Origin of the sequence: Hymenobacter telluris, assembly GCF_017313265.1 — a bacterium.
GTDB lineage: Bacteria > Bacteroidota > Bacteroidia > Cytophagales > Hymenobacteraceae > Hymenobacter > Hymenobacter telluris.
On record NZ_JAFLQZ010000004.1, the window covers coordinates 115344 to 172828 of the forward strand.

Here is a 57485-nt window from a genome sequence, read left to right on the forward strand (position 1 = left end):
GGCTCTGCGGTGCTCCATAGCCTACCACCACCACCTCGCTCAACTGCTTGGTGTCTTCAGACATTGCAACAGAAATATCGCGCCCATCCAGCCGGTGTTCTTGCGATACGAAACCAACAGAGGAAAATATAAGCACGCCCGTTGGCGGCACGCTCAGCTCGAAGCTGCCATCGGCCTGCGTGGAAACCCCGGTAGTCGTGCCTTTCACCAGCACCGTCACGCCGGGCAGCCCCTCCCCAGTTGTTGCCCCAGTCACCCGGCCGCGCTGCACCCGCCAGCCGGCCTGCGGCACCACGGGCACGGTCACCTTGATTTCGCGGCGCTCCTCCCGTAGTTCCTGTTCGGAAGGCAGTACGGGTTTGGGTAGCCGCTCCCGCACCAGCCGCTGAAAACGGCGGCGCAACGTCTTGGCAGCAGGGCCTTTCGGCAGTAGGTCGGCGCGCTCCAACTGCACGTAGGTGGCGCCGTTGGGCTGAATGCGGATATCGGCGTTGGGGGCTAGCACGGTGCTATCGGCGAGTAGCAGCGCCACCCGGTAGCGGCCCGCGGGCAGGGCATGGATGGTTTGGGGCAGGTAGCGTTCCAGCCGCACGAACTTGGCGTTGCCGGGCTGCGAAACCAGCGTGTACAGCACGGAGGGCAGGCTTTCGCGCTCTTCCGCCTTACGAGTGGGCTCCCGCAGCACCAGCCGGCCCTGCCCGACGGGCGTGCTGTAGGGATTATTAAGCACCGGCTCGGGGGTGTAGCCGCGGTAGAAATTGGTGGCGGGGCGCGGCAGCATATCGGCTTCGGTGTAGGCGAAATCGGTGAAGGGCAGCACGGCGAAGTTGGCGGCCTGGTTGAGCGCCGGAAACTCGTTGCCCTGCACGCAGCGCATCTTCAGCAGCGTGGGCTCGAAGGTGTAGCGGTAGTTGGGTTCGAGCAGAAACCTGCGCCGCATGCCGTCGGTGCGGCGCAGCAGCACGGAATCGGGGCGGAAGGGGCCGCCGAGGTGGTAGGTGGTGCGGTCGTAGCGGTTGTAGCTGGTGTAGCTGTAGCTGGTGCCGGAATTGCGCGACGCAACCGGGCGGCCCGCGCCGAGGGGTTGCAGGCGGTTGCCCTGGCGTAGCAGCACCCGCTCATCCAGCTGGTTTTTATCGACCAGCACCAGGAAGCGTTGCAGCTCCTGCAATTCCTGCGGGCTGAGCGGGCCGCGTTTCTCCACGGTCAGTTCGTGGCAGGGTTGGTTGGGGTCGATGCCAAGGGTGAGCTTGTGTTGGTGGCGCAGGTACACGTCGCGCAAGGTGATAAGGCGGTTGGGGGTACGAATGGCCACGGTGTGCCGGCCGCTGTCGGCTACCAGCGCGAAGGGTTCTTCCTGGTTCACAGCGGCTACGTACACCGGCAGGCCATCCACGTACACGGCCACCGCCGGCTGCACCCGCCCCGAGTCCACCACGAAAGGCGAGAGTTGGGTGATGCCGCCCGGCGCGCGCTGGTACTCGTAGAACGCGCCGAAATCGGGGTACAGAAACTGGTAGAACCGCAACGAATCCAGGCCCAGCTGCCGGCGCCACGCGCCCCAGGCCAGCGGCTTCTGGGCGGCGGCTTCTGAGTGGTTCTCGCCCCCCCCTCCTAGCTGAAACCGCCGGAGCGATATGCGCCCGGCTACAGCCGGTTCGAAATCCGGCATATTTGGCGCCTCTGCTACCTCAAACTTGCTGGTGTGGGCGTAACTGGTGAGGTCGGCGTTGGGTACGGGCCGCCCGCCGCCATCCGTAACGGTGTAGCTGAGCTGGATGCGCTGCCCCGGATACACCACCTGGGGCTGGTCGGCGTGCACCAGCAAGCGGTGCTGAGGCAGCGGCACGTTGTATTCGGCGGTTTGCAGGCGGCCGGCCCAGAAATAGTGCACCGAGGCGTACCACGGCTCAGTACTGGGGGCCGGCAAGGCCAGCGCCAGGTTGGGGCCGTAGCCGCGCTGCACCAGCTCGTTGCCGCGGTAGAGGTAGTACCAGAAGTTCAGTTGGCGCGGATTATCCACGACCAGTGCAATGGAATCGTGGCTGCGGTCGGAGCGCAGCTGCAAGTCGGCATCGGTGGTATTGATTACCAGCGCCGCCTGGTGGTCGTCGGCGTCGGTGAGGCGGTATAGGGTGGCGCGCGGGTCAACGGGCAGCACCAGGGGGAGTTGCACCCGACTAGTACGGCGCGTATTGAGGCCGTTGAAGTTGATGGTTTCCACCGTGAGGGTAGCCGGACGGGCGCTTTCCTGGCCGCGCACTTGGTAGCGGGCCACCACCGAGTCGTGCTGGAGTGCCAGGGTGATTTCGCCGGGGTCGAGCAGGTAGTTTACCGAGGCGGCTTGCTGGCGCTGCTCGTTGTCGCCGTTCAGGAAGGTGGCCTGCACGGCGTACGTGAGGTTGGCGGGCGGCAGGGCGGTTTCGGGGAGGTTGAGGCGGGTTTCGCCGGTGGCGTCCAGCGGCTGGGCACGGGTCCAGAGGGTATCGGGCACGAACACCTGCCGACCGGGGAAGCTGCCTACGTTCTGGGGCGTCACGCTCAGGCGCACCCGCGCATCCAACAGGTTCAGCTCGTTGGCGTCCTGGCCGCGCAAAAACAAGGCCTGGGTGGTGCCGCGCCGGTGCGGCGTTTCGCCGGCCCGCAGCGTGTAGCGAGTGTTATTCAGCTCGTAGTCTTCCAGCCGAAAACTGGCGCTGGCCAGCATTTCGCCGGAAGGCCCCGGCTGAGACAGGTATACCTGAACAGTCTGATCAGCACGCAGGCCCAACGTATCGCTCAGAGGCAATACATACTCATAAGTGCCCGGCCGCACGGGTTTTAACCGGGCTAATGGCCGGTGGTTTTCTTGGTAGTTAGCCGAAAATCGTACCTCTAACGAACGATTGTACGGACGGCCGTCGCGCTGGCGCAGGATGCGGACCTTCAGGCGCAGAGTGTCGCCGGAGGGGCGGTAGCGGGGCTTGCTGAGGGCGAAATAGCTCACCCAACCGCTTTGCCGTTTCCCCTCACGCCGGTTTTGGCGCGCATACCGCACATCTTCACTGAACACCGAGCGCAAAAGCCCTACCGGCCCGGTAATAGCATAGGACGGATGCAGCAAGCTGTACACCAGGCTACGGGCCGGCCGCGTGAGGTAGCCCAGCGGGAAGCCGTACACCACCCGCCCAACCACGCGCCGCCACGACCAGGCCGGCCGCCGCGCCGCCGACTGCGCATACGGAAACGTCTGTTCCAGCGCGTGAAACGTGGTGCGCCCGCCCTGCTCCACGGCCAGCAGCCCGGCCCGGGCGGTTTTGCCGGGCAGTCGGTAGGCGTGGGTGGCGGCATCATAGGGCACGGGCTGGCCTTTGGGCAGCGTCACGCGGGCGTTTTCCAGCAGGTTGCCCAGCGAGTCGCGCACCAGCACCGTGAGGTCCACCTGGTTATCAACGACGGTGAGCTGCCGGTCAGTAACGGAGCGCAGCCAGTACACCAGCTTCGGGCCTTCGGTGTGGGCCACCAGGTAGTAGCCGGCCGGCAGGGGCCGCCGGTACGCCAGCCGCACACTGTCGGTTGGAAACGAATCGACGGATTGGGTGAAGAACTCGGGCCGGGCGGCGCTCAGGCTGCTTTCGTAGAGCTGGCGGGTTTGGGCGTCGGTGAGGCGGAATACTTTGGTGAAGTAGCTGCGCTGGCGAGCCTGGGGCAGTTTCTGCTGGGCCAGTAGCGTGCAGGGCAACAGTAAGAACAGGGCAAGTAGGCATCGGAACATAGGCGGGACGGATAGAGCGTTTCTCTACCGATGCGCCGCCCCGCCCGATTCCACACGCAGTAGTGTGTTTTTTTCAGGACAACTCAGAAAATTGTCTGAGTGCATGGTTACTCAAGCGGTTGTCAGGTTAGTGCAGGGGCAGTAGCGCGAAGCCTTTGCTTCGCGTTTGGGTTGAATAAGCACCGCTAGGCTCACACGCGAAGCAAAGGCTTCGCGCTACATCGGTTAGTTACCTGTTCACCAGGCTGGTAACGGCGCTAAGAGCGTGGATTTCTGCCGTTGGCTCCGTCATGCAGCGCTTCCCGTTACTCCCTTCTCAACCGCCGGTACTTGCAGGCGCACAGCAAAAAAATTTTACTGATTCTGGGTGAAACGCAATTTTTGGCCCCACTCTTGAGTTTATACCAGCACACCAAACTTGTTTTCGGTATGATCAGGACCCTGCTGTTGTTGTTTGCCTTGTTACTCGTGAGCGGCGTGGAGCCGACCGAAGCGGCCCGCCCCACGGCCTACGCCCGCGCCAAAATGAAAGGCCGGCTGTACACGCACCGCCCCAGCTACAAAATCTACAAAGGACACCGCAACCGGGGCAAACGCAGCCTGTTTGGTGCCCGCAAAAGCCACTCGAAAGTGAAACGCAGCCCTACCCGCGCCAGCCGCATCTAAGTAGCCGCCGCGCTTTCCCTTTTCGGCCGGCTACGCAACGCCTTTCTCTACGCCGTAGGGAAAGGCGTTGCGCTTTTTGCGGCGGCATACCACGCCTGCCGCACCTGCACCAGCAGCTGCTCGGCGGCTTCGGGGTTGGGGGCTTCGGGTAGCGCGGAGGTAGCAAAGGCGGCCTCTACCCTGTCCACGAGCACCTCGGCTTCGGTTACCAGCTGCTCGTACTCAAACGCGCCGCGGCGGATTTCAAGCAGGAATTCCCGGTCGGGGCGGCGGACGTGAATCTGCCCCTCGGTGGCAATTTCCTCGGCCATGCGCAACAGCCGAAACACGTGCAGCATGTTTTTGGCATCGTAGTTTTTGCCGTGCTGCACGGTGTTCTGGTACCGTTCGGGGTTGCGCTTCTGCTCCCACTCCTTGTACTCCCGAAACACCCGGCAGTAGGTGCTATAGCCGTTGCGGTTAAAACTCAGATACGCAACAGGAGCCTCCCCCTTCGGCACCGCCGACAGCAACACGTCCTGCGAGGTTTCCGGGTCGCGCACCAGGCCCCGGTAGTGGTGGCGCTGCTCGGGCGTTTCGTCCACAAACACGGCGTATAAGTCATTGAGGTGATTCACGTTGGAGAGGCCACACTGGCGGGCCGTGTAGCCGCGCCGGTCCAGCCAGGTGGCTACCGGCTGCGCGCCCGCCCCCACTGTCACGTAGCAGAAGTCCAGCACCGATTTGCGGCTGGGCGGCTCGGGCTGATTGATTTTCTTGTTCAAGCCTTTAGCCTTCCGAATCTGGGCTACGGCGTACTCGGCGAAGCTCTGGCGGCACAGCTTGGAGAGGAAATCCTCGGCCCGAAACACCTCGAACAGCGGGTGGCGGTACACCACGCAATCCGCGGGCGTGCCAAGCAGTTCCAGCACCGTGGGGTTGTTTTTGAGTAGCAGCTCCACAAAGCGGCGCAGCTCATAAAACACCTCGTCGTTGGTGTCGTTGGCCACCTGGGGCACGTAGTGGAGGCCGTAGAACTCGGTTTCGGGCAGAATGAACACGCCTTTCAGGTCGGTATCGGAGTGCGGCAGGTGGGTGCCGTAGGCGCGGCTGCCGCTGATGGCCTCGAAAAGAATCAGGTTGCGCTGGCGCAGGTCGGCTATCTGAATCACGGATTCTGCAGATTTATCGGATTGCACGGATTTTGTAGACGGGGTGGTGTAGTGCATGGCAACCTTGTCCCTGATGCCTTTCCTTGTTGGAGAGGGGTGCGTTCAATGATTAGCATACTGTATGTCGGCTGGCACCCCTCTCTTTTGGAGAGGGGCCGGGGGTGAGGTCTACGGGCGTGCCTCACCCCGCAATAGCCACGCCCGAAACAGCGCATCCAGCTCCGGCGTGGGGTCGGCGTGACGCAATACCGGCAGCGTGTCGCGGGCGGCAACGGCGGCTTCGTATTCGGTTTGCAGATACTCAACCAGCGCGGCGGGGCGCGGCACGGTGGTTTTTTCGTCGGCGGTGGCTTTGCGGGCCAGTAGCTCCTCTACCGGCCCGTTCAGCTCGGGCGGCAGCAAGGCCAGCAGCTTGCTGAATTCCATCGGCGGCACTTCGGTGGGGCGCTGCTGAATCCAGCGGGCGGCCAGCGTGGAGCGCAGGGCGTAGAACAGCCGTTTCAGGCGTACGTCCTGGCCGGTCAGGTCGTCCGTCACGCCGCGTCGCATCAGGCCGGCGTAGTGGTGCAGGCCGGCCCGCGGGTTCCAGCAGGCGGGTAGCATGGGTTCCAGCGCCGCCCGGAACCCAGTTGCCGCTTGGTACACCACCGGCGACTGTAGCCATTCGAACAGCGCCGCGTTGGAACCGCGCAGCAGCTTTAGGGCTTTGCGCAATTCCCAGCCGGCCAGGTCCAGCTCGTCGTCCACCGGGAAATTCAGGGTGTCGGGGCCGTCGTCCAGGGTTAGGTACCAGTCGGCCGGATGGGCGTAGATAAAGCGCACATCGTAGTCGGAATCCGGCGAGGGGAAGCCCCAGGCCCGGCTGCCCGACTCACAGGCGTACAGGATGCAAACGTGGTGGGTGGCTTCGAGTTGAGTGAGGGCAGTTTGGATACGGGCGTGCATGGAACGAAGCTAGTCAGGTCATTCGGTGGCAATGTCCAGTTAAAGGTAGCCAAGCTCGCCCGCCCCAATAGCCGGCAGCAACAAAATTCGCCAATCAGTTTCCTACTCCGTATCCGTGTAGGCATCGCCGCCAATGAAAATGATGTCGGCGGTGGGGCGGGCGGGGGCACCCTTCGCGCCCAGGGCGAAAGACTTTTTTACCACCCGGCCATCGGAGTACGTTAGTTCCAGCGTGTTACCGTGCAGCTTGTAGGTCCCGTTGGCGTTGCGGGTGCGGCCGGCGGCAGCGTTGGGCGTGGAAATACCAGCGTTGAAGCCCTCGGTGAAATGCGTGGCGTCGGGGAAGTTGATTTTGCTGATGGACAAGGCATTGGTACCGTTGCCGTAGTTACCGCCACTAACCTTTTCGTAGCCCTTTTTAAGCTTTACGGCCCCGGTGTAAGCATAGGCCGGAAACCAGTTGCCGGAGCCCAGCTGGTAGTCGCTCAACTGCTTTTTGTAGTTGGTTAGCAGGTAGGTTTGGCCCTTCAGCTGCCAGGTACCCCAGGCCATGGGCCGCTTGCTTTTCGACTGCGGCACGTTGAGGCTTTCCAGCGGCTCCTCGCCTACTTCGTAATACTCACCGTTTTCAAACAGCACCACCGGCTCGAAGGCTATAGCCGCGGGGTAGCCGCTAACGGCCCGGAAAAACCAGCCCTGCACCGCCGGGGCGGCCAGCGGGGCCCGGTTGGGCAGGGCGGCCGTTGGGGTGGTAGCTTCAGGGAAGTGCAGGGAAGCGGGAGCAAACCCAACGAGCAGGCCAGCCAGCGCCGGCAGCAACAAATACGCGGTTTTCTTCTTCATAGCAGAGCAGGCAGTAAAGAGAATACAACTTTAGGAGCGGCTGTATAACGAGCAGCACTAGCGTCGAGTTAGCAGCAGCTGAGTAACTACCTGAACCGGCAGCTTGGCCCGTGGTTGCTCGTGCGTAGCCGGCTACCAGGTTTCGGCGGCCCACACGTTGGCATTCGCAAGGCGCAACTGCCGAGTTTGTGGTTGTTTTGCGGCGTATTTCTACCTTCAACGCTCCTGGCCTCCTTACCAACCTCACCCTTGTATGAAACGGCTTCTCTTTTCCCTGCTGGCTGCTACCCTCCTGACCACTCCCCTGCTGGCCCAGCAAGCCGCCCCCAAGCCCGAAACCGACTGGGCCAAACTAGCCCGCTACGCCGAAGCCAACCAGCAGCTGGCCGCTCCGGTAGCGGGCACGCCCCGCGTGGTGCTGCTCGGCAATTCCATCACCGATGCTTGGCCTAAAACCGACCCCGCCTTTTTTGCCGGCAAGCCCTACGAATACATCGGGCGGGGCATCAGCGGGCAAACGTCGCCGCAAATGCTGGTGCGCTTTCGGCAGGATGTGCTGGAACTGCGGCCCACCGTGGTAGCCATTCTGGCCGGCACCAACGACGTAGCCGAAAACACTGGCCCCTACAATCAGCACGCTACCCTCAACAACATCATATCGATGGCCGAGCTGGCGCGGGCCAACGGGGTGCGGGTGGTATTGTGCTCGGTGCTGCCCGCCGCCGATTTTTGGTGGCGCAAGGGCCTGAATCCGGCACCTAAAATCGTGGCCCTCAACGAGCAAATTAAAGCCTACGCCCGCCAGCAGCACTTCGTGTACCTGGATTATCACACGGCCATGGCCGACGAGCACCAAGGCCTCCCCGCCACCTACGCCACCGACGGGGTACACCCTATTCTGGCGGGCTACCAAGTGATGGAGCCCCTGCTGCAAAAGGCCGTAGCCGAGGCCCTCAAGCACAAGCAGAAGTAACCCGTTTGTTTGGCGCCGTTTCCCTACCCTACCACTTCGCACCGTCATGAACTACCCTAATACCTTAGCTGCCTTAGTTTTGGGCAGTTTCATCAGCAGTGCTGCATTCGGCCAATCAGCAACGGGAACCCGCCCGGCAGGCACCCAGCCAAGCCCGGCCGCAGCTTCCGAGGCCATTAGTGCGGCCAGCATCAGCAAGTATTTGCAGGCGGTTTCTTCCGATGAAATGCTGGGCCGCAAGCCGTTCACCGCGGGTGAGCAGCGCAGCACCCAGTACCTGGCCGACGAGTTCAAGCGGCTCGGTTTGAAAGCTGTGCTGCCCGATGGCGCGGGTGCCGGGTCGGCTACCACGTACTTTCAGCCGGTGCCGCTGGTGGAAATTACCGGCACGCCCTCCGCTACCCTGCAAATCAAAGGCAACGGCCAAAGCCTGGACCTGCACTACAAAACCGATTTTGTGGCCTTCACCCAGCGCGAGCAGCCGTTGGTGAGCGTCACGAACTCGCCGCTGGTGTTTGCCGGCTATGGCGTGGTGGCCCCCGAGTATGGCTGGGACGACTACGCAGGCCTCGATGTGAAAGGCAAAACCGTGGTGGTGCTCGTCAACGACCCCGGCAACGCGGGCACCGATACCACGCTGTTCAAGGGCAAGGCCATGACTTATTACGGCCGCTGGACCTACAAATACGAGGAAGCCGCCCGCCACGGCGCCGCCGGCCTGCTCATCGTGCACGACACCAAGCCCGCAGCTTACCCCTGGAGCGTGGTGCTGAGCGGGGCCATCAGCCCGAAGCTGCGCGCCCAAACCACCAACAAAGGCGCCGACAAATGCGCCATGGAAGGCTGGCTGACGCTGGAAGCGGCCAAACGGCTGTTCACTATTGCTGGCTCCAGCTACGAGCAGCTGTACACCGCCGCCAACACCCGCGGCTTCCGGCCCCGGCCGCTGGCTGGGCTCACGCTCACGGGCAGCATCCGCAACAAGACACGCAGCCAGACCTCGCGCAACGTGCTGGGCGTGCTGCCCGGCACCACCCGCCCCAACGAATACATTATCTACTCGGCCCACTGGGACCATTTCGGGGTGGGCAAAGCCATTGCCGGCGACTCCATCTACAACGGCGCCGTGGACGATGGCACCGGCCTGGCCGCCCTGCTCAGCATTGCCGAAGCCTTCCAGAAAACCAAGGAAAAGCCCCAGCGCAGCATTGTGTTTCTGGCCGTAACCGGCGAAGAACAGGGCTTGCTCGGCTCGGCTTACTACGCCCAGCATCCGCCCTTCCCGCTCAACAAAACCGTGGCCGACCTGAACATGGACATGCTCTGGCCCTACGGCCCGATGAAGGACCTCACCGTTATCGGCTACGGGCAGTCGGAGCTGGAAGACTACGCCCGCGCCGCCGCCAAAGAGCAGGACCGCTACCTGCTGCCCGACCAGACGCCCGAAACCGGCATGTTCTACCGCTCCGACCACTTCAGCTTCGCCCACGTGGGCGTGCCCTCACTCTACGCCAGCGGCGGCTTCGAGAGCCGCACCGGCGGCAAGGCCAGCATTGCCCAACAGCGCCAGAACTACACCACCAACCTCTACCACAAGCCCGCCGACCAGTTCGACCCCAACTGGGACCTGACCGGCATTGCCCAGGATGCCCAGCTTTACTTCCGCGTCGGTCAGCGCCTGGCCAGCGAAACCACGTTCCCCAAATGGCGCGCCGGCTCGGAGTTCAAGGGCGCACGGGACAAGAGCATGGGTGGGAAGTAAGCGAAGCCCATTTTTCAGAACTATAGTATTAGCTATCCACCTCAACCGTTATGCAGTAAACGCCAGCAACTCATTGTTACTGAGTTAACCAGTCGTTTTCTCGTGCGGTGGAACCCTGAAACCAGCGAGTTTGAAGATATATGATAAACAATACTGATAATACCCGCCGATGGCTGGAAGCCGGAAAACAGATTGGCAAAAACTTTAGCTATACAAAAGACAATAAGCTCTATTACGCATCAGTAGGCATCCAGAAATGTGGTAGCGTATATAAGCTTTACTTTGATGAAATAGAGGAATCACAGATGGGCGCACACGAGGATTATCTATTGGAAGAAATAATAGATGTTCAACAATTCAACCAGCTATCAGCGCTAGTATATCAGAAAACCGGCTTGCAATTAGATACGCTGACACCTCTAAAAGGCCAGAAGATATTTAATCCAGATTTTCACTAATTCATCAATTTACGTCTGTTCACCCATGGGCTATAAAAACGTTTGTCTTGACTGCCGGCTTGCTTTCAATATGCAGTCTAATGCTATACGGCCAGCGAATTGCCCTGAATGCAAGAAACCTATGCAGTTAATGCCGCATAGGTTTCGCCCTCCACAAAAGGAGGATATCCGTAAATGGGCGACGGCTAGGTTTCTAGTTGAACACGGCTTCAACTATCATCACGTTTTCGATATTCCAGCCTCAAAAGACATGTCTCAAGTTGTTGGCTACGTGCAGTATCCTGAGAGCATGAGAGAGGCCAAAGAGTTTGTTAAGAAGTACAAAGAACAGGATCATAAAGACTTAACTAATTAAAGCTACCTTCCAACGCCCCCCAGCCAACCCTCCGCCCGCAATCCGCATCTCCGCAGCATGAAGAAACTCGGATTACTCGTGCTGCTGCTCGTTGCTACCCGTGTGGGGCAGTGCCAAACCGCTACTGCCCCGCTCCCCGATTCCGTGCAGGCCTTTCTTGACAAGAGCTTAACGCTGCTGGAAACGTATTCGCTGGAACGGGGCGCTGTGAACTGGCCCCAGCTACGCCAGCAGGTGCAGCAAAAAGCCCAGGGCGCGCAGTCGGTGCGGGAGTTGCTGCCGATTTACCCGTTTGTGTTCGAGCAACTCAAGGACGACCACGGCTGGCTGAGTTACCAAGGCAAAACCTACAAGTGGCGCAATACCGCCCGCCCTGTTTACACCAATACCGCCGTAAAAGCGGCGCTGGCCAAGAAGCCGGGCGTACTAGTCAAGATGCTGTCTGGAAATGTAGGTTACGTGCAGCTACCGGGCATCAACGCCGGGGGCAGCCTGCAAGCCATGCGCGACGCGGCCCTGGTTGTGCAGGATTCTCTCTGCCGCGTCAACCCCAACAAAGCCAAAGCCTGGGTTATTGATTTGCGTCTGAACGACGGCGGCGCCATGGCCCCAATGCTAGCCGGCCTCGCCCCCATCATCGGCGACGGATACCTGGGCGGTTTCGTGGACAAGGACGGCAAGCCCGATCAGCAGTGGTACCTCAAGCACGGCAACTTCTACATGGATACCCTACAGGTCACGACGCTGCAAAACCGCTGCCCCATGCGCCGCCCCAATATCCCCGTAGCGGTGCTGCTCAGCGGTATGACCGCCAGCTCCGGCGAAATCGTGGCCATCAGCCTGAAAGGTCGCCCAAACACGCGTTTCTTCGGCGAGCCCACCTACGGGGCCACCACCGCCAACGAAAGCTACCGTATCAGCGGCAGTTCCTACCTCACTATTGCTGGCATGCAGGAAACCGACCGCAACAAGGTGGTGTACCGCCCCAACGTCGTGCCCGATGTGCTCATTACTGGCGGCGACAACTTCACGGACCTGCGCCAGGATGCTAAAGTAGCGGCGGCACTTAAGTGGCTGAAGAAACAGAAAAGCCGATAGCACGCCGTTGCGGGACATGCTTAAGCCATCAGAGCGGTGTAGAGACGCGTATTCGCGTCTCATCGTTGCTGAGGCTGTTTACTTCCACGATTGTCGTTCAACAACGAGACGCGAATACGCGTCTCTACACCGCTCTGATGGCGCCAAACCCAAAACGCGCCTACAACCGCGGGTCCACGGCTTCGCTTTCCAGGGCCAACACGCCGAACACGCACTGGTGTACTTCACGTAGCGGGGCGCCAGCTTACACCAAGAGCACGAGAGAGTTGTTCGATTCATTCTATTTCCTGCACATCCACAGAATCCACAAACTGCAATAGGCTATCCGAAGTGAATACCAGCGGATCAGTGAGGTATTCCTTCGAAATAGTCTCTCTGTGCCAATTAATTTTAACAATCTGATTATCAATAATTAACAGACAAGACGTTTCTACTTCTTCGCTGGAATCGATATTCATCAGGATAACACCCGAATCATAAGCTGTAGTTACCGGATTATTGGCATATAAATCATCATGAAATAGCGGATCAACAGCATAGAAGATGCCGTCTTTCCAAGTAGCCAGAAAGGCCGTGTCACGCCAATTCACTAGGTACACAGCTTGCTGGTGTAAACTGAAGCCGGATAATAGCAGTAGGCCTCGATAAGCAAACAACGGCTTGCCGTGGCTTAGCTCGGCACCGTAGGTTCTGCCAAAATCCCGGTCTTGGGGCTTGATTTTGCCGAGCCAGCGCGTCAGCTGAGCCGGGTCATCAATCTGCTGCATATCCGCCGAACCCATCATGTGCGCCAGTGATGATAGCACGAAGTATTTGCCGTCCCGCTCCATAACAGCAGCAGGACAGGTTGCCTCGGCCAGGTAATAGAGTTGCTTCTGCTTATCATAAAAGTAGACTTCTCCACCCCATTCGCCATTGCACTTGGCACAGACAATATAGCGGGCATCCTCAAACAGCTTAGGCTGCTTGCCAAGCGGCATCGGCCCAGCATACGGCTGCCAGCCAGTATTTTCAGAGAAGACAAGGCAACGGCCCCCGGACAAGCCAACAAGCCGCCCGTTCAATACCCAGTGATATGCAAACTTTCGGGTATTCAGCTGCTTCTCCAGCACAAGATTCCTGGTTAGTTCGGGCAGCCGATAGCAAGCAAAGCGCCCCGGCTGGAACAGCGCAATCAAGTTGCCCTGGTATACCACCGAAAACGACAACGGGTAAGGTGCCGCCGCAAACGGGTTGGGCAATACCACCTGGGTTTTCCGCAAGCCCAACGGCTTGTCCGCCAACGCAACGGAGAAATCAGCAGCCCCCTGCCGCTCATAGATTAACGGCAGAGCAGGTAGTGCTTCATCAATTGCTTCATCATAATGCGTCTGGAAGCGCTGGAACCGCTTCAGCAGCTTCTGCAATTCTGGCGGCGGGACATACTGCTTGTTACGAAGCGTAATTCCCGCCGGAGAAAAGTACGCATATGCCCCTGCTGCCAGCACAACCAGCAGCCCTAACATACCGAACGGCGACAACAGCTTTTTCACAGGCAGCAAAAATAAATCACCTACAACCGCGGGTCCACGGCTTCGCTTTCCAGCGCCAGCACGCCGAATACGCACTGGTGCACTTCGCGTAGCGGGGCGCCGGCCACGAACCGCTCCAGGCCTTCCACGCCGAGGGTGAACTCGCGCAGGGCGAGGTTGCGCTTGGATTTCACGTTTCGTTCGCGCAGGCGCTCCAGGTTGCCGGGCAGCAGGTAGTCGGGGCCGTAGATGATGCGCAGGTACTCGCGGCCGCGGCATTTGAGGGCGGGCTGCACCAGCGTTTTCTGGCCGCTGGGGATGAAGTCGTAGGGCTTCACCACCATGCCTTCGCCGCCGGCCGCCGTGAGGTCGGTCCACCACTGGGTGGCAGCTTCCACGTCGGCAATATCCTGAAGGTGCACCACACGGTAAGGCGTGGCCCGCAGCAGACTTTCATCGGCCAGGCAAATAGCGCGCAGGGTTTCCATGTGCCAGGCGTGGTCTTTATCGAAATAGGTGCGGCCCTCGGTGGCGAGCAGGTGGAACGGCGCCAGGCGCAAATCGGCAAGGCTGTCCACCGGCCAGCAGTAGCGGCGGTAAGCTTCGGCGTAGTGCTCAGCGGCACGTTGGCGGGCGGTGGTGCGGGTCAGCAGGGCTTCCACCCCATCGAGGCCGCGGGCGGTGGCTTGGGTGAGTACGGCGGCCACTTCGGGCAACGCGGCCGTGGCCGCCGCGGCTACGGCGGCGTACTGGTTCCTAATCAGCTCCTGCGCCTTGGCCGACCACGGCAGCAGCTCGGCATCCAGGCAGACCCAATCCGTATTGAACCGGTCCCAGAAGTTGCTGGCCGTGAGGGCGTCTTGCAGGCGGGCCAGGAAGGCGGCTTCCAGGTTCGGGTCGGTGAAGAAGTTGCGGCCGGTGCGGGTGTAGCACTTGCCGGGCCCCTCGCCCACCACTCCAAAACGGCGGCGCGCGGCATCTTCGTTGCGGGCCAACACCACTACCACGCGGCTGCCCATGTGCTTTTCCTCACACACCACCCGCTCCAGCCCCTGGCGGCGGAAATAGTCGAAGGCTTCGGCGGGGTGTTCCAGCATATCCGGCAGCGCCGACGTCTCCGACGGGCTCATGGTGGGTGGCAGGTACAGCAGCCACTTGGGGTTCAGGGCAAACCGGCTCATCACCTCCAGGGCCGCCACCGCGTTTTCCTCCCGAATGGTGACGGACGGCAGCAGGCGCGTTTTGATGATTTGCTTGCCGGTTACGTCCCGGATGTTGAGCAGGTCGTCGTGCTGCTGTTGGGCAGAAAGATTGGTGCTTAGTGCTTGGTTGTTAGTGCTTAGCTCGTGTTGCTGGCGCAGATAGTCGAGCGGCCGAACCGGTTCGCAGTACACCTCGGCGGCGGGCACCGACACTAGTTCCCGCTCGGGGTAGCGCAAAGCGGTGAGGTGGCCCCCGAACACGCAGCCGGTGTCAATGTCGATGGTATTGTTGAGCCATTCGGGGTCGGGAACTGGCGTGTGGCCGTACACCACCATGGCACGGCCGCGGTACTCCGAGGCCCAGTTGTAGCGCACCGGCAGCCCAAACTCGTCGATTTCGCCGGTGGTTTCGCCGAACAGCGCAAAGGCCCGCACGGCACCCGAGCCGCGGCCCTGCATTTCCTCGCGCATGCCCGCGTGGGCCACCACCAGCTTGCCGCCATCCAGCACATAATGGCTCACCAGCCCATCCAGAAACTGCCGTACCTGGCTCTTGAACGTGTCGGATTCCGAAGCCAGCTGGGCTACCGTTTCGGCGAAACCGTGCTGCTCGTTCACCTGCTTGCCGTTGAGGTAGCGCAGCAGCTTGATGTCGTGGTTGCCGGGCACGCAGAGCGCCTGGCCGCCCTGCACCATGCTCATTACCAGGCGCAACACCTGCGGCGAAGCCGGCCCCCGGTCCACCAAATCCCCCAGGAACAGCGCACGGCGGCCAGCCGGAGTGGTTACGCGCACGCCTAAGTCGCGCGCGTCGGTTACGGGCTGTTCCTCTACCGTGTAGCCTAGCTGCGTGAGCAGCTGCACTAGCTCAGTGTAGCAGCCGTGCACGTCGCCGATGATGTCGAACGGGCCAGTATCCTGTTTGCGGTTGCTGTAGAGTGGGTCGCGCTGGATGGTTTGCACGGCGTCGATTTCCTCGGGGCCGCGCAAGTGGAAAATGTGGCGGAAGCCTTCCTGCTTGAGCGTTTTGAGGCTGCGGCGCAGCTGCTGCCGCTGTTGGGGTATTACGTGGCGGCCCAGGTGCTGGCGCTCGACACGCTGGCGGTTACGGTCCTCCGCAACCCGGTCGGGCACGTCGAGGATGATGGCGGTGGGCAATACGTGGTAGTCGCGGGCCAGCTGCACGAGGGTTTTGCGGGCTTCGGGCTGCACGTTGGTGGCGTCAATTACCGTCAGCAGGCCGCGCTTGAGGCGCAAACCCACCAGGTAGTGAAGCAGCGCAAACGCCTCGGGCGTGGCCGATTGGTCGTTTTCATCATCGGCCACCAGCGCCCGGCATTGGTCTGACGACACAATTTCGGTGGACTGAAACAGCCGGCGCGCAAACGTGGATTTGCCTGCCCCCGAGGTGCCAATGAGTAGGATGAGGGAGAGTTCGGGGAGCTTGAGAGTATCTTGGGGCATTGTAATATAAAAGAATATCGGAACAGACAGTCACCTTATAGCAGGTTCTTGCCTGTTGTTACGCAGTAGAACTCTATGACAATTCACGAGGTACTAGCAACGCTCAAAGCTAATCTGAAGCAAACAGATATTACGCTGTATCCAGGGGCAAATGAGCAGCTAATCCAACAGTTTGAACAGGAAATGAATTTGGTTCTCCCCGCCGATTTCAAAGTATTTTATTCGTTTTGCAACGGGTTCTATTCTGCGAGAGATGAATTTCAAATGATTGCGCTGGAAGAAATACTTGACCAGAAGCACGAACTGCAACCTCAGCAATTTTATCTGGCTGAAGTTTTAATTTACTGCGATGTATGGGAAGTTGAGCTAACCAATCAGCCTTCCGGTTACAGAATTCACAATATGGGCGTTACGCTAACTGATTCGCTGGCAGCTTTCCTCAACCGGTTTCTACACGCAGGAGTGTATCAGGAGAATGGTCTGTATAACTGGCGCGAGGAAGCAAGGCCGCTCCGTGGTTGAGCGTCTCGTCTCAATGGCTTCTTGCACCGCTACGCGGCGCGGGCCGTTTTTGCGGCTTGGTTGCTACAAACCTGTGGCCGCTACGCGGCCTGCTTACTGTTTACTGCTGTTGTACTTTCGTAATTTAAACTTAGCTCATCCGCTCGCCGCGTAGCGGTGACAGATTTGTAGAAAGATATGTAACCAACAACTGCGCCGCGTAGCGGTGCAGGAATGCTACGTGTGCTTTATGGCCAATACTTATACTCAATTATACATTCATCTGGTATTTGCGGTGCATGGCCGAGAACGGTTAATTAAAGAACCGATTCGGGAGCGGCTCCAGCAATATATCTGCGGGATTGTGCGGGAAAAGCGGCATAAGCCGCTGGCTATTTATTGTATGCCTGACCACCTGCATCTACTTGTTGGGCTACACCCTGATCAGGCCATTGCCGATTTGGTGCGGGATATTAAAGGCAACTCCAGCACATGGCTGAATGAAAACCGGCTGCTTTTTACACGCTTTGAGTGGCAGCGCGGCTATGGTGCATTTTCATACGCCAAGTCGCAGCTGGATGCGGTGGTGCAGTATATTCAACGGCAGCCGGAGCATCATGCCCGCGTTAGTTTTCGGGAAGAGTACACCGCGTTGCTCCGAAAATTTGCAGTGGAATATAATGAGCGGTATGTATTCGAATGGGTGGAATAGCACAGGTGGGTTCTTGCACCGCTACGCGGCACGGACCCTTCAATTATCCGCTTTGCTACAAACCTGTGGCCGCTACGCGGCCGGAAGTAGATGGTACGCTACGCTTGCTTACCGCCCTATTTCCGTACGAAGCTGACTTGCCCATCTTTATAGGTTTCCGATAAACGCGGTTGCAGCTTGCCCCAATACGTTCGGGTAACGCCTTTGGAATCTTTACGCAGGCGCAGCAGCACGTCGCCGGGCTTGAACTGCTGGTAGTCGTTGCCGTCTACGAGTTGCAGGAAGCTGATTTGAGCGTCCTGGGCACTGCCCGTGGCCCGCACTTTCAGCTTCATGTACGTTTGCTGGCCTTCCACGCTGAGTAGCCCACCAAGGGCTTTGCTATCCTGCGGTTGCAGCGTGAGTTTCCACAGCATGCTCATACTGTAGCCGGCCAGGGCTTTCACGGGTTTTTCCTCGTACTGGTAAGTGCCCACCCAACTTGGCAAACCCGTGGCGGCGGGGGCAGCAAATGCCAGAACAGACCAGAGCAGCGGGCGTACAAGCAGCGTCATCATAAGCGGAACCGGGAATGGTGAAACATGCCCTCTGAAACGCTAGTCGCCCGCATCTGGTTGAGTTACGCGCTGCTACCCAGTGCAATTCCACTCGGCGCAGCCCCCCCAACCGGCATTTCTACCCCGCCGCTTCTTCCAGCATTGCCGCCGCGCCGGGGTGCATGATGTGCGTACGGTGCTGCTGGCCCCATTGGTGCAGGGCCTCAATGACGGGAAACAACGTTTTACCGTAGCTGGCCAGCGTGTACGTCACGGCGACGGGCACGGTATCGGCCTGCACGTGGCGGGTAAGCAGACCGTTGATTTCCAGCTCTTTGAGCTCTTTGCTGAGCATTTTGGCCGTAATACCCACCACCTCGCGCTGGAGCTGCTTGAAGCGCTGGGGGCCGTTGCTGAGCCCCACAATGATGGGTAGCTTCCATTTGCCGCCGAGCAAATCGAGGGCGTCGCGGACGGAGCGCATAGCGCCGGTGCATTCGGCGTGCGTAGGCGGATGTACGGGGAATGGCATGGCACAAAGGTCGCTAGAAATCAGGGTAGTACCCTCCGGCATATCGGTATCCTTTGGGAAACCACTATCCGGAATATACCCCCGAGCCGACACCTTTGCTGCCACCAAGCCGCCACCGACGGCCGCTTGCTCTACTCTTTAAACTGTAGCACTTGTTCACTGACATGGCATTCTCCAAGAAAACCGTATTGCCTTTACTGGTTACCGCCGTCCCCGCCCTCATGGTTACGGCCAGCGGCATCATGAAGCTGCTGGGCACAACTGAAATCCGGCAGGCGCTGGCCGCAGCGGGGGTGGCCGACTACCGCATTGGGTTGGGACTCATGGAACTGCTGTTCACCGCCCTGTTCCTGTATCCGCGCACTATGAAGCTGGGCCTGCTGTTGCTGACCAGCTACTTTGCCGGCGCCATAGCCACCGACCTCTCCCACGGCCACAGTTTGGTTGCGCCCGTCCTCATTCTCACCCTGGTTTGGATTGCCGCCTTCCTGCGCGACCGGTCGGCGTTCCTGCCCACGGCGGAGCAGGCAGCGTAATGCCACAACGGCTAGTCTGCTTCAGCTAAGCACCCGCACCACAGTAAAAAAGGGAACGAAGCCAGGCTTCGTTCCCTTTTTTACTGTGGCAATGGCTACTAAACGGGTGTCTCGACAACCCGCGTGCCGTTGCTTACTTGCTCACGAGCAGGCGCTGGTTGGTCACCTTGCCGTTGGTGATGAGCTGGCAGTTATACACGCCGGCAGCCAGCGGCTGGCCGTTGAGCGTAGCGCTGTAGAGGCGGCTGGCTTCCACTTGCCCGTCGTAGAGCGTCGCCACCAACACCCCCAGCTGGTTGTACACCTTCACCTGGGCCGTGCCGGTCTGCGTGGGGCGGAACGACACCGTGGCCTGGTCGGTTACCGGGTTCGGATAGGCTTGCAGCTGGTTTTCGTTGCTGAGGCTAGCGCCCGATGCGGCGTTGCTGGCAATGCTGCTGGTGCAGGTAGCATCAGCCTGAATAATTACCGTAACGGTTTGCGTGGCCACGTTGCCCGAGTTGTCGCGCACGGTGATGGTTACCGGGTTGGGGCCCACGTTGGCGCAGGTGAACGTGCTCGGGCTGATGCTGACAGAGGCAATGCCGCAGTTATCGGTGCTGCCGTAGTCGATGTCGGCGGCCTGAATCGTGCGGGTACCGTTCTGCAACTGGGTTTGGAAGCCGGCGGCTAGAATAGTGGGAGCCGTGTTGTCCACTACCAGTACCGTTACGGCCTGGGTGGCCACGTTACCGGCGTTGTCTCGCACGGTCAGCGTCACTTGGTTCGGGCCGATGTTGGCGCAGGTGAAGCGGGTTTTGTCAAGGGTCATCGAGGCCACGCCGCAGTTGTCGGTGCTGCCGTAGTCCACGTCGGCGGCTTCAATAGTGCGGACGCCGTTGGCGTCAAGGGCCACAATGAAACCAGCAGCCAGGATGGTCGGCGGCGTTACGTCGTTCAGGCAAGGATTCGCCACGGCGGCAATAGCCTGCTCAGCCCGCACGAAACCGAAACCGGTGCGGAAATCATAGCCGGTATCGAATACGCCCACTGTAAAGGGGTCGTCCATGTCGAGGGCGGTGCTGGTCAGGGCATCTTTCACGCGTTGAGGCGTGAGCGTGTTGCCAGCGGCCTGCTGCATCAGAGCAGCCACGGCCGCTACGTGCGGCGCGGCGGCCGAGGTACCGAAGAAGTTGGGGAAGACGTCTGTATCCAACGAGGTATCACTACCGAAGAAGGTGTTGTTGCCACCATCGGGGCCTACCACCGACGGATTACGACGGATTTTGCTCGGGTCGTTGCCCGTGTTCACGCCCGTGGTGGTAATGAACACCGGCGTGCCACCTAACGACGAGAAGGACTCCACTACCGGACGCGTGATGTTGGTATTGAACTGCGGGGTGTTATACCAGGGCGAAGCGCCCACCGAAATGGTTTTGGCGGCGTTATTGTGACCCACTACTGTGGAGCCGTTGGTGTTGTATTCAACGATGGTCGAGTTGCCGAACTCGATGTACTTCATCAGTTCCGGATCAGGCCCCGCGCGCTTTACAATGACTAGTTCACCGGTAGCTGCCGCAGTGCCAGCATTCAGACCTATAAATTCGTACGGGTCAGCGCCAATGTTGTTATTTCTTGACGAGAAGGCCAAGGCGCCATTAAAGAATACCAGAATATCCAGGTCGGTTTGTGCACCGGCTCCACCACTGACCGAGAAGAACGGATCAGCCCATTGCAAAGACAACCGCAGTTGGCCGTTCGCCGGGATGGTGATAGTTTGCCGGATGTCGCCCCCACCAAAGTCGTGCGCCACGCCGTAGTTCACGCCGCCTACCACCACGGCTTGCCCGGAGTTGCGGAACCCAGACTCATACGAGCGCCGAGCAGAGTTGCCGGCCGCGCTGAAATACGACACGTTCCGGTCGACCACCCGATCCACTGATTGAGCGATAATACCGTCCTGGAAAAAGGGCTCGGCGAAGTAGTACACGTCGTCCACAATGATGTTGCAGCCGTTGTCCGCCAGGCGTTGAATACCATTGGCAAAGGAAGCCTGCCCCAGAAAGGCCGTGTTGAAGGCAATTTTAGCACCAGGGGCCACATCGTGTACGATTTCAGCCATAGCGCGGCCTTCATCACTGAAGCCCGGCGCGTCTTCCAGCACCTGCACGTCATTGGGTAGGTCGCCGGAAGCTACGCCCGCGGCGGGGCCACCGGCAATAGCGCCGTAGCTATCTGAAAGTACCCCTACTTTGGAACCCACCCCCGTTACGGCCAAGGTGGTTCGAACTTTATCAGCGCCCAATGACACATCACCCTGCGAAGTCGTTAGGCCCACGTTGTGAATAGGCTCGTACGATGGTACGGCGTAGCGCAACGGCTCTATGCCCTCTAGCTGACTGATTTTGCCAATGGGGAACAAGCCGGATACCATGCGTCCGTAAGAAGAGCCGTTTTTCAGCCCCAGCTTCTGCAGTTGCTGTAGCAGCCCACGGCCGTCGGTCTCGTTGGAAACTGCTTCTATCACCACATAAGTGCCCTTCACTTGTAGCATATCGGCTTTTTGCACACCGCCTACAGTGGCAGTACGGGAAGCCGTGGTGGATTTGTTGACCAGTTCCCGCAGCTCGAGAGCGGCTTTGAACTTCTGGTTTGTCGACTTGCTCTGTTGCGCATAACCGCTGGTTAGCGCGCCAAACAGCAAGCTGGTACAGGCGACGAGCCTGCCCAGTTGGAGTACTGTTTTTCTCATAGTAGGTGTGGGGAATAGATGAAGTAACTTGACAACACAATGTATAATTATCTTTATAAATAATATTGTTATATAAATAAAATCAAACAAATAGAAGATAATTTATATAAAAATTCAATATAACGTGGTTCTACTCTGATAGAGCTCATTGCATAGCTACTATACACGCCGTCAATCTTCCTTTAATCCAGAATAATCAGCTGTTCGCTCAACAGCCTCATTACCTGCACAATGGGCCGAAATGTATGGGTAACAGCTGTGTGGCAGCGCTTCTTCAGCGAAAAGCTCTATTGATGAGGACAGAAGCAGCTAGCCCTGTAGTGCCAACACGTGAAACGCAGTAAGCAACCCAGTATGCTCGCCTAATTGAAGCCTACAGTCGTTATTCAGGGGACCATCCGGCACTTTAGGCGGTACGGAAGCTACTTATTGCACGCCGGTTATCCGGAACTCCACGCGGCGGTTGAGCTGCCGGGTCACTTCCCGGTCGTTGCTGGCGCGGGGCTGGGTGCCGCCCAGCCCCACCCCTCGGATGCGCTTCGGGACGATGCCCAGGCCGATGAGGTAGAGCCGGATGGCCGTTACGCGCTGCTCGCTCAAAATTTGGTTTTTTTCGGCGGGCCCTACGTTGTCGGTGTGGCCGCGCAGCTCAATCGTAAGCTTGGGGTTTTCTTTCAAAATAGCCAGCAGCTCATCAAGGGCCGGGTAGGCCGCCGGCAGCAGCCGGGTGGTGCCTTGCTCGAACTGCACGTTATCGAGGCGCAGCGTAGTGCCCACCGTGAAGGGCCGCAGCAGAATATCCTGCATATAAGGCCCGGCCAACGTCCGGTAAGTGCTGTCGGTGGTGAGGTAGCCCACCAGGCGCACCCGGGCGGCGTAGTCCTTGTTGGCCTGTACGGGCATGGCAAACGACCCATCGGGCGCCAGGGACGCAGCCGGACCGAAACCGCCGCTACCACTGGCCAGGTGTAGGCGCAGCTGGGCCTGCGGCAAGGGCTGCAACGTAGCGGCATCGAGCACGCGCCCGCGCCACACGGCCGAAGCCGGGGGTACTGCCGAGGCCGTGGGTGCCGCCGGAGCGCCTTCTCTGGCGGGCTGGTCGGTGGCTTGAAACAGGTTGCAGCCCGCCAGATCGGTATAAATGCCGCGGCGCACCCGGTAGGCCTCGCGCCGCTCCAAATCCACCCGGTACAAGGACTTGGGGCCGGCCAGGAACAGGCGGCGACGGCCGGCTTTATCAACTTGCATGAGCACGTCGCTGTAGCCGCCTTTCTCGGGCAGGCCCTCCAGGGCAATCATTTCGGGGGCGGGCTGGCGGGTATTCAGGTCCACCTTAATCAGGGAGCCGTCGGTGCTGTAAATCTGGTAAAGCGTGTTGGCGTCGTCGAGGCAGAAATTACCGTGCGAGCCCGCCCCGGCAAATCCAATAGCGGAGTAATAGGACGCCTGCCGCACGGGGTCGGTGGCCCACACCACCGTTACGGAGTTATCGGCGGGGCTGACTTTCACTAGCTGGCTGGCGTCGGCGGTGCTGAAGTATAAGTCGCCCCGCTCGTCGGTGGCGGCCGAAATCCAGACGGTTTCCGGGCCCTGGGCCGGCAGTTGCCAGGGCGTGTACTCGCCCTGCCGGGTGGCGGGGTTGTAGCGGTACACGTACTCGGGCGCGTTGGTAGGCGCCTTGGTCACCGAGTACAGGCAGTTGTCGAAGCCTTTGGCCAACGCGTACGACTGAAAGGGCAATACCTCCCGGTGGATTTTGGGCGAGACGGAAGGATCCGTTACGGAAAACTCGTGAATCGTGCGGCAGTCGTCTTCCCAAGTCTCGTTTACGTAGCGCAGGGCCGCAATGCCGTACATCTTGTCGTCGCACTGCTGCCCGGCGGGGTAGCGGCCGGCCGGCTGGTTGGTGAACCCAAACGAGTCTACTACCTGCTGCCCTTCGGCCAGGGCACTGCCTTCTTGCCGAACCGCGGCCCGGTATTCCAGCTGAAACTCCTGGTTGCCGCGCCACACCCGGCGCCCGAGCACGTGCACGCGGGTAGCGCCCACTGAGTCCGTAGCGAAAGTATAATCATAGCGCAGCTCGTGGTAGCTGCCGGCGTCGTGCTGGTCGAGGCGCAACACCTGGGACCGGGGCAGGCGCCGGACACTGCGCCACAACGAATCCTGCTGGTTGCGGGCCAGGGTGCCGGGGGCGAGTTGCCCGGGCAACAGCCGCACAATCAGCACCACGGCCGGGGCCAGCTTGGCAGTGTCGCCGGCGAAAAAAGTCGTTTCGGTTTTGCTGGCGTTTTGGCGCAGCTGCCACGCCCGCGGATACGTGAGCTGGTAGCCCGCCTGGGGATTGGCATACACCTGCGGAGTGGCCGGCCCCTGCGCATATCCCAGCAGCCAGCACCCCACCAAAAACAACGTCAACAAGCCCTTCATACGTAGTGGCAACAACCAATAATCTGTCAAGTAAGTGCAAAAAAATCATACGGTGCCGCGTCGGCAGCCGTACGGCAGATGGTTCTGCCCTGCTTCTTTGCTACTTGCATTTTACTGGCCCCTGCCCTATTGAATACCTAAGCTTTTCAGTATCAGGGCTCCTGCTCCTACGTGCGGCCGGCTTACCGCTCGAATATTGCCAGCTGCGACGGCGCGCCCAAGTCGGCCACTTCCGGCCCCAGCGGCCCAGTGCGTACCCGGTAGCCGTGCCGCTCGGCCACGCCCGCGGCCCACTCAGTGAACTGCGCCCGGGTCCACTCGAAACGGTGGTCTTGGTGGCGAAACTCGCCGGCCGACAGGGTTTCGTATTGCTGGTTGTAGTCGGCGTTGGGCGTGGTGACGAGTACGGCACCGGGCCGGGCGCGGGCAAACACCACCTGCTCAAACGCCGCCAATCGACTTTCATCCAAGTGCTCGATGACTTCCACCACGGCCGCGGCATCGTAGCCGGCCAGGCGCGGGTCGTGGTAGAGCAGGGAGCCTTGTACCAGCGTGAGCCGCTCCCGCTGCCGCGGCGGCATTTCCACTACGTGCAGCCGCTCGTGGGCCCGCTGTAGCTCCTGGTGCGACACCTCCATGCCCAGCACGTGCTCGACGTGCGGAATCTTGAGCAGCCGGCGCAGCAGCTTGCCTTCCCCGCAGCCCAGGTCCAGCACCCGCTTGGCCCCCAGCCGCCGGATTTCCTCGGCCACCCGGTCCAGCCGAATGTCGTGGAGCTTCTGCTTGCTGGTGGTTGGTTGCTGGTGGTCGGTCGTTGAGTCGTTGGTTTCTTCGGGGGCTGGTTCTTCGCCCGCTACGTCGTCGGTGGCGGCCTGCTCGCCGGCCAGCAGGCGCTCCAGGGTGGGGTTGATGAACTCGGCAAAGCGCAGGTAGCGGCGCGTGATAAACTCCCGCTCGGGGTGCTGCGGCAGCCACTCGCCGCCCCGGTGCAGCAGCTTCTCGGCCTCTGAGCGCCCAATCCAGTAGTGCTTGTCGCCCCGGTCGAGCACCGGAATCAGCACGTAGAGGTGGCTGAGCAGGTCGCGCAGGCGCAGGGCCGGGTGGCGCAGGTGCAGCGTGTAGTAGCGGCTGTCGCCCCACTCGGGCACGGTGGGGTCGAGCGAATGGGCCTGGGTTTCCACCTCGTAGCCCAGGGGCCCGAACAGGCGCAGCAACTGCTCGGCGCCGGCAGCGGGCATTACGGCCACGGTTACTTCCAGGGGCAGCAGCGTTTCGGGCAGTTCCGGCCGGTCTTTGCAGGTGCCGTTCATGGCCGTGTTGAAGGCCTTGGACAAGGCCGTGCTCAGAAACGACGAGGCCGCATAGGGCCGGTCATTCACGTATTGTTCCAGCGCAAAGCCTTCCCCGGCCGGGCCGCGGTGGTTGCGCACCAGCGCAATCGGGTCGATGTCGAGCAGCAGGGCGGCGGTACAGCGCTCCGGCGTGGCTTCGGGGTAGAACACGTGCGCCTGCCCGTAGGCAATGTCCACGGATTGCAGCCGCGCCGGGTTTTTATGGAGCAGGTAGCCCAGGTCGGTGGCGGGCTGGTGGGTGGTGGAAATCGTGAGGAGCATCAGGCAGCTAACTATAGAATACGGCACCACGCAGAGCAGGCCGCAGCAAGATAGTGGGTTTGCCGTTTTGCGGAGTTTGGTGAAGAGCCTGGCATACCCAAACACCCGAACCGCTATACTCTAAACGTCATGCTGAGCGCAGCCGAAGCATCTCGCGTGCTGACGTCTGGGTTACTGTTGCAACATCAGCACGCGAGATGCTTCGGCTGCGCTCAGCATGACACGTTCTTTATTGTCTAGTGCTAGATTGTACGCTACCGGGTGCCGGTGGTGTCGGTGAGGGCCAGCAGGAAGGCTTTGAGGGCGCGTTGGTCGGCGGTGGTCAGGTGGAGCGGGGCATCCGGCAGGGTTTGGTTGTCCACGGTCAGACCCAGGCCTTTGCCGCCGCCTTTGTTGTAAAAGTCGATGACTTGCTCCAGGGTTTGGTAGGCGCCGTTGTGCATGTAGGGCGCGGTGAGGGCCACGTTGCGCACGGTCGGAATCTTGAAGGAATGGCGCAGCTGCGGCAGCTGTACCTGCGCGTAGCGGCCCTGGTCGGCATCGAGGCGGCGGGCGGCGGGGGTGGCCGGCACGCCCAGCACCTCCGATTCGGCCTCGGTGAAGCCGGGCGGCACCGTGCCGTTGAATAGCGGCGCGAAGTGGCAGGTGCCGCACTTGCCCGCGCCCATAAACACGTTGAACCCCCGAATTTCCTCCGGATTCAATGCCTGCCGCTGGCCCCGCACGTGCTGGTCGAAGCGGGAATTGAGGCGCACCAGGCTCCGCTCGTAGGCGGCCAGAGCCGTTTGAATCTGCACCGGCGTAATGGTGGCCTTCGCTCCTACCTCGCTCTGTGGAAACGCCCGCCGGAACTGCTGCACGTAGCCGGGGCGGCGGGTTAGCTCGCGGGCGGCATCTTCCAGGGAGCCGTGCATTTCGTCGCGGTTGCCCACTACATCTACCGCCTGGTTTTCGAGGGTGGTGGAACGCAAATCGTAGAACTGGCCGGCTTGCAGGGCGGCGTTGAGGATGGTGGGCGTGTTGCGGCGCACCAGGCCGCCGGGCGTGAGAGTGGCGTTTTTAACCAGACCGTCGGTGAAAGCCTTATTCGGCTGGTGGCAGCTGGCGCAGGAGCGCCCGTTGCCGGCCGACAGCACCGGGTCGTGGAACAGCTGGCGGCCCAGCGCCACCCGGGCCGCGGTGCGGTAGTGGCCGGTGGTCGGCGCGTAGTAGTCGGGGTTGAAGGCGGCTGAATCGAAGAGCGTGGCGGCGTCGGAACGCAGGGCGCGCACTTCCTCGAAGGGCTTGATGCCCAACGCCAGCTGGCAGGCCAGCAGCGCCCGGCCCAGCGGGTTGGCGTGGTCTTTAATGAACGTCAGCCGGTCGAAGGTGTTGAAATCGGGGTGCAACTGGGCGTAGCGGGCCGCTTGCGTGAGCTGTTGCCGGGCGGTGGCGTAGGCCTGCTGCTTTGGCTTGGCAGCAGATGTGGTGGGCGCGTAGTAGGCCAGCACGGGTTGCATAGCGGCCAGGGTGGCGGTGGTTTCGGGGAAGGTGGCGGCGGCACTCAGGGGCGTATCGAAGCCGGTAATACCCAGCGCCACCACCCGGAATACGTGCAGCCGCAGCACATCAAATACGTGGGCATCGGTGAGTTCCTGCACCTGCCAGCGGGTGCGGGCGTTGCTGATTTCGCGCTGCACGGCCCGCACTTCGCGCACCAGCTCGGCGTGGTTGGCGGCATCATACGCGGGGTAGAGCATTTCTTCCAGCACCTGAAAGCCGCCGGGCTCGAAGTCCTTGTTTTCCGCCACTTCCACCTCCCCGATGGGCGGGCCGTTGAGCAGGCGGGCCGTGCCGGGCATGTAGTATTCGGTGAAGGGCTCCACCCGCTTATACAGCAGCCGGCAGGCCCGAAAGCTGCGCCGCAACGAATCCAGAGACGTGCCGCGGGTAGCCAGCGGCAACAACTGCTGCCGCACATGGTGGTCGAGGCGGGCCAGCTCCTGCGCTACGTGCTGCTGCACCTGCTGCGCGGGCGTAGGAGCCAGCTCCGTGGCCGGCCCCCCCAACCGGGAACAGGCCCCCGCCAAAGCCAGCAAAGCCGCCACCAGCAAGGGCGCGCACGAGCGGAGAACAATGAGTAACTGAGAAAACATGAAGTAAAAAAGTCGAAAAGTCCCTATGCCAATAGCCCCCCACCGATAATCGGCGGAGGGCAGGATGCTGGCTAGGAATCAGATAGCAATAAAAACGTTGACTGATGAACAGACACAACAGATTTTAAAAACCGCCGTCATGCTGAGCTGGTCGGTAATTAGCGCTGCACGCCGCGCACAATGACCACCTGGCCGCCTTCCTTATTCTTGTTGCGGGTTTCGCTGGAGCCGTCGGCGTTCAGGTACTTATCGTCCTGCCAGGTGTGGGGGTGCAGGTTGAGCAGGAAGGTGTTGGGCACGCCCACCAGGTCGGAAATGTCCTGCATGGCGCCGTACTCCCAGGTGCTCAGGCGCTGGTCGTTGCTTTTGTTGTACTTGGCGTTGAAGGTGGCATCGGTGCGGCGGTGGTTCATTTCCAGCATCGGCTTGAGCTGCTTGCTGCTCATGCCGTACTGCCACACGCGGCCGTCGTGGCGGTTGTTGGCATAGAACGAGTCGCCGTCTTCCTGGATATACACGTAGTCCTTAGTTACGCACAGGTTATCGGGGTTCACGATGCTGTTGCCGGGGTCGGTGCTGCCGTCTACCACCACTTCCAGCTTGCCGCGCAACACGTTGTCGGCCTGCATGGAAAGCTTGTACACGCGGCCCCACATGGTGAAGCCGGTTACGGGCGTCACCTTGTCCGACTGGCTGACGCCGGTGGCGGTGAAGTACACCTCGCGGCCCGCGCCGTTACCGCCTTTGCGGTAGTCCACGTCTTCCACGCGGGCAAACTGAATGGCGTTCTTGGCCACCGACTGCGCCGCAATCTGGGCGCCAGTGGAGGTTTTGGCGTTGTCGATTTCCACAAACTCCACGTCGTACTGCTGGCCGGCCACCATGTTGGTTTCAATCGGGTCGGCGCTGGTGCGCTTGAGCATGTAGAGCCTGCCGTTGTCCAGGTCGCCCACGGTGTTGCTCACGTAGGCAATCAGCTGGCCGTTGCCGCTGTCTTCGCCAATGAGGATAACCGTTTTGCCAGGATACGCGTCTTTGGGCAGCGGCACCGCGTTTTCCATTGAGGCGTGGCCCAAGGCCGGCTTCATCCGGCCACGGTCCTTCTTGTTGACTGCACCCAGCGGGTCAATGGCGTGTACCATGCTTTCCCCGTCGGTTTCGCCGGCCGTCAGGAACATCGGGCCGAAGCCGTGCTCCTCGGGCATGGCCAGCGTGGCCGAGCACAAGCGGAAGTTGCCGCCGTCACCGTCCAGAATGTACTCGCCCTTCGTGGGTTTGAAGGTTTTGTCGAGGTACACCCGCGACACCGAGAACATAATTTCGTGGTTGTTGAGCAGGATATAGCCTTCGCCGTTCGGGTTTTTGAGGATGCCCGAACCGTCGGGCTGCGCCCCGAAAATAAAGTTCGGCGACTCCGGCAGTACGTCGTCGGAGCTGATGAGCGGCAGGATTTCCAGGTTATCGAAACCAGGCAGCGCCTTCACCAAAGCCGGGTTCACCGAATGGGCTTTCAGCACCACTTCGGAAGTCGGGTTGGATTCGTTATCGGAGTCGTTGCAGGCTCCCAGCAGAGTCAGCAATAGAAGCGCAGGTAGCTTCGGAACGAAGGAGTAACGGTTGAAATTCATTACGGGAAAGGTTGGTACAACGATGCCACAAAGGACCTGCTGAGGCGTTATTTTAGTGTTACCACCGCATTACTGAACTGCTATCTTCCAACCCGCAACGCTGCCGTTTGGTAACGGCTGGATAACCTGGAGCAGCCACCTGGAAACGCAAACCGCCCCAGCCGATGCACGGCTGGGGCGGTTTAGGGTGCTCGTTGACAGATAGTACGGTTCGACGCAGATTCGTCCCCCTCTCCTAGCGAACCACCAGCTTGGAACTGGCACCGTCTTCGGCGCGGAGCACATACACGCCCGGCGCGAGGCCGGCGGTTTCAAACTGCTGCGCTTTGGCCAGGGTGCGGACTGGGCGGCCCAGCACGTCGTGCAGGGTGCCACTCACGGGGCGGCTTAGCTGTACTCGCCCGCCCTGGCTGGGATTCGGGTAGAGGTACAGCGGCGCGGCGGCGCGGGCCGCGGCAGTGCTCAGCACGCCGCGCAAGCCAATCTGGTACACGGCCACGGTGCTGCTGACTTCGTTGGCGAGCAGCAGCAACGGCTGGCCGGTTGGGCTATTGGCGGCCGACACAAACACCAGGCCTTCGGGGCCTTGGTCGCCGGTGCCAGTGGTTAGGCTGCGGTTGTTAATGTATTGCACCAGGCGCGGGTTGGCCGGGTCGTTCACGTTCATCACCAGCACGCCGCCCTGGCGCTCCAGGCTGATAAAGGCGTACACCGTGTCGCGAATCATGCCGATGGTCGTGCCTTCGGGCTCGGGGCCTTTGTCGTCGGAGCGGTTTTTCCGGACGGGGTTGCCGGTGGTGTTGCTGGCGTTGAAGATGCTGCCGAACGTGGGGTCGGTGCTGGTGAGGCGCTCCAGCAGGTCGCCGCTGTCGTGCACCAGCGCGCCGGTGGTGGCGTTAAGAATGCTGAACGAGCGGCCCCCAAAGGCATAAATCTCATCGAAGTCCCCGTCGCCATCGGTGTCGCCGAGGCGGTTGGTTACGTTCAGGCGGCCTAGCGCACTGTTGTTTTTCAGCGTGGCCGCCTGCGGGAAAGCAGTGGGGTCGAGCACGTAGCCGGCTGCCCCCAGGCGCACCACTTCGGAATAGCCTCCGTCGTAGTCGCGGGCGTCGCCTTCGTTGGCCGTGATGAGGTAACGGCCGCCACCCAGAGCGGCGGGCAACTCAAACGAGGCAATGGCATCGGGCTGGCGCATGCCGCGCACCGGCCAGTTGGCCAGCAGCACGTCAGCGGCCTGGTCGGAGGCATCAAAGCTAAAGCCCGGCTGGCTGTGGTCTTGGTAGCCGATGGGCCGCAAGCTGGTGAATTGCAGCGTGGCAAGGTCCAGCGTGGCTATAGCGTTGTTTTCCTGCAACCCGATGTAAGCCGTGCGCGAATCAGCCGATACAGCCACATACTCGGGCTCCAAATCCTGCGCTACCGAGCTAGCGGGCGCCGTAGTCGGCCCGCCGTAGATGCGGATGCCCGCAGCGCGCAACGCGGCAGCCTGGGAGTTGTAGCCACTGAAATCAACGGTAGTGGCGTTGGCCTGCGTGACGTTGGCAATGCCGCTGCTCACATCAACCACCGTTACCGAGCCGAGCGGGTCGTTGGTATAAGTTTGGTTGGGTTCCCCCTCGTTGGCGGAAATAACGTAGCGGCCATCGGGCGAGAACGTCACCATGTCGGGCAGGGCGCCGGTTGTGAGCTGCTTGATAAAGCTGCCATTCTGGTCGAAGAACACCAGCTTACCTGGGTTTTGCAGCACCGCGTCTTCCACGGCACACACCACCAGCCCGTTGCGCACCGCCACCGAGTTGATACCGCCGTAGGGCGCCATGCTGACAGAAGCCACCGGCGTAATAGCGCCCGGCGCGGCAAAGTTGAGGATATCGAGCTTGCCCCCGATGGAGTTGGCCACGTACAGCCGCTGCGTGGTGGGGTCGTGGGCCACAATTTCAGCTGAATTGGTGCCGCTCACGCCGTTCTGGTAGCTGCCCAGCAGGTTCAGGCGCAGGTTGCCGGCGCGGGCCGGGGCCTGGGTGTCGTTGTCTTTGATGAACACCAGAAACTCGGTGGCACCCGCCGTAAGCGTGGCGTTGGTGGGGTTCTGCAAGCGCACCGTGAAATACTCGGCGGGCTCGGCCGTGGCATCGTCGGTGATGGGCAGCGTGAGCGTAACCGGCGTAGTGCTGCCCGGCGTGAAGGTCAGGGTTTGGGGAGTGGCAAATGTGAAGTCGGCGCCGGCGGTGGCCGTGCCTAGCGGTGCCACAACCGCCTGCACGGTGCTGGCCGTAGCGTTGGCGTTGCGGATACTGAGCGGAATAGACACCGACCCCGCGGTTTCGGCTACAATAAGCGGTGTGGCGCTGCCGGTGAAGCCCAAGTCGGGCGTTGGCACTGCTACCGTGCCCTGACCCAGGCTTACTTGGTCGAAAGCCACCCAGTCGTCGTTGCCGTTTTGGCGCACCGCTAAGCGCAGGCGGGCGTGGGTGCTACCGGCGGGCACGGCCACCGTAACGGTGGTCCAGGCCTGGGTATCCTTGTTGAGCTGAGTGTACGTGCGCGGTACCGGCCAAGTGGCACCGTTGTCGAAGCGCACCACGTACGCCAGCGAGTCAGGGTTATCGAGGGCGTTACTGAAGTATTTGAAGGTAATAGTATTGGCCGCCGTGCTACCGGTTTGGATGGCTACCGGCGCAAAATCCAGGTAATGCCAGATGCTAGCATTAGCCGTAAGCGGACCTTCCAGGTCGCGCCCACCCCACAGGTTGGCTCCGGCCGAGGGAGTAGCCACGGTGAGGCCAGAGCCCGCCGTACCGATAGTGGTTAGCACGGCCCACTGGTCGGTGGCGGCCAGGTCGTTGTAGGTGGCTGGGGTGGGCGTGTAAGCCCAGGTGTCGGTGGCGGCACTCTCGAAGCTCTGCCCCACCGACTGCGCGTGAGCAGCCGAGCCGGCTACGCTCAGCGCCAGTACGGCCAGGCTGGTTTTCACTCCCGATAGTAAAGTTTGACGCATCCTTTAGGAAGGTTGATGATGGAAGCGTCAAAGCTACCGGGCACCTATTACGGCACGGTTATCTGATAATTACCAAATGGTGAAGCTCAGCTTATCAGGTTCGCAGCCCTGTCCGCAGTCAGGACGCTACTCGTAGGCTTACCTCCCAGAAACTCGCTATACCAATGGCCGGAGTCTTTGATGGTGCGGCGCTGGGTTTCGTACTCCACATGCACCAACCCAAAGCGCGGCCCGTAGCCCTCAGCCCACTCGAAGTTGTCGGTAAACGACCACGCGAAGTAGCCGTCTACCCGCACGCCCTCTCGGCGGGCCCGCAGCACCTGCCCGATACAGGCCCTCAGGTACGCTTGGCGTTGGGCGTCGTGCACGTGCCCATCGGCGGTGCGGGTATCCGGAAAGGCTGCACCGTTTTCTGTCACGCGCAGAATCGGTGCATTTGGATAAGATCCAAACTGTTTAACCATTTGGTATAAGCTCTCCGGATACACTTCCCAGCCCATATCAGTGTGGGGTACACCGCGGGGGGCAGCGCCTACCAGTGAGGCCCAGAGCAGCGGCACGTAGGGCGAGTGGCGCACCACTTCGCGGGTGTAGTTCTGCACACCCAGAAAGTCGAAGTCGAAGGGCAGGCGCTGCTCGTCGCCGGGCTTGATGTAGCGGTCCATCCAGCCGAGCAGCGGCACGTCGGCGACGGGGTAGCCCAACCCGAGCGCCGGCTCCACAAACAGGCGATTGAGCAGGGCATCGGCGCGGCGGGTGGCGCGGGCGTCGCGGGCGTGGTTGGGGCGCCAGGGCGTTACGTAGGAGCACGAAAAGGTGGTGCCAATCTGGGCGCCGGCGGGCAGTATAGCCCGCAACACCCGGCCGCCTTCGGCCTGGGCCAGGGCGGCGTGGTGGGTAGCGGCCAGAAACGCCCCCAAGCTGCGGCGACCCGGCGCATGAATGCCCAATAGGTGGCCGGCCCCGGTGAACACCATGGGCTCGTTGAGCACCATCCAATGCTGCACCCGGTCGCCGAGGCGGGCGGCTACGCGCTGGGTGTAATCGGTGAACCAGCCCACCACGTCGCGGTTGGTCCAGCCGCCGAGCTGCTGCAACGCGGCCGGCAAATCCCAGTGGTAAAGGGTGGGCCAGGGCGTGATGCCGCGCTCCAGGCAGCCGTCCACCAACCGGTCGTAATAATCTATACCCTTTTGATTAAACACCCCTAGCCCATGTGGCATAATCCGCGACCAGGCAATGGAAAAGCGGAAATTATCTATACCCATTTGGTGAATAAGATCTAAATCCTGGGGCCAGCGGTGGTAGAAATCGGTGGCTACCTCGGCGGTTTCGGCGCGCTTGATGCGGCCGGGCCGGCGCACGAAATCGTCCCAGATGCTGGGGCCTTTGCCGTCCAGGTTCCAGGCTCCCTCCGTCTGGTACGCCGCCGCCGACACCCCCCACTGAAAATCGGCGCCGAAATCAGTCCGGGAAAAGCTGGCGGGAGTGGTCGGGGGAAAGAAAGCGTCGGGGAGCATATTGGAAGATTTAGGCGGAGCTACCTGTATCAGATGAATAATAGACTATACGGGACTGGTATTGTCCCGGTAGCTGGTTAGGGAAATGGCTAGCGCGCCTCTCTCCTGCTGAAGGCAGCGCGCACAACAAGTTGAGGTTGGCAGCCAGCGAAGCATGGCGGCGGGCCTTCGGCACAGCAACTGGCTTACCGGTTATCCGCCATTACTACACGGCTGCCACCAACGATTCGGCTAGCAGCTTGTCCAGCACCTCACCGGTTTCATCGGGGTAATCCACGGGCACTACGGCACCGTTTTGCAGCCACTCATCCAGCACCCCCAGGCTCTTATCCTTCAGATTTTTGATAACCGGCACGCCCATACCCGCCAGGGCGGCGGCGTTGCAGGCCTGCTCGTACTGGTTGCGCATGGGCACTACCAGCAGCTTTTTGCCCAGGTACAGCGCCTCGGCCGGCGTCTCGAAACCCGCCCCACATAGCACCCCGGCACTGCGGGCCAGGCTACTGGTGAAAGCCGCGCCACTTACCGGCCGCACCCGCACGTTGCCGTGCTCCGATTCCTGGGTACTGTGCTTGCTGAACACCTCCCAGCGTACCGTCCGGCTCAGGTAGCGCAGCCGGCTTACTAGCGTCTCTTCGTCGAAGGCGGGCAGGTACACGGTGTAGTGCCCATCGTTTTGCGGGGCCAGATGGCGCACCTGCTGCCGGATAACGGGCGTGGTGGTATGCGCGTCATAGCGCTGAAAGTGGAAGCCGAAATGCTGGCTGGCGGGGGCATAATGGCGCAGCACGGCCCGGCCTACCATGTCCTCGTTTTTGGGGCGCGGGGCGGCGGCGCTGAGCACGGCGCTTTGGTGGCTGAGCGCCACGCACGGCACGTTGCGCAGCCGGCAGGCCCACGCCGATACCGGCTCGAAATCATTAATCACCAAATCGTAGCTTTCCACGGGCAGCATCCGCATTTCGCGCAGAAAAGCGGCGGAGTTCAGCTGCCAGAACGTTTTCACGAAGTTGATGCCCCCCTTCTTGCCGAAGATAAAGCCCATGCCGTGGCAGCGGTAGCGTACCGGAAATGGTAGTTGAATATCAGCGGGCGGGCCGCTCACCAGCAAATCAACCTGTGAGGCCCGCGCCTGTAGCAGCGGAACAATATCGAGGGCGCGGCTCAGGTGGCCGTTGCCGGTACCCTGGATGGCATAGAGGATTCGGGGCATTCTTTCTTATTTGGTGCTTGGTGCTTGGTGCCTGGTGTTTAGTAGGTTGTAATTGGTGGTTTGCCTGCCTAGTACTTCGTGCTCGGAGCGTCAGTTATTTGATGTTTATTTCTTCTTTACTGGAGCGCCTAAGTACGAAGCACTAGGCACCAAGCACTGAAAAAGCACTAATTCCGGCGGAGTTGAAATTCGGCCAGCAAGTCATCCAGCAGCGTGGCAACGGGCGTGTCCACCACCGAATCGTCGGCGTCTACCTCATCCGGGGCCGGGTTGGCATCGGTGGGCATCCGGGGGTCGTCGGCGTAGCGGTAGAGCTGCCAGCCGGTGGTGGCGGTGTATTCCAGCGCGGTCAAGTTTTCCACCCAGTCGCCGGAATTCAAGTACACCACGTCGCCTTTTTCGGTGCTGACCTGCCGGATTTCGGGGCAGTGAATATGGCCGCAGGCCACGTAGGCATAGCCCTGGTCGGCGGCAATGGTGGCGGCCGTGGCCTCGAAGTCGCTCACCAAACTCACGGCGCTTTTCACCCGGTCCTTCACTGCCTTGGAAAGCGCCACCCGCGGACGGCCCAGCCGGTGCAGCCCCCAGTTCACGAGGCGGTTTATCAAAATGAGTAAGTCGTACCCTTTAGCGCCGAGCTTGGCCAGCCAGCGCGAATGGCGCATGGTCACGTCGAAGACGTCGCCGTGGAACAGCCAGGTGCGGCCGTGGGGCAGCTCCAGCACCAGCTTGTTGTCGATGCGGAAGTGTCCGAGGCGGGTGCCGGCAAACTTGCGCAGCAGCTCGTCGTGGTTGCCGGTGAGGTAATGAATGTGGGTGCCTTTGGCCGCCAGCCCGGCCAGGTGGCGCACCACCCGCATGTGCGGAGCCGGCCAGTAGCTTTTACTGAACTGCCAGATGTCCACGATGTCGCCGTTGAGCACCAGCACCTTGGGCTTGATGCTTTTCAGGTAGCGCAGCAGCTCGGTGGCGTGGCAGCCGTAGGTGCCCAAATGCACATCCGACACTACGGCCACCTCAACGCGGCGGCGCTTTTTGCGGGAAGTAGCCGGCGCGCTCAAAGGGCCGGCCGGGTTTTGAGGCGCGCACTAGGCAACGTACGCCGGGTAGGTAGTACGTCCTGCGAGTCTTCGGCAGCGCTGTGGAAGCGCAGCGGAAACTGCAACGCGCCCACGGAGCGCAAAAGGAAGGCGGCAAACAGTGCCAGCTGAAACACGACGTAGGCCAGCCCGCGCACCATCCGGCGCAGCAGGGGCATTGTAACGGGAGCATGCATAGAGAGAAGCCGTTTTACCCGTCTCAAATTTCGGTTTCTGCTATGATGCAAGGGTTACCTACAGATTACGGTTAGGTCATGCTTTAAGCGCCGAACCGGCTTTAGCCAGCTTCTGCCGGGCAAATGGGTAATACTAGTCGAGCCCGGACTATTTTTGGACGAAAACCAGCCTGTAGCTTCCGCCACTTATGTATATTTGAAGAGCTAAAACTTTATTTTTAGCTTTATAACTGGTTTTTATATGAAAAAAATTGTTCTCCTGGCCACGCTGCTAACTTGCACCTTAGCGGCTTCGGCGCAATACATGCCGGGCAAACCGCGCAAGAAATACATGGTAGCCAAAAAAGACGATGAGTGCCCCTACGTACTCAACGTCACGAAGAACACCGACGAGGACGCCGAGGTAGACGCCTGCGTAACGCGCGTAGCCTACCGCCCTTACGCTGATCTGCTCACGGAAATTGATGCCCTCAAGAAAATCAAGAACTGGGCCGACACCACCTACCAGCGCCGGTTCAGCCAGCTGCCGCCCGGTGGGGAGCTAAGCGTAACCATGTACCGCCGCGGCTCCTCTAACGCCGACCCGGCATTGCTGAGCGTGGTAGCAAAAAACAAGGAGGGCCAGGAGCTACTCAACGTACCGGCGCTGGCGGCTGGCAATGGCCGCTTCTGGAACCGCGACTTGTACATGAGCAAGCGCAGTATCCCATTTGTTAAAACAGAAACCCCGCAGGAGGTAACTCTGCTTATTAATGATACCAAGACCAAGCAAACATTTGAGTATATTGTAAAAACTCAATAGCTTAACTCATTTGTATAAACGCAGAAAACCCGCTTCTGGCAGCCAGAAGCGGGTTTTCTGCGTTTATACAAATGAGTTAACATTCAAGCATTAGTTTACACAACTCAAGCTATTCTACTTGTGTAGCTGCACCCATTGCGTGGCAATCAGCGTCTTGGCATCTTCAAACTGCTGGCTGATTAGTTGCTCACGCGTCAGTGTTACCAGTTCAATGTTCTCGTTTTCTTCTGCCAGCCCGCCGCCTTTGCCACTTTGGTTGCTGACCTCAGCATAAAAAACGGTAATGGTTTCGGCGCTGCCGCCGGGCGAAGGATACATGTGAGCAATCTGTTCGATGCGGTCTACATCGTAGCCGAGTTCCTCCTGAATCTCGCGGCGCATGGCGGCTTCCGGCTCTTCGCCGTTGTCGATCATGCCGGCGGCTATTTCCAGCACCTGCGCTTCTGCCCCTATCCGGTACTGCCGGGTGAGCAGGTAGCGCTCCTGCTCGGTGTCCCAGACCAGCGCCGCTACGGCTTTGCCAGGTTCAAACCGTTCGCGCTTGAGTTGTTTGTCGCCATCCTGAACGGTAAGCAGCTTCAGCTTAAAATGACCGTCGTAAGCAGTTTCTCGGTTGATTATTTCCATGTGGCAGGGTGGATGAGAAAAGTATTTTTCAGGAAAGTAAACGGAAAACCGCGCCCAACTTGTTAGCCAGACGCTAGCCGGCGGGAATACCCTACCCCACCACAGCCGTTTTGGCGGTTTGCGGAGTTGTGGAGTACGCAACGCGCACTTTTTATACGGCTTTCTTTCTCCACTAGGATGCGCCCCGGTTTACGGGTAATTACTAGCGTTAAGTGGCTTTTTCCACTTTTCTGGCGTAGCTGCTCCGCTGGTTTTCCGGCGTTAAACTGGGTTGGTCACCCAAGGCTGCGCCTATTTCGCCGCAAAACCACCGACCTTTGCAGTCTTGCTTAGTACCCACTGCCCATCTGGCCACCATTAGGGCACGGCCTCGCTTTTTTTATTTTTGATGTCTTTCGACGAACTCAACCTGATTGACCCTATCCTGCGTGCCCTGCACGAGGAAGGCTACACCAACCCAACCCCTATCCAGCAGCAAGCCATTCCGCAAGTGCTGGAAGGCCACGACCTGCTAGGCGTTGCCCAAACCGGCACCGGCAAAACCGCCGCCTTCACCGTCCCGATTCTTCAGATCCTGCACCAGACCGCTCAGGTTGCGCGCACCGCGCCCGGCCGCATCCGGTGTTTGGTGCTCACTCCCACCCGGGAGCTGGCCATCCAAATCAATGAGAGCTTCGGCGCTTATGGCCGCCACCTACCCAAGCTCCGCTCCACTGTCATCTTCGGCGGCGTAAGCCAGCACGCGCAGGTGCAAACCCTGAAGCGCGGCGTGGAAGTGCTAATTGCCACCCCCGGCCGCCTGCTCGACCTGATGAGCCAGGGCTTCGTGGATTTGCGCAACGTGGAAGTATTCGTGCTCGATGAAGCGGACCGCATGCTCGACATGGGTTTCATCCACGACATCAAGCGGATTCTGCCCAAGCTGCCTACGTCCCGGCAGACACTGTTCTTCTCGGCCACCATGCCCGCCCCCATTCAGGAGCTGGCCAACACCATCCTCAAGCCGAACCCGGTGAAAGTAGCCGTAACGCCGGTTTCCAGCACCGCCGATACGGTAACGCAGGGCGTGTACCTGGTTGATAAAAACGACAAAGCCGACTTGCTGGAGCACGTACTGCAGGACGCCAATATCAAGCGGGTGCTGGTGTTCACGCGCACCAAACACGGTGCCGACAAGGTGGTAAAAACCCTGGCCAAGGCCAACATTCCGGCCGAAGCCATCCACGGCAACAAGTCGCAGAACCACCGCCAGCGGGCCCTGAGCAACTTCAAAGCCGGCACCACCCGCGTGCTGGTGGCTACCGACATTGCCGCCCGGGGCATCGATGTGGACGACCTGACCCACGTTATCAACTACGAAGTACCCAACGAGCCGGAAACCTACGTGCACCGCATTGGCCGCACGGGCCGCGCGGGTGCTTTCGGTACGGCCCTCACGTTTGTGGAGGAAGAGGAACGCGCCTATTTGCAGGACATTCAGAAGCTGATTCGCCGGCAGATTGACCTCGTTGCCAATCACCCCTACACCACCCGCGCCGTAGCACCGGTATTGCTGCACGGTGGCGAGTCGATTAAGCGCCCGAAAGGCCCGGCGGGTCGTCCGCCACGGGCCGGCCGCGAAGGAGGCTCTGCCCGCCCGCCCCGCCCCAGCCATGAGGCTGGTGCCCAGCGCGGCGGCCCCGACCGTAACCGGGCCACCGGCAACCGCCCCGCCACCGCTCGCCCCTCCGGCGACCGGCCTGCTGGCAACGCCAATTCCGGCTCCGGCCAGGGTCGCCGCTCTTTCCGCGGTGGCAACAACGGGCGCTAGTTGCGCTTCAACGCTTTTTCTGGAACAGCCCCGGCACCATGCCGGGGCTGTTTTGCGTTCCGGGGTAGCGGCAGGCACAATGGCCTGTCTCGACTGGAACGACTATCTTACCCAGCGTAGCAGCAGCTTGCGCAGCACGCACGCCTGATTCAACAAACAAAACAGCTGGCATCAGGCTTTTATTGCTGGCGGTGAAGTTGCCGCTGTCCTTCCCTCATCCGACGACGTTTGTTTTATGGCTAACAGCACTCTTCCCGTCATTCAGGCCCTGCGCGACACCGCTCACCGCTTAGCCACGCAGGCTCCGTATCAATGGGGCCACATGGGCAGCTGCAACTGTGGCCACCTGGCCCAAACGATTACCAAGCTGACCAAAGGTGAAATTCACGCCCGGGCCATGCAGCGCTACGGCGACTGGGAGCGGCAGCTCATCGACTACTGCCCCACCAGCGGCCTGCCCATTGATACCACCATTGATGAAATGCTGGCGCTGGGTTTCACCCGCACCGACCTCACGCACTTGGAGCGGCTTTCCGACCCAACCATTCGGGCCGCCATTCCATTCGAGCGCCGGGACGCCCTGCGCCATAACCAGCGCGACGACGTAGTGCTCTACCTCCGGACGTGGGCTACGCTGCTGGAAAACCACCTATTGGCCGGCATTCAGTTGCCCGAGTTGCTGCCTGCCCCGGCAGCGGTTCTGGCTAAATAGCGCTTACGCCCTTCAACAGAAACCAAAGTAGAAAGCCCCACCAGATAATATTCTGGTGGGGCTTTCTGTATGTAGCCATTTGCTTACCGGCTATGCTATGGCAGAGCGCATAGCATGGGCTGGGTCAGCTATAAGAGTGGAATTCAGAAGAACCGACTAGTCGGCGTTGCTGCGCTGGGCTTCCCGGTAGCCTTCAGGGCGGTGGCTGCGTTTGTATTCGGCATCCGCATTCGGATCTTTTTCGGCATCGGGGGCTTGCGAGCAAGATGCCAGGAATAGCGAGGCGTTAACGGCGAGCAGGAGAAGCAGACGGAATTTTTTCATGTCCCAAAGGTAAGCACCACCCCGAAAATCGCCAAGGATACTTTCAAGCTTAATGGCGGGGGCTTGCCTCTGTACGCAACACTGCTAGCCAAGGTGAAGGCTCCACATCCAAAGTAAGTACCCCTCAAATTATTTGCAGGCGTCACTTCCGCAGTAAAGCACCTGATTACTTTTGGCAACAGGTGATTGAGTGCGCAACACATCTTGTCTCTTTTACTACGGACTTTCAGACTGCAAATACGCTGACCGTTTGCCCGCTAACGGGTGCTAATGCGCGGCCTTTTACAGTATCAGGATTTTAGCAAGGCTAACTCGATTAGTGGTCTGTTTTCGAATTGCACTATGATTTTCCCGCATCATTTCTCCTGTCAAGGATTTTAGCATTGCCAATCCAATCATTGACCCTTTTTAGCATTTCCAGTTATTTCACTTTACCAGCCCTCAAATAGCCTTATAAATCAATAAACAATCACTTAAACTAAAAGTATTTATTGACTGATACAAAGCGCTTTATAATAAATTATTTTCTACATATAATACTTATGAATACCACTATGACATAGTGCACTATTCCGTTTACAAGACTGATTGGCATTCACTCCACTAGGAGATGCAACTTACCATACAATATTGTGCTAAGTGGATGATTGGGGCACGCTGACAAATTGCATTTATCTAGCCAGTTAATGCATTCGTGCAGCATTTTCTAGGAGTGCTGTGCTAACCTAGTCGTAGCGTTGCCAACAACAGATAAATCCGTTAATTAGCTCAGACGTTTTCCGGTTGGTAGTCTGTAAACGTGCCGTCCTGATAGAAGATAACAATGCGGCGAATAGCTTTATTGGCTTGCAGAAAAGGCTGCGCTACCGACGGCCCTGTGGCATCAGAACTGTTCCTCCGCTCAGCTCCAATGGTACCAGGAGCTGCTATTGTATCGGAAGTGTTAGTCGAAATAGAGTTGTCTGATACAGGCGTTGCCTCTACAGTAGCAGCGGGTTTTGGCTCTGTACTAGCTGCTTTACTTGGCCCTGGGATGCTTGCCGCGCCTGGCTCTGCATTAACTAAAGCACCTGATACCACTTCTTGCCCAGGGGCTGCTGAGTGTATCACCCCTGAATTAGCCTCAAATACTGCGGCTGTTGGCGCTACTGCGCTTGTTACGGGCTGTCGGGTGGTTTGCTCTCTACTAAGCGCAGGACGGGCTGTTTCCGGCGTTTTAGTGCTTAACCGCTTTGTAGCAGAGGGCGTTGGGGCTGGAGTAGGGGCCGCAGGGGGCACTTCCGGGGTAGTCATGCTCCCAATTCCCTTCAGCAGCCACGCCAGTGACACATCAGGAAAGGCATCCACAATCTTCTGCACTACCTCCAGGCTGGGCTTGTTACGGCCGCTCAGAATGTGGCTGACAATAGGCCGGGCCACGCCAATGGTATCAGCAAACTGAGTAGGCGTTAATTGGCGGGCGCTTAAAATCTCCCGAATACGGTCAACCATGGTGTATTCTGACTATCGTTAACAAATGTACGGGTCTACATCGTTATATCGGCTTTACTATTCCCTGGTTTAATTTTGTAAATAGGCAAAGCCTCGATGTATCACCTATTACAATTGTATATCACCCTACTGCCCCTGATTACAAATGTTATACAATTGTAATCAGGGACTTGTTGCTGTTTTTAGTACCGCTTATCTTCTCACAGAGCATCCTCTTATTGCATTACGCATAGCCAGTAGCCCCACGCACATGAGGAGGTATGCAGTTTGTGTTATCAGAGTGGGTACAAGCCGAAAAGGAGAAGACCTCGCCTCCTGCCAGAAGCAGTGAGTGAGGTCTTCTCCTTTTTTTGTTACGCCTTACTTAACGGTTTAGTCGGCGTTATTAGTTGTTGAAGTACTCTTTTGCCAGCGCCTTGTCGTGGCCGTAGATGTCGTCGCGGAAGTTGACGTTGCCGTTGTTGTCAACCCAGGCAGTGAAGTACACCAGGTACACGGGCAGGTGTTTGGGTAAGCTTACGTATTGTTCTTTGCGGCCGGCTATAGTTTCCTCTATCTTGGTCAGGTCCCAGCCGGGCTTGTTGCGCAGCAGGTACTCGGCCAGTTTCAGGGGCTCCTCTACCCGCACGCAACCGTGGCTAAAGCCGCGCTTCGTCTGGCTGAACAGCTCGTCGTGGGGCGTGTCGTGGAGGTAGATATCCTGCGAGTTCGGGAAGATAAACTTCACGTCGCCGAGGTCGTTTTTTGGGCCCGGCCGGCGGCGCAGGGTGTACTTCCATTTGGCCTGCGTCAGGTTGGCCCAGTCGATGGTGCTAGGGTCAATTGGAGTTGCTTTGGCACCCCAACCCTTCACTACTTCCATGTCCAGACGGTCGAGGTAGGCTTGCGGATTAGCGGCCAGTTTATAGCGCATCTCCTTGTCGATAATACTAAAGGGCACGTTCCAATACGGGGCCATTACCACCGACTCCATCTTGTCGCTGAACACGGGGGTGGCGTTGAGCGTCTTGCCCACAATCACCCGCATGTCGAACACTTCCTTGTTACCTTCTACCACGTGGAGCTTGTAGTCGGGGATGTTGACGAGCAGATAATCGGGCTCAAATTTCTTGGGAATCCAGCGCCACCGCTCCATGTTCAGGATGAGCTGGTCGATGCGCTGTGCCACCGGAATATTAAGCAAGCGGAGCGTTTCACCTGCTACCAAGCCATCAGCCTTTAGGCCATTCTGAGTTTGAAAATCTTTGACGGCAGCTACTAATTCGGCGTCGTACTTCTCTGCCGGAGCCGTGGTTTTCGTCGTCGAAGCGGGCGTAGCAGTTGGGTTGTTAGCTACTGTTTGCACGGGGGCCGCGCTGGCGTCAGCAGAGGCCGTAGCCGGGGCTGCATCAGGCGCTTGCGTTCCTAATAGCCGCTGGCGCAGGAGCGCTACCGCCGGCGTCGCCTGGCCAGGTTTGAGCTTGGTAGTAGCGGGCAGCGTAGGCCAGCCGCCGTTACGCTGGATGTCACGGTAGTTGGCCAGCGCCTTTTTCAGCTGATCATATTCGGGGTGCAGGGGCTCGAACTCATAGTACGGGTAGGTGCTCTCCCGCTCCTTAAGAATCGTCATTAGCGCCTTATGCAGCTTGATCTTGTTGCGCTTCACCTGCCAGTCAATGGTCTTGACCTGGCGCGGGTTTACCGTTCCCCGATAGAAGTCGGATGCCCAGTTGAAGTAGGTCCCAGATAGGGCTACGTCAATTTCCTTTTCCAGCGGATTTCGTTTGGTTGAATCGTTCTGTGCAGCCTCTAAATCGGCAAAAAGCTTATCAAAATCCTTGGTTTTGTATTCTTTAGGATCAAGGCCCTCGTCGGCTGCTTTGCCGATAACCCCGAGCATGGTTTTGGCTTGCGGCACCAACTCATGGTTGCGAAACCAGCCTAGCCGGAAGTCCCGTTCTCGGTAGAACTTCTTGGCCCACTCAATCTGGTCTTTGAACTTGGGCTCGGCACTCATGTACTTCACTACGTACACACTATCGAGCGTGGGCTGCGCGCCACCAGCCTTGGAGGCTACCCCCGGCAACGCGTCTTTTAGTTGCGCTTTCTGCTCCTGACTGCACGACGATGCCGACGTGAGCACCGTCAGGCTAAGCAGCCAAAACAGCAGGGTGGTAAGAAAAGCAGGTCGGAATAAATTCATGCAAGTAGGTGGAGATGAACAAAACGAACAACAAAGTACTCGCCAGTCAGGAGCTGAATACAGCTTTTTTAACTGAACGAGTAGTTGCGCGTTTTACTGCAATCCGGGTTGATAAGTTGCTTGGATGGCGGTATTCTCCACTGACTGCAAGTTAGCGGGTTTTGCCGATACAGTTGTTATGTAGCAATGCTTGATTCATTAGCACCGAACTATGACAATGCTACCCTTACTGATGAGCTTGCTGACCACCTGCCTCGGTGTCGTTGGGCTACGGCGCAGGTGGTTTGGCTATCTTTGCGTCTTCGTCAACCGGTCGGCTGCCCGCCGTTTTATATCTCCTAGCGCCTATGTCTACCACCGCCTCCACCCCGCACTTCACCCCCGACCCACACAGCTACGCCCGGCCGGCAGAGGTGAGTGTGCAGCACCTCGCACTCACCCTGCGTGTCGACTTCGAAGCCCGCACGCTGGCTGGTCACGCCACCTGGCAAATCGTTAATCACACCAACTCGACGGAGCTGCTGCTCGATGCGCGCGACCTGCTCATCGAGGAAGTTTTGCTGGGCGACCTGACCGGTGAGCCAACCGAATTTTCACTGGGCACACCGGACCCGGTGATGGGGCAGCCGCTGCGGATTGCCATCCGTCCCGGCACCCAGCAGGTGACCATCCGGTACCGCACCACTGCCGGTGCGGCTGCGCTCCAATGGCTCACGCCGGAGCAGACGGCCGGGCGGCGGCACCCGTTTTTGTTCACTCAGTCGCAAGCCATCCTGGCCCGCACCTGGATACCGTGCCAGGACTCGCCGGGAGTGCGCTTCACCTACGAGGCCCACGTACAGGTGCCCGCCGAACTGCTGGCGTTGATGAGCGCCGAGAATCCGCAGGCGCGCAACGAAGCCGGAGCGTACAGCTTCCGGATGGCTCAGCCGATTCCGGCCTACCTCATGGCCCTAGCAGTAGGCGACGTGGTGTTTGAAGCCCTCAGCAACCGGACCGGAATTTACGCCGAGCCCGTCACGCTGCCCGTAGCCACCAGCGAGTTTCAGGACCTGGAGAAGATGGTAGCCGCCGCCGAGGAATTGTACGGCCCGTATCGGTGGGAGCAATACGATTTGTTGGTATTGCCTCCCTCCTTTCCATTTGGCGGCATGGAAAACCCACGTTTAACATTTGTAACTCCTACTATCCTGGCCGGCGACCGGAGCCTGACCAGCTTGGTGGCTCACGAACTGGCTCATTCCTGGAGTGGCAACTTGGTTACCAATGCTACCTGGAACGATTTCTGGCTGAACGAAGGCTTCACGGTGTACTTCGAGCGCCGCATTATGGAGAAGCTCTACGGCCGTTCCTACTCCGATATGTTGCAGGTGCTCGGCAACACCGGCTTGCACCACACCATTGCCGAACTCGGCGCGCACAGCAAAGACACCCACCTGCACCTCGACCTGGCCGGGCGCGACCCCGACGAAGGGCTCAACGAAATTGCCTACGAAAAGGGTGACTACCTGCTCCTCACCCTCGAACACCTGGTGGGCCGGCCCGCCCTCGATGCTTTCATCAAGCAGTACTTCGCACAGCATAGTTTCCAGAGTATGGATACTGCCTCGTTCGTAACTTATCTGCGGCGTGAGTTGTTAGATAAAACCGTCGGGCTCGAAGAGAAGCTTCAGCTCGATGCTTGGGTGAACGGCCCTGGCATTCCGGCGGTAGCGCCGGCGGTCCACTCCACTCGTTTCGAAGCGGTGGCGCAAGCTTTAAACAACTGGCAGCACGGCACACCTGCTAGCGAATTACCAACCAGCAGTTGGAGTAGCCATGAGTGGGTTCACTTCCTGCACGGGTTGCCCCAAGGCTTGCCGGCCGAAAAACTGGCAGCGTTGGATGCCGCCTTCGGGTTCACGCAGTCTGGCAACGCCGAAATTTTGGCGGCCTGGTTTCCGCACACCATTGCGGCTGGCTACGCCCCTGCCGATGCAGCCTTGCACCATTTCCTGACTCACGTGGGACGGCGCAAGTTTCTGACGCCTCTCTACAAAGCACTGCTGGCTACGCCCAATGGTGCCGAGCGGGCACGCCAGTTGTACGCCGCGGCCCGGCCCAACTACCACTCAGTGGCCACCAGCACCTTCGACGTGTTGGTTGGGACGGCGTAGTGAGGCCAGCTGAGCTTGGACGGAAACTGGTATGGGTAGGACAAGCCCGAGAACAACAATTTTTCTTGCTGCCCTTCACTTATAATTCAGTTTCTAAGCACTACTTTCTAGCTCCGCTGTAACGCTGACTGGCCCGAAGCTTGCTTCCCGGACAATTCCGGTTTTCCTTTTGTGTTGTACTAGTTGATATTTTGCGTTGAATACTTCCAAACCTTTGGGTAAGCTCATTGCCATCGGCGGCAACGAAGACAAGGGCACCTACCCCAACCCTCGTACTAAGAAAAAATACTACCTCAACTTTTTTGAGCTTGGTATCTTGAAAAGAGTGGTTCTCGAATCCGGCAAAGAAGACCCGCGCATCGAAGTCATTACTACGGCTTCGATGATTCCGGAGGAGGTTGCCAAAAGCTACCTCAATTCCTTTGCCATGCTCAACTGCCACCAGGTAGGCATCATGGATATCCGGACGCCGGAAGACGCGCTGCTGCCCGAGTACGTGGAGCGGCTGCGCAAAGCCGACGTAGTGATGATGAGCGGCGGCAACCAGTCGCGGCTTACCCAGATGTTTGGGGGCACCGAGTTTTTGCGGGTGCTCAAGCAGCGCTACCACAAGTCGCCGAACTTTATTATTGCGGGCACTTCGGCCGGAGCCATGGCCATGTCACAAACGATGATTTCGGGGGGCAGCGTACCCGATGCCCTGATGAAGGGCGCCGTGAAGATGGGCACCGGCCTGGGTTTGCTCGACACGGTGGTGATTGACTCGCACTTCGTGAAGCGCGGCCGTTTCGGGCGGCTCATCGAGGCCGTGGCCCTGCACCCCAAGCTCATCGGCATCGGGCTCGGCGAAGATACCGGTGTGCTGATTACGGGTGGCAACCAGTTCGAAGCCATCGGCTCCAACCTGGTAGTTATCATGGACGGCCACAAGCTGGAACATAACAATGCCACGGCCGCCCGCAAAGGCGAAGCCATTTCCATCGAGAACATGCTGCTGCACGTGCTGGTGAAAGGCAACGTATACGACGTGGTGCAGCGCGAATTCTACCCGAACCTGAAGCTGCTCCTCCAAGCCGCCGAATCAGAGCAACTGGTAGCCGATAAGCCTGCCAATGCTCCGTCTTCCGTCTCCACTGACGTTTAGCAGTCTGCTTCGTTGTTTTCCACTAAAAATCCCCGTTTCCAGGCCGGAAACGGGGATTTTTAGTGGAAAACCAAGTTGAATTCCGTCCGTCGGCTACTCCTTATATCCTATGTTTACCGCAAGAGAGGTTTCAGCTCTAAAAGTATGATGTTTTAGCTTTTGCTTAAATACGCAAATAGTATCTTTGCTAAAACATCGTTCATGAAATCAACCTCCTGTATCCGGGTATTCGCTGACACCGAACACATCCAGCACTGCCAAACACACTTGTCACACGTCGAACCTGTGCTGCAGTCCTTGGCTTCCTTACTTGCTTTGGCTGGCAACGAGGTGCGCCTGAAGATCCTGTTCCTGTTGGCTCAGGGTCAGCAATTATGTGTCTGTGACATCGCCGATGTGCTGAAAATGACCGTTTCGGCTGTTTCGCAGCATTTACGGAAGCTCAAGGATGGCGGTGTACTCCACGCGCACAAGGTTGGCCAGACCGTATTTTATGTCCTGAGTGACCGGCATTTGCCGATTCTGCAACCGCTTCTCACAGGCATGTCAACGACGACTACTCGCCAAATCGCACCATGAGTACTTCTCCTTCCTCCCAAAAACCGCTAATTGGAGCTGGCCTGCTAGCGGCGCTGGCTGCGTCGCTGTGTTGCATCACGCCATTGCTGGCGGTCTTGGGAGGCCTAAGCGGCGTGGCGTCTACTTTTGCTTGGCTCGACCCGCTACGCCCTTACTCGGTGGCACTGACCGTGGTCGCGCTGGGCGTTGCCTGGTATCAGCAGTTCAAACCCGCGCCGGCCGCCGATGCCTGCGGCTGCGCAGTGGACGCGAAGCCCTCATTGATGCAATCGAAAGGCTTTTTGGGCGCGGTAACGGTGCTGGCGGCGCTGCTGCTAGGCTTTCCCTATTATGGCGCCAGGTTCTATCCAACGCCCGCCGCGCCCGTGGTGGTAGCCATGGATGAAGCCGTACCGGTCTGGCAAACCGCGAATTTCCGCATTGGGGGCATGACCTGCGATGCCTGCGCGAAACACGTCGAGCACGCGGTGCAGCAGGTGCCGGGCGTGCAGGCCGTGACCGTCTCCTACGACCAGGGCACTGCCCAAGTTCGCTTTAATGCGGCCAAAAGCCCCGCCGCCCAGGTCGCGCAAGCCATTACAGGCACCGGGTACACCGTACTGGCCACGAACTAACCGCTTCTGTTCTATGCACACGCTCGAATCCAACCCCCCTCAGCTTATTTCTGTGCTGACCTGCCCGGTTTGTACGCACGCGCAGGCGGAGCAAATGCCCACCGACGCTTGCCAATATTTTTATGAGTGTACCAGTTGCCATACGGTGCTCAAACCGCTGCCGGGGGACTGCTGTGTGTACTGTTCGTATGGAACAGTGCCCTGTCCGCCCATCCAGCAGCAGGGCCCAGGAAGTTGTTGTAGCTAAAAGTGCCTTCCTTGAGGGACTCTGACAAGGAAGAGGGCGGAGTAAGATTCCTCCTTATATCAGGGCTTCGAGCTCGTCATATATGACAATCCCCGTCTTCTTCTAGGGTTACGTCGAACAGTTCCATAAGGCCCCGAGCCTGCATCAGGATAGCGAACGATACTCTAGAATTCCCGTCAGATTTCTTTGTTCATTTCTCACCGCCTACTCCTTATTAATATGGGTGCATCCGAATCTACTGCTGTCGTGGGTATTGATGTGAGCAAAGCCACGCTCGCCGTCTGCTACCAAACCCAGGGCCAGGTGCACCATCTGGAGGTGGCCAATACCAAAGCCGGCTTTGCGCAACTGGTACAGGCCGGGGGCGCCGACAGCCTGTATGTGCTTGAAGCCACGGGCACGTACTACCTGGCGTTGGCGTACTATCTGCACGAACACGGCAGTAAGCTGGCGGTTCTTAACCCGTTGGTGGTCAAGCGCTTTATTCAAATGCACCTGAGCAAGGGCAAGAGTGACCGGAAGGATGCGCAGTGGCTCATGCGCTTCGGCCAACAACAGCCCACGACGTGCTGGCAGCCCGACGAAGCAGTCCTAGTGGAATGTCGCCAGTTGGAGCAGGTGAGTGAGCAGCTGTTGAAGCAGAAAACGATGGTCATCAATTCGTTAGAGGCCTTGCAACAGCAACCCATTATCAACGCCGTCGCCCGCCAGCACCTGCAGCAGAGCCGCCGCCAGCTGGATGAACAGCTCTTGGCCCTTGAAACCGAGATGCTGCATTTATTAGAGCAGCGGTATAGCCAGGAAATGCGCTTGTTAAGCTCGATTCCCGGCATTGGCCGTAAAACAGCCGGTATGCTGTTGCTTTTCGCCGGCGGCTTTACCCAGTGCATCTCCTACCGACAGCTAATTGCTAAAGCGGGCCTGTCGCCCCGGGAAAATAGCTCCGGAACCAGGATTCGGGGCAAGGTGCGTATCACAAAAATGGGTGGGGGCTTAATCCGCACCAAGCTCTTCATGTGCAGCTGGTCGGCCCGCCGGGCCAACACAGCCTGCAAGGCGCTCTACGACCGACTTGTGGCCAAGGGCAAGAATGGCAAAGTCGCCTTGATAGCCGTTTGCAACAAGCTGCTCAAACAAGCCTTTGCCATCATAAAATCAGGCGTACCCTATCAGGCTGATTTTGCCTCGAAATTGGCCATCAACGCTTGACTTTTAACACAGTTCATATATAGGTGCAAAAACCAGCTGCCGGAGTTAGTCTTTGTAAATCCCAATGTAAAGGCCGGACTCGGTGAAACTACCCCGGTACATGCCTTCGGAATTGAACGGCAGCGCCACGTTGCCGGCGGCATCTACGGCCACTAGGCCACCCTCCCCGCCCACCGGCGCCAGCTTGTCGTGCACCACCACGCGGCAGGCTTCGGCCAGGGTCAGCCCGCGGTATTCCATCAGGCAGCTGATGTCGTGTGCCACCATGGCTCGCAGGAAATATTCGCCGTGCCCGGTGCAGCTAATGGCGCAGGTGCGGTTATCGGCGAAAGTACCCGCCCCGATGATGGGTGAGTCGCCGATGCGGGAGTAGCGCTTGTTGGTCATGCCGCCGGTGCTGGTGGCAGCGGCCAGGTTGCCGTGCTGGTCGCGGGCTACGGCTCCCACGGTACCCATTTTCTTTTTCGGGTCTTCGTTGGGAAAGGCGCCAGGTTCTTCCAGCGGCGCTTCGGCGGCCAAAGCCTGGCTGTGGTCGAGGCGCATCCGGCCTTCCAACAAAGCTTCCTGCAATTGCTCGAACCGGTGCTCCGTGAAAAAGTATTCGGCCGGTTGGGTGGGCAGACCATGCTCGCGCGCCAGCTCGTCGGCCCCAGGATACGCCAGCAGCACATGGTCGGTTTTCTCCATCACGAGGCGCGCGGCCCGAATGGGGTTCTGCACGGCCCGCACGCCGGTTACGGCTCCGGCCGCCCGGTTGCGCCCGTCCATAATGGCGGCGTCCATTTCCTGGTGCCCTTCGTGGGTAAATACGGCGCCCCGACCTGCATTAAACAGCGGATTGTCTTCGAGGCTGCGCACGGCCAGCTCCACGGCATCCAAGGCCGGGCCACCGTCGCGCAGCACGGCGTAGCCAACTTCCAGGCTCTCCCGCAGGGCGGCTTGGTAGGCGAGTTCTTTTTCCGGCGTCATGAGGGCGGGCGAAATGGTACCAGCACCACCGTGGATGGCCAGCGCGAAGGGATGATTCATGCGCAATAAAAAATCAGCTAAAGAAAAAAACAGAACGGTAAACCAAAGGTACGCAGGCTCCTGAGCTCAACACTGCTAAAATGGATAGCCTAACCCCGTTTTTTTTCGTACGTTTGATCTACTGTTTTCAACACCCCAAACTATTTACCTTATGGCTTACGATGCTACCGGCCGCCTGCACGAAATCTTCGATGAACAGCAGGTGAGCGAGAAATTCCGCAAGCGCGAGTTCGTGCTGGAAGTTGTAGATGGCCAGTACCCCGAGCATATCAAGTTCCAATTGGTGCAGGATAAAACCGCCCTCATCGACCCGTTCAAAGTGGGCGACGAGGTTAAAATTGCGTTCAACCTCCGGGGCCGCGGCTTCAACAAAAACGGCCAGATGCTGTACTTCACCAACCTGGAAGCATGGCGCATTGAGCCAGCTGCCGGCGGTGGCGCTGCGGCACCACAGGGCGGTGGCTACCAGCAAGCGGCTCCTCGGGCTGCGGCTCCTGCCGCCAACCAGAACCCCAACCTGCGCGCTTCGGCCGCTCCCATTGCCTCCGACGACGACAACGACCTGCCTTTCTAAGCTGGATACGTTGGCGCTTGCCGACTACCAAAATGCCGCTTCCGCTTCCGGAAGCGGCATTTTTTATGGCCGGCGGCTTTGTGTGGTAAACACCGGGCAAAAGTGTTCCTGTTCAGTGAGAGGTACTATCTTGTGCACAACTCCCGCCCCCACATCAGCTTTCTTCCACCCTTTACGCTCCCGCCCATGCCCGACGTACCTGAAACCACCCGCATCAGCCAGTATGCTCCCGCCGAGCAGCGCGCAGCTTCGGAAGTGCCGGCTGCTAGCGGCTTTCCTGGGCTCATCACCCGCGAAAACGAGCCGCAGAATCTGGAGTTCCCCTTTCCTAGCCTGGCAGGCCGCCTGACGCCCACCAGCCAATTCTATATTCGCAGCCACTTCCCCATTCCGGATTTGTCTGTTGAAGGCTGGCGTTTAACAATTAACGGAGCCGTAGAACATGAGCTGACGCTGACTTACGACGAGCTACGCCAACTGCCTGCCACCACGGTTTCGGCTACGCTGGAATGCGCCGGCAACGGACGGGCCCGCTTGGCGCCCAAGCCCAAGGGGCTGCTGTGGGAACAAGGTGCCGTCGGCAACGCCGAATGGACCGGGGTGCCGCTAACCGTGCTGCTGGCCCGCGCCGGCGTGAAAGCCGAGGCTATAGAAGTTGTTTTCGAGGGCGCCGACCGGGGCGAAATAAACGAAGACCCCAAGTCACCGGGGGCTATTCACTTTGCGCGCAGTTTGCCGCTGGCCAAGGCGCAGCAGGGGGAAGTGCTGGTGGTATACGCCATGAACGGCCAGCCGCTGCCGCCGGAGCACGGCTTCCCGGTGCGCTTGGTGGTACCGGGCTGGTATGGCATGGCTTCGATTAAGTGGCTGACTACCATCACAGTCTCTACTGTTCCCTTCGACGGCTACTGGCAGACCATTGAGTACGCCTACTGGCAACGCACGCAGGGCCACCCGACTATGACTCCCGTCGCAGAAATGCAGGTGAAAGCAGAAATTGCCCGGCCTATGCTGCACGAAGCGTTGGCCGCTGGCGTGCCGTACCGCGTGCACGGTGCCGCCTGGACCGGCGAAGGCGCCATTGCCAAAGTGGAAGTCAGCACTGATGGCGGCGGCACTTGGCAACCGGCTACGCTGCTGGAACAGGACGTGCCGTTTACCTGGCGGCTGTGGGAATACCACTGGGCGCCGGCCGCGGCAGGCCGGCACAAGCTGCTGGCCCGCGCCACCGACGAACAGGGCCAGACCCAGCCCCTGGAACACAGCAAGGACCGGCGCACTTATATGATTAACCGCGTGGCTTCGGTGGAGGTGCTGGTGCAGTAGCAGCCAAACAGCTTCTGCCTCTAGCCCGAGCAGTTGCCAGGCAGCTCATACTAACGCCGCTACCGGTAAACTTCGCCAAGGCGGCTTGATTACCAATTCTTCCGGCTGCCACAAACCCTGCACCAGCTTCCCTGCGTTTATAGCGGCGTACTGCTTTCCTACGGCCTGCTTTTTGTTTCACCGTATCTGCCCCGCATGGCTGTTCCTGTTCCTGGCTTTCTTGTTGGTAAAACTGCGCTGGTCACGGGCGCCAGCAGTGGTATTGGTTTGGTAACAGCCCGCGAGCTGGCCCGGCGCGGGGCACGTGTAATTATGGTGGCCCGCAACCCCGACAAAGCGGAACGCGCCCGCACCGCCATCCAGTTTACTGTTCCGCAGGCCCGGTTAGATGTGCGCCTCTGCGACCTATCGTTGCTGAGCAACGTGCGGCAGTTGGCCCAAGACCTGGCCCGCGACTACAGCCAGTTGGATATTCTCGTCAATAATGCCGGCATCATGCCGGGGCCTTTCACGCTGACTGCCGAAGGCCATGAACTGAGTTGGGCCACCAACCACCTATCGGTTTTCGCCCTCACGCAGCTGTTGCTGCCGCTGCTTACCGCCGCCAAAGCGGGCCGGATTGTGACGGTAGCGTCGGAAGCGCACTGGCTGGGCGAAATTGAAGCCTCGCAGGAAGTGCGCAACGACCCCGAAAAATACAGCTGGCTCACTGCCTACGCCGACTCCAAGCTGGCCAACATCCTGTTCACCAATGAACTGGCCTACCGGCTGGAGCTGACCAACGTAACGGCCAACTGCCTGCACCCCGGCATGGTGAATACCGGGTTGGTACATGCGGGTAGCTCCTGGGCTATGAAAGCGTTGTGGTGGCCGGCCAAGCCGTTTATGATTAGTCCGGAGCGAGGTGCCCAAACCACCCTATACCTGGCCACGGCTCCGGAAGTAGCCAAGGTGAGCGGCAGCTACTTCAAAAACTCCCGGCCCGGCCGTAGTTCTGCCCGCGCCCAAAACCGCACCGATGCCGCCCGATTATGGCGCATTTCGGAAGAAGAAACGGGGCTGGGTTTGTAGCCTATTTCCAGTGAAGCTGGTTATAGAAATGGTCACAAACGTTGTACCGTATTTTTCATTTATTAGAAAATAAGGTACAACGTGTACTGCCACACCCGCTAAAAGCCCCCCTCCGCGTAGCAGCCTACACTACTATGTCTGATTTACAGAGCTTAATTCGCCAAGGCGAAGGAGAACAGTTAGAGTTTAAAAAGAAGACTACCCACCCTTCCCGCATTTCACGCACGCTGGTGTCGTTGGCCAACACCCACGGCGGCCGGGTGCTCGTGGGCGTTGATGACGATGGCCGCATAGTGGGTGTGCGCGACCCGGAAGAGGAAATGTACCTGTTGCGCCAGGCCGCCGAGTTCTACGCCGACCCACCCCTTACGCTAAGAATCAAGGAGTTGGAAGAGGACGGCCGCGTGATACTAATTGTAACGGTGCCCGAAAGCTCGCACAAGCCCCACCGCGCCCAGGTAGCCGACGGTGATTGGCGCGGCTACGTGCGCGTGCGCGACGAAAGCGTGCAAACCAGCCAGCTCACCGAAAAAGCGCTGGAGCGCAACGACCAGCTGGCTATGCCCCGCCTGGAAAAGCTGCCGCTCAATAAAGAGGAGCTAGCGGTGCTGGAGTATCTGCGCCAGAACCCACGCATTACGCTGCCGCAATACATGAAGCTGCTCAACATCGGCCAGCGCCGGGCCTACCGCACCCTCATTAAGCTCACCCTCCACGGCTACATCAAGCACCACGATAAGCAGAAAGAGGTATATTATACGTTGTGATTTTCGGAATTTCCGCCTCAGATGACTTTAAATTCTACAATCACATCGTCGCCGGATTCGGCGACTACGACTGGTTTGACGTGCACCCCGTAGTTGGTATATATACTTTCAACCAATAGTGGAAGGACCGTTTTGGAAGCCTGCCGCAGAAACAGACTACGCCCTTCTACAAAATTATGGTGGCTGGTATAATAGCCGTTGTTTAGGGGAATGTTAGTCAACCACCCTCCAAAAAACATACGCTTCTTAAAATGCCGACGTGATACGCTGAATACTGGCGTACCTTCCGTTCTGTAGTCCGCCGCATAAGGCACAAGGATATTAGTGGAACGCGCTAAATAGGCCGCAACGAAGGCGTGTTGTTCCGTTATTTTACTTTTCAGATAATTATTTTGCCCAATAAACTGATAGCTATACTCGGCGGAATACAAACAAAGCAGCAGCAGTACAACTGGCAGAAGGCGTGTAGACATACTTTTCAACTTGATCTGCTGCACGGCTTGGCAGACAACATATACAAGTGGCAATAGCGCTGAAATAAATAATCTATATTTCAAGGAAACAATAAAAGCCAGAGCCCAAATAGCAGCTATGAAAGCTGCGAAGGTTATTAACATTATACTTTTACTGGGTTCAGCAGGTGCGACATGTAGCACAAGCGCTACTAGTACCGCCAGAAGCAATAAATATTTTTTATACAGAAATACGTTATGCGTGGCCTTTTCTATCTTCTCAGTGAAATCTATACGGCCCGCTTTGCTATTAATTATCTTCAGCTTACTGGTATTGACTACGGCACCATCCTGAAAAAACATCAGCAGCAGTGTGTAATCAACAGGTTTAATTGCAGAGGGTAGTTTACCAGTTAATGAAATAGCATTAGGATTATCGTTGATTTGGCCGCGGAGCCTGTTGTATTCTACGTACGATTTCCAATCCCCCTGCTTATAGTTTGCTTGATCAACTACCTCAAACAATCCTACTAACACCAAGACAATAGCCAAGCTTGCCAGGGTCGTTGACGCCTTCAACCGTTTAGCTTTCAGTAAGTCATTAAAGAATAATGGAGAGCTTATGAATAGTACAACCAAAAAAATTTCCAGCCGAAGCAACGAACTGATAACGCATAATAGAATGCCTATTGCTTTTCGGTAAAGCTGAAACTCCAACAGCAACGCCATACCTGCTACACCCACCAAAGATGCAGTAGTTGTGAATTGCAGATGTAGTATTGCCTGTAGTTCAATACTATACAATAGCAGCAGGCATAACAATTTTATAAGTCTATCTTTAATTCTGTTTATGCCAGTGAAAATCAATACAGAAATAGAGAGTATGTGCAAAAACAGAAAAGACACAGTATACCATTCTATATCAGCAGATAACAAATAAAGAAATTTCAGCCCTAATCCATATATATAATTAATAAAAACTAAGTGCGCATCTGGCATACCACTATAGCTGCCCGAAGAAATAAGCAACATACAGATATCGTCATTCTCTTCAAATCTTGTTGGAAGAAAATAAACTATAGCAGCTACAATAAGTGCATTAGCAATAAAAACTCGCAAAAACAGATATTTCTTCAATACAGTCATTTAACCGACTTTCTCAAACTATATACCAGGTACTAACAAGCAGTTCAGTAAAAACCCCAAGCTGATAAGTCAACTTGGGGTTTTTATTATTCCTGCTTACGGGCGCGGGCTTGTTTCTTTTCATCTTTGGCAGCCTTCTTTTCTTTTGTTGTTTTAGTAGGCTCCTTCTTTTTTTCTTTGCGGGCGTCTTGTGCTTTAGCCATGGTGTGAGGAAGTTAGAAGTGAGAGGTGAAGAGAATAACGCAACCGGTAGGCGGCGTGTTGCTCGCTAAGCAGGTAAATTAGGCAGGTACCGGCTCTGCAATATATGCAGATGATGCGCCTCGTGGCCCGGCAGCATGAAAGCCAGGGCCCGCACGCTCACTGGGTGGCCGCTGGCCGTGCCCATTCGGTCATAAGCCTCGGGCTGAAACGAGTCGAAGAGGCTGAGGGTGGCGGCGCGCACGGTGGCGTACTCGTTGAGGATGCTTTCCAGGGCGCGGGCATTGGCACCCGAGGCGGGTACGTAGTCGTCTTGCTCGAAACCGGCCAGAGGCTGCTGGTCGTGGCGGGCAATGCGTAGGGCGCGGTAGGCGAAAATCCGCTCGGTGTCCAGCATGTGCACCAGCATTTCTTTGATGCTCCATTTGCCGGGCGCGTACGCAAACTGCGCCTGCTCATCGGTCAGGTGGCCAACCAGT

46 protein-coding genes (2 of these 46 cut by a window edge) are annotated in these 57485 nt (G+C 58.9%); 21 read left to right on the forward strand and 25 right to left on the reverse strand.

Annotated features, from left to right (window positions below):
* Window positions 1–3721 carry the 5' portion of a carboxypeptidase-like regulatory domain-containing protein gene (locus J0X19_RS07900; RefSeq protein WP_206983647.1) on the reverse strand. The gene continues 2405 nt to the left of window position 1, outside the view, so 3721 of the gene's 6126 nt are visible here — the first part of the coding sequence; it begins with the start codon at window positions 3719–3721; its stop codon lies beyond the left edge, outside the window.
* Window positions 3722–4183: 462 nt separating this feature from the next.
* Between J0X19_RS07900 and J0X19_RS07905 the strand changes: the two genes are divergently transcribed.
* Window positions 4184–4420 (forward strand): hypothetical protein, encoded by a 237-nt coding sequence (locus tag J0X19_RS07905; RefSeq protein ID WP_206983649.1) that lies wholly within the window; start codon window positions 4184–4186, stop codon window positions 4418–4420.
* A 47-nt stretch (window positions 4421–4467) separates the two neighbouring features.
* Here the strand turns inward: J0X19_RS07905 and J0X19_RS07910 are convergent, their stop codons facing one another.
* The 3 genes from J0X19_RS07910 to J0X19_RS07920 form a co-directional block, all read right to left on the reverse strand.
* Entirely contained in the window at window positions 4468–5628 is a 1161-nt protein-coding gene (locus J0X19_RS07910; RefSeq protein ID WP_242582282.1) for a DNA polymerase beta superfamily protein, read from the reverse strand.
* 111 nt (window positions 5629–5739) lie between these two features.
* Window positions 5740–6516, reverse strand: coding sequence for a nucleotidyltransferase domain-containing protein (locus tag J0X19_RS07915; protein WP_206983651.1), 777 nt, complete (start codon window positions 6514–6516; stop codon window positions 5740–5742).
* Between the two features lie 102 nt (window positions 6517–6618).
* The gene (locus J0X19_RS07920; protein WP_206983653.1) at window positions 6619–7359 is read right to left on the reverse strand and encodes a hypothetical protein; all 741 of its coding nucleotides are present in this window, start codon (window positions 7357–7359) and stop codon (window positions 6619–6621) included.
* Window positions 7360–7612: 253 nt separating this feature from the next.
* Here J0X19_RS07920 and J0X19_RS07925 point away from each other — a divergent pair, with 253 nt between their 5' ends.
* The 4 genes from J0X19_RS07925 (at window position 7613) to J0X19_RS07940 (ending at window position 12005) form a co-directional block, all read left to right on the forward strand.
* A complete protein-coding gene (locus J0X19_RS07925) occupies window positions 7613–8332 on the forward strand; it encodes a GDSL-type esterase/lipase family protein (protein ID WP_206983655.1) in 720 nt (239 codons plus the stop codon).
* 46 nt (window positions 8333–8378) lie between these two features.
* Window positions 8379–10094, forward strand: a complete 1716-nt coding sequence (locus J0X19_RS07930; protein WP_206983657.1) for a M28 family metallopeptidase — start codon at window positions 8379–8381, stop codon at window positions 10092–10094.
* 140 nt (window positions 10095–10234) lie between these two features.
* Window positions 10235–10552, forward strand: coding sequence for a hypothetical protein (locus tag J0X19_RS07935; RefSeq protein WP_206983659.1), 318 nt, complete (start codon window positions 10235–10237; stop codon window positions 10550–10552).
* 412 nt (window positions 10553–10964) lie between these two features.
* Entirely contained in the window at window positions 10965–12005 is a 1041-nt protein-coding gene (locus J0X19_RS07940) for a S41 family peptidase (protein ID WP_206983661.1), read from the forward strand.
* A 275-nt stretch (window positions 12006–12280) separates the two neighbouring features.
* On the opposite strand, the gene J0X19_RS07950 is transcribed toward J0X19_RS07940, so the two are convergent.
* Window positions 12281–13537 (reverse strand): hypothetical protein, encoded by a 1257-nt coding sequence (locus J0X19_RS07950; RefSeq protein ID WP_206983662.1) that lies wholly within the window; start codon window positions 13535–13537, stop codon window positions 12281–12283.
* Window positions 13538–13557: 20 nt separating this feature from the next.
* The gene (locus J0X19_RS07955; RefSeq protein WP_206983665.1) at window positions 13558–16182 is read right to left on the reverse strand and encodes a polynucleotide kinase-phosphatase; all 2625 of its coding nucleotides are present in this window, start codon (window positions 16180–16182) and stop codon (window positions 13558–13560) included.
* A 75-nt stretch (window positions 16183–16257) separates the two neighbouring features.
* Between J0X19_RS07955 and J0X19_RS07960 the strand changes: the two genes are divergently transcribed.
* Together J0X19_RS07960 and tnpA are read left to right on the forward strand one after the other, a co-directional pair.
* Window positions 16258–16704 (forward strand): SMI1/KNR4 family protein, encoded by a 447-nt coding sequence (locus J0X19_RS07960; RefSeq protein ID WP_206983667.1) that lies wholly within the window; start codon window positions 16258–16260, stop codon window positions 16702–16704.
* 229 nt (window positions 16705–16933) lie between these two features.
* Complete coding sequence (gene tnpA / locus J0X19_RS07965) at window positions 16934–17395, forward strand: IS200/IS605 family transposase (RefSeq protein ID WP_206983669.1); 462 nt, start codon at window positions 16934–16936, stop codon at window positions 17393–17395.
* A 116-nt stretch (window positions 17396–17511) separates the two neighbouring features.
* Here tnpA and J0X19_RS07970 read toward each other — a convergent pair whose 3' ends face one another.
* Together J0X19_RS07970 and J0X19_RS07975 are read right to left on the reverse strand one after the other, a co-directional pair.
* Window positions 17512–17952, reverse strand: coding sequence for a DUF5991 domain-containing protein (locus J0X19_RS07970; protein ID WP_206983671.1), 441 nt, complete (start codon window positions 17950–17952; stop codon window positions 17512–17514).
* A 118-nt stretch (window positions 17953–18070) separates the two neighbouring features.
* The gene (locus J0X19_RS07975) at window positions 18071–18463 is read right to left on the reverse strand and encodes a winged helix-turn-helix transcriptional regulator (protein WP_206983673.1); all 393 of its coding nucleotides are present in this window, start codon (window positions 18461–18463) and stop codon (window positions 18071–18073) included.
* Between the two features lie 164 nt (window positions 18464–18627).
* Between J0X19_RS07975 and J0X19_RS07980 the strand changes: the two genes are divergently transcribed.
* A complete protein-coding gene (locus tag J0X19_RS07980; protein ID WP_206983675.1) occupies window positions 18628–18999 on the forward strand; it encodes a DoxX family protein in 372 nt (123 codons plus the stop codon).
* 133 nt (window positions 19000–19132) lie between these two features.
* Here J0X19_RS07980 and J0X19_RS07985 read toward each other — a convergent pair whose 3' ends face one another.
* The 10 genes from J0X19_RS07985 to J0X19_RS08030 all read right to left on the reverse strand — a co-directional run bounded on the left by J0X19_RS07985 (window position 19133) and on the right by J0X19_RS08030 (window position 36543).
* Window positions 19133–21730, reverse strand: coding sequence for a S8 family serine peptidase (locus tag J0X19_RS07985; protein ID WP_206983676.1), 2598 nt, complete (start codon window positions 21728–21730; stop codon window positions 19133–19135).
* Between the two features lie 426 nt (window positions 21731–22156).
* Window positions 22157–24160 (reverse strand): OmpA family protein, encoded by a 2004-nt coding sequence (locus tag J0X19_RS07990; protein WP_206983678.1) that lies wholly within the window; start codon window positions 24158–24160, stop codon window positions 22157–22159.
* A gap of 182 nt (window positions 24161–24342) precedes the next feature.
* Window positions 24343–25773: a 3' terminal RNA ribose 2'-O-methyltransferase Hen1 gene (locus tag J0X19_RS07995; RefSeq protein ID WP_206983679.1), complete on the reverse strand. Its 1431-nt coding sequence runs from the start codon at window positions 25771–25773 to the stop codon at window positions 24343–24345.
* A gap of 254 nt (window positions 25774–26027) precedes the next feature.
* Window positions 26028–27908 carry a cytochrome-c peroxidase gene (locus tag J0X19_RS08000; RefSeq protein ID WP_206983681.1) on the reverse strand — a complete coding sequence of 627 codons (1881 nt, stop codon included), beginning with the start codon at window positions 27906–27908 and terminating at the stop codon, window positions 26028–26030.
* 158 nt (window positions 27909–28066) lie between these two features.
* Window positions 28067–29536, reverse strand: a complete 1470-nt coding sequence (locus J0X19_RS08005; protein WP_206983683.1) for a PhoX family protein — start codon at window positions 29534–29536, stop codon at window positions 28067–28069.
* Window positions 29537–29771: 235 nt separating this feature from the next.
* Entirely contained in the window at window positions 29772–32534 is a 2763-nt protein-coding gene (locus J0X19_RS08010; RefSeq protein WP_206983685.1) for a choice-of-anchor I family protein, read from the reverse strand.
* An 86-nt stretch (window positions 32535–32620) separates the two neighbouring features.
* Window positions 32621–34054, reverse strand: coding sequence for a GH1 family beta-glucosidase (locus J0X19_RS08015; RefSeq protein WP_206983687.1), 1434 nt, complete (start codon window positions 34052–34054; stop codon window positions 32621–32623).
* A gap of 205 nt (window positions 34055–34259) precedes the next feature.
* Window positions 34260–35267, reverse strand: coding sequence for a glycosyltransferase family protein (locus J0X19_RS08020; RefSeq protein WP_206983689.1), 1008 nt, complete (start codon window positions 35265–35267; stop codon window positions 34260–34262).
* Between the two features lie 167 nt (window positions 35268–35434).
* Window positions 35435–36328 (reverse strand): UDP-2,3-diacylglucosamine diphosphatase, encoded by an 894-nt coding sequence (locus J0X19_RS08025; protein ID WP_206983691.1) that lies wholly within the window; start codon window positions 36326–36328, stop codon window positions 35435–35437.
* Window positions 36325–36543 (reverse strand): hypothetical protein, encoded by a 219-nt coding sequence (locus J0X19_RS08030; RefSeq protein WP_206983693.1) that lies wholly within the window; start codon window positions 36541–36543, stop codon window positions 36325–36327. Before J0X19_RS08030 ends, J0X19_RS08025 begins: the two co-directional genes overlap by 4 nt.
* A gap of 241 nt (window positions 36544–36784) precedes the next feature.
* On the opposite strand from J0X19_RS08030, the gene J0X19_RS08035 reads away from it, so the two are divergent.
* Window positions 36785–37345, forward strand: coding sequence for a hypothetical protein (locus J0X19_RS08035; protein WP_206983695.1), 561 nt, complete (start codon window positions 36785–36787; stop codon window positions 37343–37345).
* A gap of 114 nt (window positions 37346–37459) precedes the next feature.
* Here J0X19_RS08035 and J0X19_RS08040 read toward each other — a convergent pair whose 3' ends face one another.
* On the reverse strand, window positions 37460–37972 hold the full coding sequence (locus tag J0X19_RS08040) for an NUDIX domain-containing protein (protein WP_206983697.1): 513 nt from the start codon (window positions 37970–37972) through the stop codon (window positions 37460–37462).
* Window positions 37973–38360: 388 nt separating this feature from the next.
* Between J0X19_RS08040 and J0X19_RS08045 the strand changes: the two genes are divergently transcribed.
* Complete coding sequence (locus J0X19_RS08045; protein ID WP_206983699.1) at window positions 38361–39782, forward strand: DEAD/DEAH box helicase; 1422 nt, start codon at window positions 38361–38363, stop codon at window positions 39780–39782.
* Between the two features lie 235 nt (window positions 39783–40017).
* On the forward strand, window positions 40018–40494 hold the full coding sequence (locus tag J0X19_RS08050; RefSeq protein WP_206983701.1) for a hypothetical protein: 477 nt from the start codon (window positions 40018–40020) through the stop codon (window positions 40492–40494).
* A 156-nt stretch (window positions 40495–40650) separates the two neighbouring features.
* On the opposite strand, the gene J0X19_RS08055 is transcribed toward J0X19_RS08050, so the two are convergent.
* The 3 genes from J0X19_RS08055 to J0X19_RS08065 all read right to left on the reverse strand — a co-directional run bounded on the left by J0X19_RS08055 (window position 40651) and on the right by J0X19_RS08065 (window position 44491).
* On the reverse strand, window positions 40651–40818 hold the full coding sequence (locus tag J0X19_RS08055) for a hypothetical protein (protein WP_022824802.1): 168 nt from the start codon (window positions 40816–40818) through the stop codon (window positions 40651–40653).
* Window positions 40819–41586: 768 nt separating this feature from the next.
* Complete coding sequence (locus J0X19_RS25230; protein ID WP_206983703.1) at window positions 41587–42309, reverse strand: helix-turn-helix domain-containing protein; 723 nt, start codon at window positions 42307–42309, stop codon at window positions 41587–41589.
* A gap of 385 nt (window positions 42310–42694) precedes the next feature.
* Window positions 42695–44491, reverse strand: coding sequence for a L,D-transpeptidase family protein (locus J0X19_RS08065; protein WP_206983705.1), 1797 nt, complete (start codon window positions 44489–44491; stop codon window positions 42695–42697).
* 347 nt (window positions 44492–44838) lie between these two features.
* Between J0X19_RS08065 and J0X19_RS08070 the strand changes: the two genes are divergently transcribed.
* The 6 genes from J0X19_RS08070 (at window position 44839) to J0X19_RS08090 (ending at window position 50440) form a co-directional block, all read left to right on the forward strand.
* On the forward strand, window positions 44839–46647 hold the full coding sequence (locus tag J0X19_RS08070) for a M1 family metallopeptidase (RefSeq protein WP_206983707.1): 1809 nt from the start codon (window positions 44839–44841) through the stop codon (window positions 46645–46647).
* 214 nt (window positions 46648–46861) lie between these two features.
* A complete protein-coding gene (locus J0X19_RS08075; RefSeq protein WP_242582285.1) occupies window positions 46862–47791 on the forward strand; it encodes a cyanophycinase in 930 nt (309 codons plus the stop codon).
* Between the two features lie 201 nt (window positions 47792–47992).
* Window positions 47993–48370 carry an ArsR/SmtB family transcription factor gene (locus tag J0X19_RS08080; protein ID WP_206983711.1) on the forward strand — a complete coding sequence of 126 codons (378 nt, stop codon included), beginning with the start codon at window positions 47993–47995 and terminating at the stop codon, window positions 48368–48370.
* On the forward strand, window positions 48367–48984 hold the full coding sequence (merTP, locus tag J0X19_RS08085) for a mercuric transport protein MerTP (protein WP_206983714.1): 618 nt from the start codon (window positions 48367–48369) through the stop codon (window positions 48982–48984). The genes J0X19_RS08080 and merTP overlap by 4 nt, the downstream gene beginning before the upstream one ends.
* Before the next feature lie 13 nt (window positions 48985–48997).
* The gene (locus J0X19_RS24770; protein ID WP_242582288.1) at window positions 48998–49231 is read left to right on the forward strand and encodes a GDCCVxC domain-containing (seleno)protein; all 234 of its coding nucleotides are present in this window, start codon (window positions 48998–49000) and stop codon (window positions 49229–49231) included.
* A gap of 219 nt (window positions 49232–49450) precedes the next feature.
* The gene (locus J0X19_RS08090) at window positions 49451–50440 is read left to right on the forward strand and encodes an IS110 family RNA-guided transposase (protein ID WP_206983716.1); all 990 of its coding nucleotides are present in this window, start codon (window positions 49451–49453) and stop codon (window positions 50438–50440) included.
* Between the two features lie 45 nt (window positions 50441–50485).
* Here J0X19_RS08090 and J0X19_RS08095 read toward each other — a convergent pair whose 3' ends face one another.
* Window positions 50486–51469: an isoaspartyl peptidase/L-asparaginase family protein gene (locus tag J0X19_RS08095; protein WP_206983718.1), complete on the reverse strand. Its 984-nt coding sequence runs from the start codon at window positions 51467–51469 to the stop codon at window positions 50486–50488.
* Between the two features lie 151 nt (window positions 51470–51620).
* Between J0X19_RS08095 and J0X19_RS08100 the strand changes: the two genes are divergently transcribed.
* From J0X19_RS08100 to J0X19_RS08115, 4 genes are all read left to right on the forward strand, one after another.
* Window positions 51621–52043 (forward strand): DUF3127 domain-containing protein, encoded by a 423-nt coding sequence (locus tag J0X19_RS08100; protein WP_206983719.1) that lies wholly within the window; start codon window positions 51621–51623, stop codon window positions 52041–52043.
* A 186-nt stretch (window positions 52044–52229) separates the two neighbouring features.
* A complete protein-coding gene (locus tag J0X19_RS08105) occupies window positions 52230–53369 on the forward strand; it encodes a sulfite oxidase (RefSeq protein ID WP_206983721.1) in 1140 nt (379 codons plus the stop codon).
* A gap of 195 nt (window positions 53370–53564) precedes the next feature.
* Window positions 53565–54440 carry an SDR family oxidoreductase gene (locus tag J0X19_RS08110; protein WP_206983723.1) on the forward strand — a complete coding sequence of 292 codons (876 nt, stop codon included), beginning with the start codon at window positions 53565–53567 and terminating at the stop codon, window positions 54438–54440.
* Window positions 54441–54574: 134 nt separating this feature from the next.
* A complete protein-coding gene (locus tag J0X19_RS08115; protein WP_206983725.1) occupies window positions 54575–55207 on the forward strand; it encodes an AlbA family DNA-binding domain-containing protein in 633 nt (210 codons plus the stop codon).
* 17 nt (window positions 55208–55224) lie between these two features.
* Here the strand turns inward: J0X19_RS08115 and J0X19_RS08120 are convergent, their stop codons facing one another.
* Window positions 55225–56805: a hypothetical protein gene (locus J0X19_RS08120; protein ID WP_206983727.1), complete on the reverse strand. Its 1581-nt coding sequence runs from the start codon at window positions 56803–56805 to the stop codon at window positions 55225–55227.
* 268 nt (window positions 56806–57073) lie between these two features.
* Window positions 57074–57485 carry the 3' portion of an alpha/beta hydrolase-fold protein gene (locus J0X19_RS24775; protein ID WP_242582291.1) on the reverse strand. The gene runs 1100 nt beyond the window's last position, so the window shows 412 of its 1512 coding nt (coding positions 1101–1512); its start codon lies off the right edge, out of view — the gene reads right to left on this strand; its stop codon occupies window positions 57074–57076.

Excerpts from the sequence above, each read along its gene's own strand:
- J0X19_RS07905 (WP_206983649.1), top strand. The coding sequence starts at position 4,184 with ATGATCAGGACCCTGCTGTTGTTGTTTGCCTTGTTACTCGTGAGCGGC.
- J0X19_RS07910 (WP_242582282.1), bottom strand. The coding sequence starts at position 5,628 with ATGCACTACACCACCCCGTCTACAAAATCCGTGCAATCCGATAAATCT.
- J0X19_RS07915 (WP_206983651.1), bottom strand. The coding sequence starts at position 6,516 with ATGCACGCCCGTATCCAAACTGCCCTCACTCAACTCGAAGCCACCCAC.
- J0X19_RS07920 (WP_206983653.1), bottom strand. The coding sequence starts at position 7,359 with ATGAAGAAGAAAACCGCGTATTTGTTGCTGCCGGCGCTGGCTGGCCTG.
- J0X19_RS07925 (WP_206983655.1), top strand. The coding sequence starts at position 7,613 with ATGAAACGGCTTCTCTTTTCCCTGCTGGCTGCTACCCTCCTGACCACT.
- J0X19_RS07930 (WP_206983657.1), top strand. The coding sequence starts at position 8,379 with ATGAACTACCCTAATACCTTAGCTGCCTTAGTTTTGGGCAGTTTCATC.
- J0X19_RS07935 (WP_206983659.1), top strand. The coding sequence starts at position 10,235 with ATGATAAACAATACTGATAATACCCGCCGATGGCTGGAAGCCGGAAAA.
- J0X19_RS07940 (WP_206983661.1), top strand. The coding sequence starts at position 10,965 with ATGAAGAAACTCGGATTACTCGTGCTGCTGCTCGTTGCTACCCGTGTG.
- J0X19_RS07955 (WP_206983665.1), bottom strand. The coding sequence starts at position 16,182 with ATGCCCCAAGATACTCTCAAGCTCCCCGAACTCTCCCTCATCCTACTC.
- J0X19_RS07960 (WP_206983667.1), top strand. The coding sequence starts at position 16,258 with ATGACAATTCACGAGGTACTAGCAACGCTCAAAGCTAATCTGAAGCAA.
- tnpA (WP_206983669.1), top strand. The coding sequence starts at position 16,934 with ATGGCCAATACTTATACTCAATTATACATTCATCTGGTATTTGCGGTG.
- J0X19_RS07970 (WP_206983671.1), bottom strand. The coding sequence starts at position 17,952 with ATGATGACGCTGCTTGTACGCCCGCTGCTCTGGTCTGTTCTGGCATTT.
- J0X19_RS07975 (WP_206983673.1), bottom strand. The coding sequence starts at position 18,463 with ATGCCATTCCCCGTACATCCGCCTACGCACGCCGAATGCACCGGCGCT.
- J0X19_RS07980 (WP_206983675.1), top strand. The coding sequence starts at position 18,628 with ATGGCATTCTCCAAGAAAACCGTATTGCCTTTACTGGTTACCGCCGTC.
- J0X19_RS07985 (WP_206983676.1), bottom strand. The coding sequence starts at position 21,730 with ATGAGAAAAACAGTACTCCAACTGGGCAGGCTCGTCGCCTGTACCAGC.
- J0X19_RS07990 (WP_206983678.1), bottom strand. The coding sequence starts at position 24,160 with ATGAAGGGCTTGTTGACGTTGTTTTTGGTGGGGTGCTGGCTGCTGGGA.
- J0X19_RS07995 (WP_206983679.1), bottom strand. The coding sequence starts at position 25,773 with ATGCTCCTCACGATTTCCACCACCCACCAGCCCGCCACCGACCTGGGC.
- J0X19_RS08000 (WP_206983681.1), bottom strand. The coding sequence starts at position 27,908 with ATGTTTTCTCAGTTACTCATTGTTCTCCGCTCGTGCGCGCCCTTGCTG.
- J0X19_RS08005 (WP_206983683.1), bottom strand. The coding sequence starts at position 29,536 with ATGAATTTCAACCGTTACTCCTTCGTTCCGAAGCTACCTGCGCTTCTA.
- J0X19_RS08010 (WP_206983685.1), bottom strand. The coding sequence starts at position 32,534 with ATGCGTCAAACTTTACTATCGGGAGTGAAAACCAGCCTGGCCGTACTG.
- J0X19_RS08015 (WP_206983687.1), bottom strand. The coding sequence starts at position 34,054 with ATGCTCCCCGACGCTTTCTTTCCCCCGACCACTCCCGCCAGCTTTTCC.
- J0X19_RS08020 (WP_206983689.1), bottom strand. The coding sequence starts at position 35,267 with ATGCCCCGAATCCTCTATGCCATCCAGGGTACCGGCAACGGCCACCTG.
- J0X19_RS08030 (WP_206983693.1), bottom strand. The coding sequence starts at position 36,543 with ATGCATGCTCCCGTTACAATGCCCCTGCTGCGCCGGATGGTGCGCGGG.
- J0X19_RS08035 (WP_206983695.1), top strand. The coding sequence starts at position 36,785 with ATGAAAAAAATTGTTCTCCTGGCCACGCTGCTAACTTGCACCTTAGCG.
- J0X19_RS08040 (WP_206983697.1), bottom strand. The coding sequence starts at position 37,972 with ATGGAAATAATCAACCGAGAAACTGCTTACGACGGTCATTTTAAGCTG.
- J0X19_RS08045 (WP_206983699.1), top strand. The coding sequence starts at position 38,361 with ATGTCTTTCGACGAACTCAACCTGATTGACCCTATCCTGCGTGCCCTG.
- J0X19_RS08050 (WP_206983701.1), top strand. The coding sequence starts at position 40,018 with ATGGCTAACAGCACTCTTCCCGTCATTCAGGCCCTGCGCGACACCGCT.
- J0X19_RS08055 (WP_022824802.1), bottom strand. The coding sequence starts at position 40,818 with ATGAAAAAATTCCGTCTGCTTCTCCTGCTCGCCGTTAACGCCTCGCTA.
- J0X19_RS25230 (WP_206983703.1), bottom strand. The coding sequence starts at position 42,309 with ATGGTTGACCGTATTCGGGAGATTTTAAGCGCCCGCCAATTAACGCCT.
- J0X19_RS08065 (WP_206983705.1), bottom strand. The coding sequence starts at position 44,491 with ATGAATTTATTCCGACCTGCTTTTCTTACCACCCTGCTGTTTTGGCTG.
- J0X19_RS08070 (WP_206983707.1), top strand. The coding sequence starts at position 44,839 with ATGTCTACCACCGCCTCCACCCCGCACTTCACCCCCGACCCACACAGC.
- J0X19_RS08080 (WP_206983711.1), top strand. The coding sequence starts at position 47,993 with ATGAAATCAACCTCCTGTATCCGGGTATTCGCTGACACCGAACACATC.
- merTP (WP_206983714.1), top strand. The coding sequence starts at position 48,367 with ATGAGTACTTCTCCTTCCTCCCAAAAACCGCTAATTGGAGCTGGCCTG.
- J0X19_RS24770 (WP_242582288.1), top strand. The coding sequence starts at position 48,998 with ATGCACACGCTCGAATCCAACCCCCCTCAGCTTATTTCTGTGCTGACC.
- J0X19_RS08090 (WP_206983716.1), top strand. The coding sequence starts at position 49,451 with ATGGGTGCATCCGAATCTACTGCTGTCGTGGGTATTGATGTGAGCAAA.
- J0X19_RS08095 (WP_206983718.1), bottom strand. The coding sequence starts at position 51,469 with ATGAATCATCCCTTCGCGCTGGCCATCCACGGTGGTGCTGGTACCATT.
- J0X19_RS08100 (WP_206983719.1), top strand. The coding sequence starts at position 51,621 with ATGGCTTACGATGCTACCGGCCGCCTGCACGAAATCTTCGATGAACAG.
- J0X19_RS08105 (WP_206983721.1), top strand. The coding sequence starts at position 52,230 with ATGCCCGACGTACCTGAAACCACCCGCATCAGCCAGTATGCTCCCGCC.
- J0X19_RS08110 (WP_206983723.1), top strand. The coding sequence starts at position 53,565 with ATGGCTGTTCCTGTTCCTGGCTTTCTTGTTGGTAAAACTGCGCTGGTC.
- J0X19_RS08115 (WP_206983725.1), top strand. The coding sequence starts at position 54,575 with ATGTCTGATTTACAGAGCTTAATTCGCCAAGGCGAAGGAGAACAGTTA.
- J0X19_RS08120 (WP_206983727.1), bottom strand. The coding sequence starts at position 56,805 with ATGACTGTATTGAAGAAATATCTGTTTTTGCGAGTTTTTATTGCTAAT.